The organism is Bacillus sp. HY001, assembly GCF_007558965.1.
GTDB classification, from domain to species: domain Bacteria; phylum Bacillota; class Bacilli; order Bacillales; family Bacillaceae_G; genus Bacillus_A; species Bacillus_A mobilis.
The window spans coordinates 115,344-173,014 of the sequence record NZ_VLTE01000011.1 but is presented as its reverse complement, the minus strand read 5'-3'; the positions used below and the strand labels follow the sequence as shown (position 1 = coordinate 173,014).

Annotated in this window: 56 protein-coding genes (1 of these 56 only partly in view); 16 read left to right on the top strand and 40 right to left on the bottom strand. The window is 35.8% G+C overall.

The features are described 5' to 3' along the window. The first annotated feature begins 68 nt into the window (after positions 1-68). Entirely contained in the window at positions 69-746 is a 678-nt protein-coding gene (locus FOT98_RS08645) for a YdcF family protein (protein WP_063262539.1), read from the top strand. A gap of 93 nt (positions 747-839) precedes the next feature. Here FOT98_RS08645 and FOT98_RS08640 read toward each other — a convergent pair whose 3' ends face one another. The 4 genes from FOT98_RS08640 to FOT98_RS08625 all read right to left on the bottom strand — a co-directional run bounded on the left by FOT98_RS08640 (position 840) and on the right by FOT98_RS08625 (position 5,693). After that, positions 840-1,784 carry a glycerophosphodiester phosphodiesterase gene (locus FOT98_RS08640; protein ID WP_063262538.1) on the bottom strand — a complete coding sequence of 315 codons (945 nt, stop codon included), beginning with the start codon at positions 1,782-1,784 and terminating at the stop codon, positions 840-842. A gap of 531 nt (positions 1,785-2,315) precedes the next feature. Beyond that, the gene (locus tag FOT98_RS08635) at positions 2,316-3,095 is read right to left on the bottom strand and encodes a hypothetical protein (RefSeq protein ID WP_063262600.1); all 780 of its coding nucleotides are present in this window, start codon (positions 3,093-3,095) and stop codon (positions 2,316-2,318) included. Further along, positions 3,082-3,735 carry a hypothetical protein gene (locus FOT98_RS08630; RefSeq protein WP_063262537.1) on the bottom strand — a complete coding sequence of 218 codons (654 nt, stop codon included), beginning with the start codon at positions 3,733-3,735 and terminating at the stop codon, positions 3,082-3,084. The genes FOT98_RS08635 and FOT98_RS08630 overlap by 14 nt, the downstream gene beginning before the upstream one ends. Before the next feature lie 338 nt (positions 3,736-4,073). Continuing rightward, on the bottom strand, positions 4,074-5,693 hold the full coding sequence (locus tag FOT98_RS08625; RefSeq protein ID WP_063262536.1) for an FAD-dependent oxidoreductase: 1,620 nt from the start codon (positions 5,691-5,693) through the stop codon (positions 4,074-4,076). 506 nt (positions 5,694-6,199) lie between these two features. On the opposite strand from FOT98_RS08625, the gene FOT98_RS08620 reads away from it, so the two are divergent. The 5 genes from FOT98_RS08620 to FOT98_RS08600 all read left to right on the top strand — a co-directional run bounded on the left by FOT98_RS08620 (position 6,200) and on the right by FOT98_RS08600 (position 10,650). Continuing rightward, positions 6,200-6,544 (top strand): ArsR/SmtB family transcription factor, encoded by a 345-nt coding sequence (locus tag FOT98_RS08620; RefSeq protein ID WP_000571875.1) that lies wholly within the window; start codon positions 6,200-6,202, stop codon positions 6,542-6,544. Between the two features lie 18 nt (positions 6,545-6,562). Next, positions 6,563-7,561, top strand: a complete 999-nt coding sequence (locus FOT98_RS08615) for an NADP-dependent oxidoreductase (protein ID WP_063262535.1) — start codon at positions 6,563-6,565, stop codon at positions 7,559-7,561. Between the two features lie 178 nt (positions 7,562-7,739). Next, positions 7,740-9,206, top strand: coding sequence for a protein adenylyltransferase SelO (locus FOT98_RS08610; RefSeq protein WP_063262534.1), 1,467 nt, complete (start codon positions 7,740-7,742; stop codon positions 9,204-9,206). Positions 9,207-9,406: 200 nt separating this feature from the next. After that, the gene (locus tag FOT98_RS08605) at positions 9,407-10,519 is read left to right on the top strand and encodes a response regulator aspartate phosphatase (RefSeq protein WP_063262533.1); all 1,113 of its coding nucleotides are present in this window, start codon (positions 9,407-9,409) and stop codon (positions 10,517-10,519) included. After that, complete coding sequence (locus FOT98_RS08600) at positions 10,516-10,650, top strand: Phr family secreted Rap phosphatase inhibitor (protein ID WP_000735069.1); 135 nt, start codon at positions 10,516-10,518, stop codon at positions 10,648-10,650. The genes FOT98_RS08605 and FOT98_RS08600 overlap by 4 nt, the downstream gene beginning before the upstream one ends. Before the next feature lie 144 nt (positions 10,651-10,794). On the opposite strand, the gene FOT98_RS08595 is transcribed toward FOT98_RS08600, so the two are convergent. From FOT98_RS08595 to FOT98_RS08570, 6 genes are all read right to left on the bottom strand, one after another. After that, entirely contained in the window at positions 10,795-11,403 is a 609-nt protein-coding gene (locus FOT98_RS08595; RefSeq protein WP_063262532.1) for an FMN-binding negative transcriptional regulator, read from the bottom strand. A gap of 130 nt (positions 11,404-11,533) precedes the next feature. Further along, positions 11,534-12,061 (bottom strand): GrpB family protein, encoded by a 528-nt coding sequence (locus FOT98_RS08590; RefSeq protein ID WP_063262531.1) that lies wholly within the window; start codon positions 12,059-12,061, stop codon positions 11,534-11,536. Between the two features lie 23 nt (positions 12,062-12,084). Further along, positions 12,085-12,432: a DUF4260 domain-containing protein gene (locus FOT98_RS08585; protein WP_063262530.1), complete on the bottom strand. Its 348-nt coding sequence runs from the start codon at positions 12,430-12,432 to the stop codon at positions 12,085-12,087. A gap of 12 nt (positions 12,433-12,444) precedes the next feature. Beyond that, on the bottom strand, positions 12,445-13,413 hold the full coding sequence (locus tag FOT98_RS08580; protein WP_063262529.1) for a bile acid:sodium symporter family protein: 969 nt from the start codon (positions 13,411-13,413) through the stop codon (positions 12,445-12,447). A 4-nt stretch (positions 13,414-13,417) separates the two neighbouring features. Continuing rightward, positions 13,418-14,809 (bottom strand): FAD-binding oxidoreductase, encoded by a 1,392-nt coding sequence (locus FOT98_RS08575; protein ID WP_063262528.1) that lies wholly within the window; start codon positions 14,807-14,809, stop codon positions 13,418-13,420. A gap of 323 nt (positions 14,810-15,132) precedes the next feature. Next, a complete protein-coding gene (locus FOT98_RS08570; RefSeq protein WP_061677712.1) occupies positions 15,133-15,531 on the bottom strand; it encodes a DUF2871 family protein in 399 nt (132 codons plus the stop codon). 255 nt (positions 15,532-15,786) lie between these two features. Between FOT98_RS08570 and FOT98_RS08565 the strand changes: the two genes are divergently transcribed. Together FOT98_RS08565 and FOT98_RS08560 are read left to right on the top strand one after the other, a co-directional pair. Continuing rightward, entirely contained in the window at positions 15,787-16,290 is a 504-nt protein-coding gene (locus FOT98_RS08565; RefSeq protein WP_063262527.1) for a GNAT family N-acetyltransferase, read from the top strand. A 190-nt stretch (positions 16,291-16,480) separates the two neighbouring features. Continuing rightward, complete coding sequence (locus FOT98_RS08560; RefSeq protein WP_063262526.1) at positions 16,481-16,687, top strand: hypothetical protein; 207 nt, start codon at positions 16,481-16,483, stop codon at positions 16,685-16,687. A 50-nt stretch (positions 16,688-16,737) separates the two neighbouring features. Here FOT98_RS08560 and colA read toward each other — a convergent pair whose 3' ends face one another. Together colA and FOT98_RS08550 are read right to left on the bottom strand one after the other, a co-directional pair. Further along, positions 16,738-19,653, bottom strand: coding sequence for a collagenase ColA (gene colA, locus FOT98_RS08555; RefSeq protein WP_063262525.1), 2,916 nt, complete (start codon positions 19,651-19,653; stop codon positions 16,738-16,740). Between the two features lie 202 nt (positions 19,654-19,855). Next, positions 19,856-20,533 (bottom strand): MgtC/SapB family protein, encoded by a 678-nt coding sequence (locus FOT98_RS08550; RefSeq protein WP_063262524.1) that lies wholly within the window; start codon positions 20,531-20,533, stop codon positions 19,856-19,858. Between the two features lie 303 nt (positions 20,534-20,836). On the opposite strand from FOT98_RS08550, the gene FOT98_RS08545 reads away from it, so the two are divergent. Next, positions 20,837-21,355: a GNAT family N-acetyltransferase gene (locus FOT98_RS08545; protein WP_063262523.1), complete on the top strand. Its 519-nt coding sequence runs from the start codon at positions 20,837-20,839 to the stop codon at positions 21,353-21,355. Further along, positions 21,352-22,269, top strand: a complete 918-nt coding sequence (locus FOT98_RS08540) for a hypothetical protein (RefSeq protein WP_063262522.1) — start codon at positions 21,352-21,354, stop codon at positions 22,267-22,269. The genes FOT98_RS08545 and FOT98_RS08540 overlap by 4 nt, the downstream gene beginning before the upstream one ends. A 21-nt stretch (positions 22,270-22,290) precedes the next feature. On the opposite strand, the gene FOT98_RS08535 is transcribed toward FOT98_RS08540, so the two are convergent. Both FOT98_RS08535 and FOT98_RS08530 read right to left on the bottom strand, forming a co-directional pair. Further along, positions 22,291-23,199 (bottom strand): VOC family protein, encoded by a 909-nt coding sequence (locus FOT98_RS08535; protein WP_063262521.1) that lies wholly within the window; start codon positions 23,197-23,199, stop codon positions 22,291-22,293. Positions 23,200-23,373: 174 nt separating this feature from the next. Continuing rightward, positions 23,374-24,285 carry a VanW family protein gene (locus tag FOT98_RS08530; RefSeq protein WP_061677723.1) on the bottom strand — a complete coding sequence of 304 codons (912 nt, stop codon included), beginning with the start codon at positions 24,283-24,285 and terminating at the stop codon, positions 23,374-23,376. A 531-nt stretch (positions 24,286-24,816) separates the two neighbouring features. Between FOT98_RS08530 and FOT98_RS08525 the strand changes: the two genes are divergently transcribed. Both FOT98_RS08525 and FOT98_RS08520 read left to right on the top strand, forming a co-directional pair. Continuing rightward, on the top strand, positions 24,817-25,143 hold the full coding sequence (locus tag FOT98_RS08525) for a hypothetical protein (RefSeq protein ID WP_063262520.1): 327 nt from the start codon (positions 24,817-24,819) through the stop codon (positions 25,141-25,143). A gap of 116 nt (positions 25,144-25,259) precedes the next feature. Continuing rightward, positions 25,260-26,351, top strand: coding sequence for a DUF3900 domain-containing protein (locus FOT98_RS08520; protein WP_000345047.1), 1,092 nt, complete (start codon positions 25,260-25,262; stop codon positions 26,349-26,351). 392 nt (positions 26,352-26,743) lie between these two features. Here FOT98_RS08520 and FOT98_RS08515 read toward each other — a convergent pair whose 3' ends face one another. The 8 genes from FOT98_RS08515 to FOT98_RS08480 form a co-directional block, all read right to left on the bottom strand. Continuing rightward, a complete protein-coding gene (locus FOT98_RS08515) occupies positions 26,744-27,091 on the bottom strand; it encodes a hypothetical protein (RefSeq protein ID WP_063262519.1) in 348 nt (115 codons plus the stop codon). Positions 27,092-27,470: 379 nt separating this feature from the next. Next, on the bottom strand, positions 27,471-28,316 hold the full coding sequence (locus FOT98_RS08510) for an exonuclease (protein ID WP_063262518.1): 846 nt from the start codon (positions 28,314-28,316) through the stop codon (positions 27,471-27,473). Between the two features lie 194 nt (positions 28,317-28,510). Continuing rightward, positions 28,511-28,711, bottom strand: a complete 201-nt coding sequence (gene cspB / locus FOT98_RS08505; RefSeq protein WP_001179148.1) for a cold shock-like protein CspB — start codon at positions 28,709-28,711, stop codon at positions 28,511-28,513. Between the two features lie 216 nt (positions 28,712-28,927). Next, positions 28,928-29,827 carry a WD40/YVTN/BNR-like repeat-containing protein gene (locus FOT98_RS08500; protein WP_063262517.1) on the bottom strand — a complete coding sequence of 300 codons (900 nt, stop codon included), beginning with the start codon at positions 29,825-29,827 and terminating at the stop codon, positions 28,928-28,930. A gap of 16 nt (positions 29,828-29,843) precedes the next feature. Then, positions 29,844-30,287, bottom strand: coding sequence for a flavodoxin (locus FOT98_RS08495; RefSeq protein WP_001062768.1), 444 nt, complete (start codon positions 30,285-30,287; stop codon positions 29,844-29,846). A 141-nt stretch (positions 30,288-30,428) separates the two neighbouring features. Next, positions 30,429-31,049: an acetate uptake transporter gene (locus tag FOT98_RS08490; protein ID WP_000070938.1), complete on the bottom strand. Its 621-nt coding sequence runs from the start codon at positions 31,047-31,049 to the stop codon at positions 30,429-30,431. Positions 31,050-31,135: 86 nt separating this feature from the next. Then, positions 31,136-31,531: an NUDIX hydrolase gene (locus FOT98_RS08485; protein ID WP_063262516.1), complete on the bottom strand. Its 396-nt coding sequence runs from the start codon at positions 31,529-31,531 to the stop codon at positions 31,136-31,138. Further along, the gene (locus tag FOT98_RS08480; protein WP_061678466.1) at positions 31,528-31,869 is read right to left on the bottom strand and encodes an ASCH domain-containing protein; all 342 of its coding nucleotides are present in this window, start codon (positions 31,867-31,869) and stop codon (positions 31,528-31,530) included. The genes FOT98_RS08485 and FOT98_RS08480 overlap by 4 nt, the downstream gene beginning before the upstream one ends. 140 nt (positions 31,870-32,009) lie before the next feature. On the opposite strand from FOT98_RS08480, the gene FOT98_RS08475 reads away from it, so the two are divergent. Continuing rightward, the gene (locus FOT98_RS08475; RefSeq protein ID WP_063262515.1) at positions 32,010-32,567 is read left to right on the top strand and encodes a CatB-related O-acetyltransferase; all 558 of its coding nucleotides are present in this window, start codon (positions 32,010-32,012) and stop codon (positions 32,565-32,567) included. A 51-nt stretch (positions 32,568-32,618) separates the two neighbouring features. On the opposite strand, the gene FOT98_RS08470 is transcribed toward FOT98_RS08475, so the two are convergent. Beyond that, on the bottom strand, positions 32,619-40,091 hold the full coding sequence (locus tag FOT98_RS08470; RefSeq protein ID WP_063262514.1) for a beta strand repeat-containing protein: 7,473 nt from the start codon (positions 40,089-40,091) through the stop codon (positions 32,619-32,621). A 116-nt stretch (positions 40,092-40,207) separates the two neighbouring features. Between FOT98_RS08470 and FOT98_RS08465 the strand changes: the two genes are divergently transcribed. Further along, positions 40,208-40,957, top strand: a complete 750-nt coding sequence (locus FOT98_RS08465) for a (S)-benzoin forming benzil reductase (RefSeq protein WP_063262513.1) — start codon at positions 40,208-40,210, stop codon at positions 40,955-40,957. Between the two features lie 35 nt (positions 40,958-40,992). Here the strand turns inward: FOT98_RS08465 and FOT98_RS08460 are convergent, their stop codons facing one another. The 6 genes from FOT98_RS08460 to FOT98_RS08435 all read right to left on the bottom strand — a co-directional run bounded on the left by FOT98_RS08460 (position 40,993) and on the right by FOT98_RS08435 (position 47,499). Beyond that, positions 40,993-41,826 (bottom strand): GNAT family N-acetyltransferase, encoded by an 834-nt coding sequence (locus tag FOT98_RS08460; protein ID WP_063262512.1) that lies wholly within the window; start codon positions 41,824-41,826, stop codon positions 40,993-40,995. Positions 41,827-41,892: 66 nt separating this feature from the next. Continuing rightward, positions 41,893-43,401 (bottom strand): argininosuccinate lyase, encoded by a 1,509-nt coding sequence (gene argH / locus FOT98_RS08455; protein ID WP_063262511.1) that lies wholly within the window; start codon positions 43,399-43,401, stop codon positions 41,893-41,895. A gap of 98 nt (positions 43,402-43,499) precedes the next feature. Further along, positions 43,500-44,609, bottom strand: coding sequence for a serine hydrolase (locus FOT98_RS08450; RefSeq protein WP_061678472.1), 1,110 nt, complete (start codon positions 44,607-44,609; stop codon positions 43,500-43,502). A gap of 116 nt (positions 44,610-44,725) precedes the next feature. Further along, positions 44,726-45,658 carry a nucleoside hydrolase gene (locus FOT98_RS08445; RefSeq protein WP_063262510.1) on the bottom strand — a complete coding sequence of 311 codons (933 nt, stop codon included), beginning with the start codon at positions 45,656-45,658 and terminating at the stop codon, positions 44,726-44,728. A 119-nt stretch (positions 45,659-45,777) separates the two neighbouring features. Next, a complete protein-coding gene (panF, locus tag FOT98_RS08440; protein ID WP_001104843.1) occupies positions 45,778-47,217 on the bottom strand; it encodes a sodium/pantothenate symporter in 1,440 nt (479 codons plus the stop codon). 3 nt (positions 47,218-47,220) lie between these two features. After that, positions 47,221-47,499: a YhdT family protein gene (locus tag FOT98_RS08435; protein WP_000656242.1), complete on the bottom strand. Its 279-nt coding sequence runs from the start codon at positions 47,497-47,499 to the stop codon at positions 47,221-47,223. Between the two features lie 270 nt (positions 47,500-47,769). Here FOT98_RS08435 and dhaS point away from each other — a divergent pair, with 270 nt between their 5' ends. Then, a complete protein-coding gene (gene dhaS / locus FOT98_RS08430) occupies positions 47,770-49,254 on the top strand; it encodes an aldehyde dehydrogenase DhaS (protein ID WP_061678475.1) in 1,485 nt (494 codons plus the stop codon). Between the two features lie 50 nt (positions 49,255-49,304). On the opposite strand, the gene fabG is transcribed toward dhaS, so the two are convergent. After that, positions 49,305-50,045 (bottom strand): 3-oxoacyl-ACP reductase FabG, encoded by a 741-nt coding sequence (gene fabG / locus FOT98_RS08425; protein WP_063262509.1) that lies wholly within the window; start codon positions 50,043-50,045, stop codon positions 49,305-49,307. Positions 50,046-50,178: 133 nt separating this feature from the next. On the opposite strand from fabG, the gene FOT98_RS08420 reads away from it, so the two are divergent. After that, complete coding sequence (locus FOT98_RS08420; protein WP_063262508.1) at positions 50,179-50,328, top strand: YfhD family protein; 150 nt, start codon at positions 50,179-50,181, stop codon at positions 50,326-50,328. A gap of 73 nt (positions 50,329-50,401) precedes the next feature. Here FOT98_RS08420 and FOT98_RS08415 read toward each other — a convergent pair whose 3' ends face one another. From FOT98_RS08415 to moeA, 10 genes are all read right to left on the bottom strand, one after another. After that, positions 50,402-52,255 (bottom strand): terpene cyclase/mutase family protein, encoded by a 1,854-nt coding sequence (locus tag FOT98_RS08415; RefSeq protein ID WP_063262507.1) that lies wholly within the window; start codon positions 52,253-52,255, stop codon positions 50,402-50,404. Between the two features lie 99 nt (positions 52,256-52,354). Beyond that, complete coding sequence (locus FOT98_RS08410; RefSeq protein ID WP_061678478.1) at positions 52,355-52,780, bottom strand: divergent PAP2 family protein; 426 nt, start codon at positions 52,778-52,780, stop codon at positions 52,355-52,357. A gap of 79 nt (positions 52,781-52,859) precedes the next feature. Further along, on the bottom strand, positions 52,860-53,801 hold the full coding sequence (rarD, locus tag FOT98_RS08405) for an EamA family transporter RarD (RefSeq protein WP_063262506.1): 942 nt from the start codon (positions 53,799-53,801) through the stop codon (positions 52,860-52,862). A 91-nt stretch (positions 53,802-53,892) separates the two neighbouring features. Then, entirely contained in the window at positions 53,893-54,141 is a 249-nt protein-coding gene (locus FOT98_RS08400) for a DUF1294 domain-containing protein (protein WP_016086864.1), read from the bottom strand. A 158-nt stretch (positions 54,142-54,299) separates the two neighbouring features. Then, complete coding sequence (locus FOT98_RS08395; RefSeq protein ID WP_063262505.1) at positions 54,300-54,698, bottom strand: nucleoside triphosphate pyrophosphohydrolase family protein; 399 nt, start codon at positions 54,696-54,698, stop codon at positions 54,300-54,302. Between the two features lie 42 nt (positions 54,699-54,740). Continuing rightward, a complete protein-coding gene (locus tag FOT98_RS08390; RefSeq protein WP_063262504.1) occupies positions 54,741-54,965 on the bottom strand; it encodes a hypothetical protein in 225 nt (74 codons plus the stop codon). A 15-nt stretch (positions 54,966-54,980) separates the two neighbouring features. Next, positions 54,981-56,030 carry a P-loop NTPase gene (locus FOT98_RS08385; protein WP_061678482.1) on the bottom strand — a complete coding sequence of 350 codons (1,050 nt, stop codon included), beginning with the start codon at positions 56,028-56,030 and terminating at the stop codon, positions 54,981-54,983. Positions 56,031-56,090: 60 nt separating this feature from the next. Further along, the gene (gene moaD / locus FOT98_RS08380) at positions 56,091-56,327 is read right to left on the bottom strand and encodes a molybdopterin converting factor subunit 1 (RefSeq protein WP_063262503.1); all 237 of its coding nucleotides are present in this window, start codon (positions 56,325-56,327) and stop codon (positions 56,091-56,093) included. Positions 56,328-56,331: 4 nt separating this feature from the next. Beyond that, entirely contained in the window at positions 56,332-56,796 is a 465-nt protein-coding gene (gene moaE / locus FOT98_RS08375; protein WP_063262502.1) for a molybdopterin synthase catalytic subunit MoaE, read from the bottom strand. Positions 56,797-56,952: 156 nt separating this feature from the next. Then, positions 56,953-57,671: the 3' portion of a molybdopterin molybdotransferase MoeA gene (moeA, locus tag FOT98_RS08370; protein ID WP_063262501.1), read on the bottom strand. Its footprint extends 565 nt past the window's final position; only the last 719 of its 1,284 coding nucleotides appear in the window; the start codon falls outside the window, past its right edge; the stop codon is at positions 56,953-56,955.

Sequence of the window (57,671 nt, the reverse complement as noted above, 5' to 3'; positions counted from 1 at the left end):
TCCCTTTTTTCACTTAACAAAATCGCTATATAATGAATTTGTCATTTTACTATATAGGAGGTTTTCAAATGGTAATCCCTAAATATCCCGATGTCCCTACTCTTACGAAAAAACAAATCGATCAAATTACAGAAATCACTTTTCTAAAAGAAATTACACCACAAAAATGTGATGCCATTTTCGTTTTCGGCGGTTCTCATCCTGGTAATTGGCAAGCTCCTCTAAAAGCTTATCAACAAGGTTTAGGAAACCAAATTATCGTTACAGGTGGTACTAGTTTGCATGGCATGAAACATCCAAGCTGGAATTACGGGGATTTATCAGAAGCAGAAGTAATTGTAAATAAATTAATTGAACATGGCGTACCAAAAGACGCTATCCTATTCGAGACAAGCTCCCTCCATTCTATTGCTAATGTAATTGAAGCGAAAAAGATTTTTGATTTCACAAAAATTAATCGGTTACTCTTTGTATGTAAAAGCTTAGGAGCTGGTCGACAATATAGAGTATTAAAAAAACATCTACCTAATACTGTTACTTGTATTCCATTTACATTTGATACAAGTTTCGATGGTGAGTTTATAATGAATAGATATAACTGGATGGAAAATGAAAAGAGTCGCTCCATGATTTTTGGAGAATACTTGAGAAATGTTTGCTACGGTAAAAAAGGCGGTATTGAACCACCTGAAAAAGAAGTTCAAGGTTTAGAGGAATATGTATCCTACTACTATAATCTAGCATAATAGAAAAGGTATACCTAAAACAACGGTATACCTTTTCTCCTATTTATCCCGCTTTAATGGGCAGTAAGACCCCCCACTGATTAAAGTTTCACTTTATTTTTCCTTTAACACACTATGTAATCGATCAGGATAATTTGTAAACATTCCTGTAGCACCCCATTTAATTAACAATCTCATATCTGGTTTCTCATTAATTGTATACGGGTGAATTAACAGTCCATTTTTCCTAGCCATTTTCATATATGACTCATCAATAATTAGTTCTCCGTTATCATTACGTAAGTTTGGCCCAATACCAACTGCATACTTTTTAATTTCTTGAAAATCATCATTCGTTACACTTTTCGGTTCATGTGTAATGCCAGACCATTCAACAATCTCATTGTTTTCATTTGGATAATACCAAAGCAGTTGAACTAGCGGAATATTTTTATTCATACTATGAATCTTTGTTAAACTATCTTTACTAAATGATTGAATCATAACACGGCTAGAAGACATGTTTTGACCTACTAAATTATATTTATTTAATAAAGCTAATAATTTCTCTTCCATTCCTGGATACACATCTGGTGATTTTGTTTCAATGTAATACTTCATGCTTCTTCCGTACTTTTGGAAAATTTCTTCAAGAGTCGGAACTTTTTGACCAACATACTCTTGCTTAGCCTTTTCTGGATACGCTTTATTGAACCACGATCCTGCATCTAAACTCTTTATTTCGCTTAACGTTTTATCTCGTACTTCGCCTGTTCCATTTGTCGTGCGATCAACTGCTGTATCATGCATTGCAATTAATTGGCCATCCTTAGTTAATTGAATATCTAACTCCAAATAATCCGCTTTCATTTTTTTCACTAAATCATAAGAAGCAAAAGTATGCTCAGGTGCATGTCCACTTGCTCCGCGATGTGCAATATTTAAAAACTTATTCTTATTCCACTCATGCTTCCCTTCTGCTTTCGCATGAACAGCTCCCCCAGCAAAAATACTTCCCGTCATAAAGAATATAACTAATACGCTAATAATTTTTCTCATCCTTTTAACCCTTCCTACGTTGTAAATTTCAACAAGTTAATGAGATTTACACGAAATAGAAGATATACTTTCATTATTTTTATAAGCTTATATGAAAATTCCAATCTTACAAATACAATTCCCCTGTGTTATTACTATACTATTTATTTTCTATATCCCTCCTATTCACATGTAACTCCTTATTGATTACAGTTCATCAATAAAAAAAGCCATAAATTATTTAGAGGACACTATTGCATCCCTAAATAAATTTATGGCTTATCTCAAATATCTCCGGCCTCGATTAACTTGTCGAAATTAATCATACCAAACCTATTAATATTTGTGAATATTATTTTTTCAGTACGGTAAAGCTTTAATCAGTATAAGTTATATATCTATCTTATACTGATTAGTATTTGAACACATCGAATTTTTCCGAACAGCCCGATTCCTATCTAACTTCTTTAATTTCCATTCATACAAGATAAAATTCTATTGTCATTTGACATGATATTTACGTAAATCTAGGCTTTACTTAATTACAAATTCTTAATTTTGTATATCCTTTCTTGCAAGTTTAGGTTTCTTTTGAGAATGTGGTATATTTACATGTCCCGAAGCAGCCACGGATTGTCTCCTTTCCTTCCTTGACAGTTTAGGCTTCTTTTGAAAATATAATTCTTTTAAATGTCGCGAAGTAATACCTTGTTTTTTGAAATCAAAGTAAAAATACAAATGTGTACTTAGCGCTAAGAACACAACGGAAAAAAATGAGGCGAGAATGATTAATAAAATAGCCAAAGCCTTTTGGCTCAAAATTCCAATACTAATTTGACCAATTATATAACCTAAGCTTGAAAAAAATAAAATTTTAGGGATTTTCACATTTTGATCGGTTATCCCTCTTAAGCGAGCTGTAAAATATTTAATCCAGAATAATTCAGATTTATAAACAATTAAACTATATGCAATAAGCGATAGAATAAAAAATAAAGGTGAATCTATTTTTAAGAATTCATAAGCTAACTTTTGCACAGCTATAAAACTACAAAATGAAATACTTAACGAAACAAATCCAGAATATAGTAAATGTTGCAATTGAGGCTGCCGAGGCTTATGAATAGAAACCCAAATTCCCCATAGATTACATATCACATAAAATGGAAAAGCTGCGTAAGAGTATATATTGTACGGTGGAAATATGAATAAAATGATGAGTAGCATAAAATTCATGATAACCCACACAAAGGCCCCTACAATATTTCTTATATCAAATGGTATTAATATTCGCATACAATCAACTATGTTTTTGCCATTATATTTGTCCATTATGCATCCCATCCATTTCCTTCCTCTTCAAATCAACATATACCCATATATATACTCCAGATATACTAAGCACAATAGCAAATAAAGAAAAGACTAAAATTAAGACCGTCGCTAAACCGTTTTGTGATAATGTACCTATACATATTTGTCCAATAACATATCCCAATCCTGATAAATAAACAATTGGAGAAATTTTTATATTGTCATTTTCTTCATTGTTTAATCGCCTTAAAAAACTTTTCATTCCAATAGAAATTAATTTATAGATTGTAAGAATGTAAAGCAGAAAAGTAACAATAAAAAACAGAGGTGTTTCAATTTTAATAAAAGTATATGCAAGCTTTTGAATCACTATAAAGCTTCCAAAAGAAAAAGTTATTCCCATAAATCCATTATATAAAATGTGTACCAACCTTGGCTCATTTGGTTTATAAAAAAATACCCATACTCCCCATATATTAGCAATCAAAAGAAAAGGTAAAATTATATATAAGTATATGGTAAAGGTTGGAGGAAATAAAAATGGGGTCAAAATCATAAAATTAATAACTACCCACACCATAACGACACTCGATCTTACACTGCCAGGCATCAATTTCTGAATAATTTGTTCTGTGCTTTTCCCGTGATATTTTTCCATATTACTCTCCTAAAAACTAAAAAATTTTATCTAAAGTTGCTCCGATTACAATCGTAACCTCATTATCAAATATGCTAATTCATACATATATTTATTTGACAAAAATAAATTCAACATTCAAACAATTCAACTCTCTAGCGTAATATATAATCTCTAGGAAAAATAATACAATAAAAAGATAATCTAATCTAGCGATAGATATAATTTAAAACTAAAAACTTAAAAAATTCTAATAAAAAAAGGGGGGGTAATTTAAAATAATGCCTCTACACTACATAATTTTTATTAGCTAAAAAATAGAAGCACCGTCCTATATAAGACAATACTTCCATAGCTACTTAAAAACTACATAATAAATTACTCATTACCTTCTCCAGTATTACATCTGGATTTACCACTGCTTTTTCCGAACGCCATCCAATAAAGCCGTCTGGTCTAATTAATACAATTCCTTCATTTTCTATCCCATATAATTCACGAAAAACATTTTCTTGAGCAATAAAATCTCCGCTTAACCCTACTCGATACACATTAATATTTATCCCTAATTTAGATGAAACATCATATACGGCTTCAGCCCAAGAACTATTGTCTACTCCAGTAAGTAATACAAAATTGTTACCAAATAAGTCTAATATAGAAACTTCTTTCCCTTTATACATCCCCCAAAAGTGCGGTGCTCGTGTTCCAGGTCTTCCATTCAAATCTACGATATCCATTCTATGTGGAGTGGCTGATTCATCTAGTATTGCTTCTGAACAATAGTGATACCCAACAGTTACAGCTAAACCATCCATATTATTCAAACTGCCTTCCTCCCTATTTGCAGCACGGAACAATAAACTACTCGCATACTCCGTCGTTAATTTTGCAACAGGATATCTCTCTTTATGATATGTTTCTAACAATTTTGGATTTGCTTTCCCTTTTATAACAGCCGCTAATTTCCAAGCTAAGTTATGTGCATCTTGTATGCCTGTATTTGAACCAAATCCTCCTGTTGGCGGCATAATATGTGCTGAATCACCAACTAAAAAGATTCGATTATCTTGAAATTTCACGGCTGTACTTTCGGTTGCTTCCCACGGTAAAACACTTACTATTTCTGACTCGATTTTTGTACTTCCAATTGCTGTTTGAATGATTTGTTTACAACGTTCTATAGTGAAATCCTCTGGTCGCTCTCCTTTTAACGGATCGTAGGATACATGGTAAATCCATCTTCTTTCGTTATCAACTGGAATAAGTGCACCAAGAACTTCCGAATGAAGTACCATAGTAAAACCAAATGCATCTCCTTGTATAAACTCACTTAAATCCGCTTCAAAATAAACATTCATATAATAACCACCGATTGTACCTCGTCCCTCAGTACTTATCCCTAGCTGCTCACGTATTTTACTTTTTGCCCCGTCCGCTGCAATTACATAGTCACAATGAATAATACTTTCTTCTTCCGTTTCACGATTCCGAATCGTTGCTATTACTCCGTGCTCATTTTGTTCATAAGAAACTAATTCATGATAAAAAGATAATTCTCCGCCTAATGTTCTCGCTTTTTGTAACATCATCTCTTCTAAAATAATTTGATAACAAGCCGTTTGTTTTGATGGACTAATCTCTTCTATTTTTTGAAGTAACTTTTCATCGTTTCCATACTGAGTGGCCCTCATTTTTTCCAATTCTTCCTTATTCGCCTCAGCTATTGTATGAACTGCTATTCTTCCTCGACAATTTTCTAACGCTTTCCCCGCCGATCTAATTCTTTGTGCTAAACCTAATTCTCGAAATAACTCCATCGTACGAAAAGTGATTCCACCTGCCTTTGGATGAATTGCAGTAGACTGATGCCTTTCAATCAGTAAAAAATTTACGTTATGTTTTGCAAGGAATAGCGCAGATGCTAATCCTGATAATCCTCCTCCAACAATTAAAACTGGTACATCATTCGATTTCATATATTTACCCTCCACATCATTGTTCTGAGCTCAGTGACATAAATATAATCAAAAAAACAACAAAGATATAGACTTATATTTCATTTTAAATTATCATATAGATAGATTACGCCCCAAATTACTTTTACTTTTTCATACATCTATAATCTGTTTGAATTATGCGTGTATGAAAGAGTAAAACGAAACAACTCACTTTAGTAGATACCAAAATAATAAAAACATGATAAGCGGTCGTAACCCTATAAGTTATACAGGGTGAGACCGCTTATTTTGTTAAAACTCTTATCCTCTGTAAAAAACATATTATGAAATCATTTTCTATTTTTGAAACTTCAACCATTCTAGTATGTAACCCTTTTCTACCCCCTACCATTTTCAACACAAAAATTTCATTCGTCTCGATTTTCTTTCCCAATATTGCAGCTCATTCAACAATCATGTAGCATTACCCTATCGATGTAATGGTTCATCATCTTAAGCCTTTCGACTAATTTTTTGGAGGTAAAGTGATTGAAATGAATAAACAAGAACAATTAAATGTTATAAAAAAAGATTTTATTGATTCTCAAAAAGTATTATTGGCAATTGGCGATGAAACACGTCAAGCTATTTTGTTCGTTCTCATGGAAACGGAATGTCAAACCGGATTACGTGTAGGCGAAATTACGAAACAAACACACCTTTCTCGACCAGCGGTATCACATCATCTTAGAATTTTACGAGAAGCCGGTATTATTTTAATGCGAAAAGAAGGTACAAAAAACTTTTATTATATTGATATACGTACAAAATTAGGTTTATTAAAAAATCTTGTATTAGATATAGAAAAGCTATTGCACAACTTTTATTGAGATTTGGAGGTATAAGAAATGAAAGCAATGATAATTGATAAATACGGGAAAGTTCCAATGCGTATGGCAGAGGTACCTACTCCTGAAATAAATGAATATGAAGTGCTCGCAGAAATTCATGCAGCTAGTATTAACCCGATTGATTTTAAAATACGCGATGGAAAAGTGAAGATGTTACTTAAATATGAAATGCCCCTAATCCTTGGGAATGACTTTTCCGGTGTCATCGTAAAGGTTGGATCAAAAGTAACTCACTTTAAAGTCGGTGATGAAATATACGCACGCCCAAGAAAAAATAAGATTGGCACTTTCGCAGAATATATAGCCATTCACGAGGATGATGTAGCCTTAAAACCTAAAAATTTAAGTTTTGAGGAAGCTGCTTCGATTCCACTCGTTGGCTTAACATCATATCAAGCATTACATGACATCATGCACTTACAAAAAGGACAAAAGATTTTAATTCACGCTGGTTCTGGTGGTGTTGGTACTTTCGCAATTCAGTTAGCAAAAATAATGGGAGCTACCGTTACAACGACTGCTAGTGAAGCTGGTTCCGATTTAGTAAAGTCTCTTGGTGCAGATGAAATTATTAATTACAAAACAGAAAAATTTGAAGAAATGCTAAAAGATTATGATGCAGTATTTGATACAATCGGCGGTACAACACTTGAAAAATCATTCGATATTATAAAAGACGGCGGCAACATTGTTTCCGTTTCAGGAATGCCAAATGCTCGTTTCGGTAAAGAATTTGGTTCTGGATTTTTTAAAACACTCTTATTTTTATTAGCAAGTAAAAAACTTACTGCACTTGAAAAAAAGCATAATGCGCAATATTCATTTTTATTTATGAAACCAAGCGGAGATCAATTACGTACTATCGCAAACTATATTGAAGCTGGTGAAATCAAACCAATAATCGATCGAGTTTTCCTTTTTGAAGATGCTCAAAAAGCAATGGAATATTCAGAGGCTGGAAGAGCAAAAGGAAAAATAATCGTAAAAATAAAATAAATATAAAAACTCCATTTTTTTAAAATGGAGTTTTTATATTTGCTGTTAAATAGACATAGTGCAATGAAGTCCTTACAATAGATTGCAAGGGGAAATATCATATTATACTTTTAGCTAATTTTACAAAGAATACATACGTACAAATACATAATAAAAAAATAAACAAGGAGGAGATAAAATGACTAAAAATAATGAAGCTGGTTGGAATTTAGATAATAGTTATACGACTCTGCCGCAATCATTTTATACAGAAATCCCCCCTACTCCCGTAAGTTCACCGGAGCTAGTTAAACTAAACCATTCACTAGCAATATCTCTTGGCTTTAATCCTGAAGAATTGAAAAAAGAAGTTGAGATTGCAGTTTTCGCTGGTAATGCACTCCCAGAAGGAGCTCACCCATTAGCACAAGCGTATGCCGGTCATCAATTCGGACATTTTAATATGTTAGGCGACGGTCGTGCTCTTTTAATTGGCGAACAAATTACTCCTTCAGGTAAACGTTTTGATATTCAGCTAAAAGGTTCTGGTCCTACTCCGTATTCACGCCGCGGTGATGGTCGCGCTGCACTCGGTCCGATGCTACGTGAGTATATTATTAGTGAAGCAATGTATGCACTCGATATTCCGACTACTCGCAGTTTAGCAGTTGTCACAACTGGCGAACCAACATATCGTGAAACAAAGTTACCTGGAGCAATTTTAACTAGAGTCGCTAGCAGTCATATACGTGTCGGCACATTTCAATATGCTGCAGCTCGTGGTTCTATCGAGGATCTTCAATCACTAGCTGACTATACAATAAACAGGCATTATCCAGAAATTGAGGCTCATGAAAACCGATATACTGCATTACTACAAGAAGTTATAAAGAAACAAGCAAGTCTCATCGCTAAATGGCAACTTGTTGGATTTATTCACGGCGTCATGAACACTGACAATATAACAATCAGTGGGGAAACGATTGATTACGGGCCTTGTGCTTTTATGGACAATTACGACCAAGGAACTGTATTTAGCTCTATCGATACACAAGGTCGCTACGCATATGGAAATCAGCCATATATGGCCGCATGGGATCTGGCACGATTAGCAGAATCTTTAATACCGATTCTGCACGAAGATGAAGAAGAAGCATTAAAAATTGCTCAAGACGAAATTTCTAAATTTAGCGTACAGTATGAAAACCAGTGGTTCCTTGGAATGAAAAAGAAATTAGGACTATTTAGCAACGAGGAACACGATCACTCCCTTATTGAGCAACTTTTAAAAATGATGGAGAAATTTAAAGCAGATTACACAAATACATTCCGTTCATTAACTCTTGATACGATCTCAAATACAGCTCTATTTGAGAGTCCTGAATTTAAAGAATGGTACACACTGTGGCAATCTCGATTAGAAAGACAAGAAGAATCGAGAGAAAACGCCTACGAAATGATGAAAAATAATAACCCATCCATCATCCCAAGGAACCACCGTGTAGAAGAAGCACTAGAAGCAGCTGTCACAAATGGCGATTATAGCGTAATGGAGAAACTTCTTGAAGCGCTATCCAATCCTTATGCTTATACTACAGATCATGAAGAATACTGCGTTCCACCTGTACCGACGAATCGTCCTTATCGTACTTTTTGTGGGACTTGATTATTTAATATCTTTTAATGTGCTTTCAATTTTTGAAGGCACATTTTTTAACATAAGCATAAATCGTACATATATCACTATTCCAATCCTATTAATTGATTATCTTCGTGAAAAATGTTGAGAAATATAAGTTTTTCTTTTTAGTATTATTATTTTTGTTATTATTATTTATAAGAATATTCTAAAAAGGAGGAATCTTCATGTTTACACCCACTAAAAGTGAACAAATCACACAACTATTAAACGAATGGTACATAGAAATCCGTTTAAGACGCATTGATAGCGCAAACCGTTTTAAAGAACAAATAGATAATAAAATCAACATTTTAAAAAAAGAATATCCAAAAGGTATACCTGATCAAAACTTATTACTCTATTATTCTCTACTAAATTTCCGATACAATTATTTAATTGATAACTTAGGCGTCTCTAAAGACAGCTTTAATAAAATTGAGTCGTTTGAAATTCCAACAAATAATTTCTTATCATATTACTATCATTTCTTTAAAGCTATTCACTCAGATGCAATTGGAAACTATATACTTGCGAGAGAACATTATGATACAGCTGAAGCTTTGCTTCAATACATTCCAGATGAAATTGAGAAAGCAGAATTCTACTATAAACTAGGATATTCCTACTATGATAATCAACAAGCACTTCAAGCCATCAAAGAAGTAACAAAAGCTAAAGATATGTTTTCTAATCATCTAGGATATGAAGTGAATGTAGCTTTTTGTGATAATATTTTAGGTTTAGCATGTATAAATTTAAAAGAATGGGAACTTGCTGAAGAACACTTTACAGCAGCAATGAATAAATTCCAAAAAACAGGAGTAGAAAAATTCATTTTAATGGTTCGACATAACTTAGGATGGATGTATTCAAATCAAAACCTTAATGCATTAGCTATTCGTTATCTCTCCGAAGTTGTCGAGAAATCCCCAAATCATTATAAAGCTATCTTTGCTAGCGCTTTAGAATACTATAAATTAAAGGAAATTAGCGTTGCAGACGAGCTAATAAAAAGGGGATTAAATATTAGTAACGAACTAAAACAAGAGGAGTTTCAGCATCGCTTTATGATTTTACAAGAATTAAATAACAGTTCATCTGCTAAAACATTTGAAAAAATAGCATTAGCAGGAATTAAATATTTCGAGCGAGAAGAATTATATGAAGATGTTCAGGAACAATACGAAACATTGGCAATTAAATTCTATGATGAAAACGAACATTCTGAAGCAAGTAAATATTTTTATATGGCATTACAAGCAAAAAAACAAGCAAATGCTAAAGGAGGATTAAAATGAAAAAGTTACTCTTAAGTTTTATGGGAATCGTTACAATTCTAGCATTTAGTACTGGTATAACAAGTCCAACAAAGTTAGATCATTCTAATACTAAGATACAAAGCCTTTCTGTAGGTGATGGAGGCGGTTGATCTATACATTTTTTCACACAAAAAATGAAGTCATGCATTATTGTATGACTTCATTTTTATTCGTTGAAACTTTCGCTTCTTTTTCTTAGCTCTCTTATTTCATTTCCATTACCAAAATCAATAATATATAACTTATCTTTTCTATTACAACGAATTCCACATCATCATTCTAGCAATCCCCCTACTCCCCGCACTATCAACTTTCTCAAGTTCCTCCACAACTAAATTCCGTCTCTCCACAGAATGATTTTGGCTTAACTTCGCTTTTCCTTCTATTTTATTTATCTTTATTTTGAATCCAACTATTCCCCTACTTAGGCCTGCCATATAATTCGAATCTACCTCATTTAGCGAGTATGTACTCTGTGGCTCTTCATATTTATGTACTAACTCTTGAAGTGAATTTAATAATTCCTGTTCATCCTCAACAATTTCTAATTCACCGTATACATGCACTGCAACGTAATTCCATGTTGGTACTGCATTGTTTGTTTCATACCACGATGGCGATATGTAACTGTGGGGTCCTTGGAATATAGCAAGCACGTGTTGATTCCCACTATCTTTCCACTGTTCATTCGGACGTGCGAAATGGCCATGTAAAGTTAGAGTTTCCCTATTTAATAACAAAGGCAAATGCGTTGCATATGGTTCCCCGTTATGTTGAGAAAATAATGTCGCAAAGCTATTTTGTTCCATTATTTCGTACTTCATTTCTTCATCTTGTATTGCGAAATATTTTGGTATATACATAAGTTCCCTCTTTTCCGATCTTTTATTTCTAATTATATTTAAGTCTCGTAGCATTCAACAGGGCCAGTTTATATTTGTTTTATAATGGCAGCTTTCTAAAAAGAATAGGCATCATGTATTCCATGCCGCCTTAGTTAATTTTTTCTAATATATTTGTAATAAATGCCGTCTTACCTTTACTATAGCTCGCTCTATTTTTCGACTCTCTTGCTAACTCTTTCTTTAAACTCCCATATTCAACAGCAACGTCTTCATGTTCACGAAGGTAATCCCGAAACGCTATATGTTTTCTTAACTCTTCACTATTTTTGTCACAAACATATAAATGATGTTCCATCCAAAGTGTATTTTCTTCACTCCACGGAACGAAAGCATCCTTTCTACCAAACGCCTCTCTTCCTTTGAAGCTCCAGTCTGCTTGATGGTAATACCCTATCGTTTCAAGTCTTTTTACTACTTCAGGAAAAATTTCATAATCTTCTATTACTATATCAATATCTAATATTGGTTTTGATACAAGTCCTTTAACAGCTGTACTACCCACATGTTCAACGGACAAAACAAGTTCTTCCATTGCATTGTAAATAATAATTTGTAATTTATTAAATTCATTTTCCCATTTGATGTTATATTCTTCGATAGTAATTCTCTGTTTCAATGTATCCCTCTCCTCAAAAACCATTATAACCTTTGAATATGAGTATCCTTAAAATCAGTCTCATATTTCAATCCATATCCACACATTCGATCCATTCCAATATGCGCTGTCCATATTAAGCCAATCATTATAACGGTATCTATCTTAAAATATACACCTATGATAGCTATTACTATCGATATATTATATGTGTGAAAAATATTATAAATTTTAGCACCTACATGATTATTTATCCCATACGCCAACATTGATAAATCCGGAGCTAAAAGGAATACCCAAAATATAATCCAACTAAATTCATATATCGAATACACATAAATCGTGGCTAGGAAAACAACTAGCCCTTCAATATGTACAATACGCTTTTGCATTATTCATCATTCCTATTTTTCTATATTTACCGATACATTTTCATCACTGAAAGTATTCTTTGCATTTTTTGACCAGATGGTTGCTAAAATCGGCCCTGCAATGTTATGCCATACTGCCGCTAATACACTTGGAAGTGCAGCCGCTGGTCCAAAATGTGCTGTTGCCAGCGCAACACCTAATCCTGAATTTTGCATTCCTACTTCTATTGAAATAGCTCTTCTTGTCCCTTCGTCTAGTCTCAGTACGAACGCTGTTATATATCCGAGTAAAAAGCCAAATGCATTATGGAGCATAACTGCAATAAAGATAAGAAGACCTGAAGAAGTAATGCTACTTACATTCGCTGAAACCACCGCTGAAACTATAATGATAATTGCTACAACTGATATTAAAGGAATAACAGTCATTCCTTTCGTAACAGTTGTAGGGAAAAACTTCTTCACTACTAACCCTAAAATAATAGGTAGGATAATGACTTGTACGATAGAAAGAAACATAGACATAGCATTCACTGGCATCCATTGGCCTGCAAGTAATAATAAAATAAGAGGTGTAGCAATTGGTGCTAGTAACGTTGATAACGACGTCATTGCAATAGACAACGCTAAGTTCCCTTTTGCTAAATAAACCATAACATTTGATGCAGTGCCACCCGGTACCGAACCGAGTAACACTAATCCAGCTGCTAATTCAGCTGGCAGATTCATAACGTAGGCTAGTACGTATGCGACAAGTGGCATAATAATAAACTGAGCACATACACCGATAATAACTGGCAATGGTTTTGTAGCAATGATTTTAAAATCAACAGCCTTTAATGTTAACCCCATCCCAAACATAACAACTCCAAGTAAAATCGTTATGTAACTAGTTAACCCTAGAAATGGTCCAGGAATGAAATATGCAATAGCTGCAATACAAATAACCCAAAATGCAAAATACTTTCCAGCTATATTACTTATCGCTTCTAGTACTTTCACCCCATCATCCCCTATCCTTCAATTGAAAAACTTTATTCGGATTCAAAATATTTTGCGGATCAAGAGCTTTCTTTATTTTTTCCATTACGAGTAATGCCGCCCCATGTTCTTCTTCTTGATACTTCCGTTTCCCGATTCCAACGCCATGTTCTCCCGTACACGTTCCCCCTCGTTTAAGCGCATATAAAACGATACTTTCATTTATTTCGTCACCCTTTTCCACTTCTTCTTTATCGTTCGGATCAATCATTAAGAGTACGTGGAAATTACCGTCCCCTACATGACCAAGAATACCACCAACAAGACCTACTTTATCCAACGTCTCTTTCGCATGTTGGATTGCACCAGCTAATTCTGAAATTGGTACACATACGTCTGTACTCATAAGCTTTTTACCAGGATAGCTATGAACGTAAGAATATGCTAGATTATGCCGTGCATCCCATAATTTATTTCTCGCCGCAGTTTCTGTTTCAAAAGCAACTTCTTTACATTTATGATCAAAAACAATTTCCTTCGTGAATTCAATATCTTGCTTTAGACCTGCTTCATTACCGTGAAACTCTAAAAATAGCGTAGGTTCTTCCCTGTAACTTGTTTCATTATAATGATTTACTTGTTTCATAGATAATTCATCTACAAGTTCAATTCTCGCAATTGGAATACCCGCTTGTAGTATATTAATCACAGCTTCTACTGCATCATTTATAGTTGGAAACGATGCTCTCGCAGCCATAACATGTTCTGGTATGCCGTATACTTTTAAAGTTAGCTCTGTAAAGCATCCGAGCGTCCCTTCTGATCCTACGAAAACACCATTTAAATGGTAACCTGATGATGACTTCGCTGCTAAATTTCCAGTATGTATTACTTCCCCATCAGCAAGAACGACTTCTAAATCACGAACTTGATCACGCATTACCCCGTATTTAACTGCTGTCGTTCCGCTCGCATTTGTAGCAGCCATTCCACCTAACGTTGCATCTGCTCCTGGGTCTACACTAAAAAACAATCCATACTTTTTCAATTCTTTATTAAGCTGAGAGCGAGTCACTCCCGGTTGTACTCTTACAAGAAAATCTTTCTCTCTTATTTCGAGTATTTTATTCATGAGCGAAAAGTCCATTGTAATTCCTTTTTCATATGGAATAACATGCCCTTCTAAACTAGAACCTACCCCGAAAGGAACGACAGGTTTTTTATGTTCACTCGCTACTTTCATTAATCTACTAACCTCTTCAGTCGTTTTCGGAAAAACTACTACATCAGGTAAACTACTAGCATGATAAGATTCATCTTTACTATGTAACTCTCTTACTGTCGTATTTACAACTACTCGATCTTCGGGAAGTACACCCTTTAATTCATTTACTAAACGCTCTACCGTTATTTCCATCGTATACTCGCCTACTTCCTATAAATTTGAATTACAAAATATGTTAACTTATTTCATACATAATAATCGGAAAAATTAAATAATTCAAGTTTTATACATATAAAATTCGATTCCCACTGTCGAATAAACAAAAAGAACTTGCAACAATTGCTGCAAGTTCTTTTCTATAAAGTGAAACTTTAATCAGTGGGGGGATTCATCCCCCCACTGATTATCAGCCCTCACCAATCGGGCTTTTACGGGCAGTTGATCCTCTACCTAACTTCTTTGCTTTCGTTCAATTTTGAGGTGAGGGTCTTACTGCCCGTTAATGCGGGATAAAACTACATTTTAAATGACTTCTTTATTAGCAACATAAACCAAACTAAAGTAACTGCCATTAACGAATGGGAAAACCCAACAATGTAAGTTAACCCTTTAAAGTCCGCTCCATTTAGCTGAAGAAGCCCTCTTGCTGCCAATGAGCCTAACATTAAAGTTAATGCAATGTTATGTAAAACAAACCACTTATTAAAACTTTTCGCTTCATGAAACGCGAATACTTTTGCTAATCCTAAAGCAATTAAAAAGAAGAAAAAGCCGAGTACAAGTGTATGTGTATGCAAAAGATTTAACAAAGTAGATCCTACAATTCCCTTATACTTTCCATACTCCCTAGCGAAAATCCCCGATAATAAACCGATAATCAAATACGTAAACGATGCATTATATAATTTTTTCATTATGTACCTCCTTGAGTAGAATGTGTAGTGTGTCATATTTAGTAATAATGATAGTTATATAGTAATGACTCCTAGTTACCTAGGAGTCATTGTATAAGTATCTCACTCTTTACAATCAATCCTAATTATAAAATATCCCTTTATACAAAACAAACGAACTTTATGTGAACAAGTAGAGCATAATGAAAATATGTTGCACTTTTGTATTTCGCAACCCATACTAATTGTTATAACTATTAAAGGTGGTGCAATGGATTGATAGTTCTTGAAACTGAACGACTCGTTCTTCGCTGGTTTGATATAAAAGACGCTCCATTTATTCTTGAATTAGTAAACGATCCTGCATGGATTCAGTTTATTGGTGATAAAAGGATTAAAAACTTAGACGATGCAAAAAAATACATCTTAAACGGACCAGTTGATATGTATAATAAAATGGGCTTTGGTCTTTACTTAGTAGAGCGAAAAGAAGATCTCACTCCACTTGGTATGTGCGGTCTTATTAAAAGAGATTCATTAGAAGATGTCGATATCGGCTTCGCCTTTTTAGAGAAATTCCGTTCAAAGGGGTATGGCTTTGAATCCGCTTCTGCTGTAATAGACTACGGTGTACAGAACCTAGGTATGAAACGAATTTTAGCAATTACTACTATTGATAACATCAATTCAGGAAAGCTTTTAGAAAAAGTAGGATTGCAGTTCGAAAAGATAATTTCAGACTCAGGTGAAGATTTAAAATTATTCGGGTATAACGCGTAGAAAAAGGTCGCCATTCATGGCGACCTTTTTTACTGATTTCGGAATAATATCTTGAGTTACATTATAGTTTGCATCAATTATTACAATTACTAATGTACCTTTTAGTTTCACGATTTGGAACTTTATAGAAATAAACCCTTTACTTTCGAACTAATTATATTAATATATTAAATAAAGGAAGTGAGAATAAATGGAACAACATGATATTAATTCTTTAGAACAACCACTATTTTTTCTAGTTCTTCAATTCATTGCATTTATATTAATCATTTGTATCGTATATGGAATCTTGTATAATGTCGTATTGAATTTAAATCTGCCTAAATGGACTGCACACATGGTAGCTACCGCATTTTCCCTTGGTATCGCCTATCAGACTTTTATAAATTTCATTTAATTTTTCTATAATGCGTAACAAAAAGGTCGCCAATCACGGCGACCTTTTTTCTATTTCACTTCTACCGTATAATTCCCTGTTCCCCCACCATACTGATACACATGTAAATAATATTTCCCTGGATACGTGTAGTAACTTCCTACTAACTTATTTCCTTCTTGCTGAGCATACGTAACATAATTATTTAAATCTGCTTCTGAATAAAGAACCCAGTTTACTCCTATATTATTTTCCTTCGTTACATTAATTTGTAGGTTTTTCGCCGTTTCTATATTAATTTCAAAGTAATCACTCGTGTCACCATTTCCTAAACTAGCACGTAAAACTTGATTTAATTGCAGTTTATTCGCTGTCTGGAATGAGTTATTTGGCTCTTTTTCTACACTGTTATCTTCTTTCTTTTGAACAGTTACATTCGTTGTAACCGTATTCGTTAATCCTTTGTCATCTGTTACTGTTAATTTTGCCGTATATGTTCCTTCTTTTGTATACACGTGAATCGGATTTTGTTCATTACTTACAGTACCATCACCAAACTCCCATTTATAAGCAACAATTTTTCCATCTTCATCTTTTGATCCATCGCTTTTAAACGAAATTGCTTCATTTATATTTCCGCTATATGGACCATTTATAACCGCAACTGGTGCCTTATTCACAGTACCTTCTTCTGTATTAATACCGTGGAATACAACATCATATTCAAATTGTCCTGATGCATTTACACGATAATTTACAAAATACGCTGTTACTGTTTTATAGCCTGTCCATTCTTTTGCACTTAAACGTTTTAACGTATCATTCACGTTTTGTGTAATTGTTTTCCAGTCTTCATATTCCCCTTTTGCAGTAGTACCTGTATACGTTCCTTGTAGTGTAAATGTATTAAAGAACTGTGATTTATTTTTCTTAACTGATACATTACTTAATTTTGCTTCTGCTGTAATTTCTGCCGCAATATCTGAAACTGGTTTTGGTGCATGTGTTGCTAAATAATCATTTGATACTAATGGAACATTATATTTCTCACGGTTATCGACTAACATTTGCATATAATCTTGATACTCTTTATTTAAATTCGCATCTTTACTTAATGCAGAACGGTATGCATCATATGCTGTTACATCATTTTTTCTAATAAGATCATGAATTTTGTCAAACATATCATATCTCTTATTGTACATGTACGATTGTAAAGCGAAGGAATAATTATAGAAATCCCACGTTCCATACTTTGCATTTAACGTTCGCTCTGCCGTATAACGTTCTGCTGGATTTGAAGATATCCCTCCTATAATACTCTTTCTCGGTACAACATTATCTGTTCTCGTTGCCCCTGCAAAAAACTCCGCATTCCCTTCTTCAAACCAAGATAATCTCTCATTCTCATACATCTTACCTTGTCCCCAAAGTCCTGGTACTTCATATCTACCTTGCAAGTAATGCGTGAACTCGTGTCGGAACAATTCTTCTAAACTATAAATACTTTCTTCTGGCGTACGCTCATAAGTAAAGAACGTACCTGTTCCTTCTATATAAAGGCCACCGTTATTCGTTTCATATCCGTATAATTGACGATTAAATTGATACTCAGCTGGACTATTATAAATAACCATCGTTAATACATCATCAGGATTTCCTTTTTCTAAAGGTTGATCACTTTCAACCGTACGATGGAATTGTGCCTTCACTTCTTTTGCCGCCCAATATAGACGTTTTACTTTTTCTTCTGTCACTTTATCTCCAGCTTTTAAAACAATTGCACCATCATCAAACGTATACGTTTTCGGCAAATATTTTTTCTTCCCATCTTCTCGTATTTGATCTAAATTAACAACATTTCCATTTGCATCTTTCCCGCCATAATTCGTCGCGATTTGCTCAGCCGCTACGAAATATTGCTCTCCTAAATACGGATACATTTTCATCGCGTCTGTTACAACTTGCAATCCTTTCGTTCCTGTACTATGGAACGTACCAAGTCTACCTGTATAATAAATACCATTATTAATTAACCAACCATTCTTCGCCGTCACCGTTCCAATTAAGGCAAAACGACTTAATTCATTAATATAGCTATCAATTTTTTGGTACCATACTGTATCTTTCGGTTCCTTTCTCGTATCGTACAAATACGATTGAATGTCGTAATCCACACCTTGCATAATATCGTAAATCGCATTTCCAGCTGATAGATTGTCTACCAATGTAGAAAAATTATCATTATATTGTTTAAAAATCTTTGCAGCTGATGTTATCGTTTCCATATCACTCGAAGCATTTCCTATTAATTTTCCGTATGATGATACAACTCTATTTTGTTCTAACGTACCGAGTTTGAAATTCGAGTTATTCGCAATCGTTTTTAATGCAGGTAAGCATTTATCATGATAGCTCCGCTCATTTAGTTTACTTAATTCTGTATGATAAAATCCTAAATAAAATCCTGATCGTAATACCTCTACTAAAGTTTCAATCCCTTTTGAATCATCCTTCGTATAAGCTTGTCCTTGCTGCTTCAATTTATCAATAATTGCCTGCATCCTACTATCATTTTGATAGAATGCAAGGCTATCCTTATTAAATTGAAATAGACCCGTAATTTGCTCCCAATCAATTGTTACAAGTAAATCTACTAACTGCTGATTACTTAATTGATTTAATTCAGCAATTGTATAAGTTTTCGCTGCAGCTAATTGCTTACTTTCTTTTTTCACTTCAGGTGGTCTTTGCGACAAATCAGCAAGTTGTAGCCTTTTCTCAAAAGACTTATTTTCAAGCACTTTTGATGAATGAGCTAATTCTTGCACTGGTAATTGTACACCAACCGGCTCCATTTTGAGCACATTCCGATAAGAAACTTGCTCTCCCTTTGTACTTTCTGCCAATGTGCTCCCTTGGAAACTCCCTAACATTAAACTAGCAAAACTTACCCCTACTAACACTTTTTTTGAATAGCCTTTCATGCTCTCCCCTACCTTACATTTTTTAGTGTCCCGCACCATTATTTTACTATTCTTACTTTTTATTCTGTATTGAGAAAAAATAAGGGAACGTTCACACATGTATCCATGCCTAGCAAAATTAACACTTGACTTTATGTGAATTTTATATCAAAAAAGATAGATAATAGCGAAATTCCTGCTACATCTATCCTCGTTTTCAACGCTATGATTTTAACTTTATAAACGTAACTTCCGGTAATGTTTGCATATGCTGAATAAATTCATTCTTTTCTTCTGACGATATATTTTTCAGCTGCATCCCTACCTTATAAACTATTTCTGTACCTTGCTGTAAAGCTTCTACTTCATATGAAAGTATTGGAATACCTTTCACTTGTAGCATTTCTACTATTTGTTGTACCACTTCATGTTTATTTATACACATTTGCACTGTTATATTTTGCGGAAATAAAAATTGCACCTTAAAAATACGACTCACAATCTCTAAACCAATTAAAACGAGAATCGTCGCTCCAATCCCTACTACATACATGCCAGCACCAATTGCTAATCCAATTCCGGCTGTAGCCCATAAACCAGCTGCTGTCGTTAATCCTTTCACCGCCTGCTTTTGTATAATAATTGTACCTGCACCTAAAAACCCTACACCACTAACAACTTGCGCTGCAATACGGCTCGGATCAAGAGCCATATGTTCCTCATTCATAATATCTGAAAAGGCATATTTTGAAACGACCATTATTAAAGCACTTCCTACCGCTACTAGGAAATGTGTTTTTAATCCCGCCTCTTTTGATCGAATTTCCCTTTCAATACCAATTATTGCTCCTAACAAACCCGCAACACCGATTCGTATAATTAGATCAACATCTACACTCACGAGTCCTTCCCCCTTTCGTTCATTATAGATAGATAAAACAAAAATTATCACACACATCTATTTATCGATATAAAAGCATTTCATTAAAATATACTTAATATCCCAGGTGATTTATGTTAATATTTTTAATATTAACATAAAATGAATTCAATCTACTTTTTATACGAAAAACCATAAACTGTACTTTCCATTTAAAAACGAGATATGGATTGCATAAAATGAGGTTGAGAAAATTAAGAAAACGTTTTCATTTTGTGTCGTAATTTTTTAAAAATACTACATAAATAAAGGGGATTACCAACAATGAACGTCTCTTTACTAACACCTACTACTGATTTACAAGAAGAATACTTAGATTTTTATAAAGAATGGAAAGATAGCGGTGAAACGATGATTCCATGGGTTATCTCAAAAGATCCATCTAATTTCACGGCAATGATTCAAGAACTTCACGATGCGCATAACGGCATAAATCTTCCTGAATCTTGGGTACCAGACTCTACATATTGGCTCGTCACAGATGAAAATAAAATTGTAGGGGCTGTTAATATACGTCATAGTTTAACCGAACATTTATTTAACGCTGGAGGTCATATTGGTTATGGCATTCGCCCTTCTGAAAGAAGAAAAGGTTTTGCTACGAAATTATTAGAATTATCTCTAGAAAAAACGAAGGAATTAAACATCGAGAAAGTACTTGTCGTTTGCGACGAAGTGAATACTGCTTCTGAAAAAACAATTTTACATAACGGTGGGCTTCGTGATGATGATTTCACTGAAGAAGATGGAAATGTAGTAAGAAGGTTTTGGATTAATCTATGAAAAAGTCATCCAATGAAAATAATCTTATTATAGAGAAATATAGTAGAAGTAACGAGCTAAAAGGAAAACAACTTATTGATTTATATAGTGAAGACTCTTATCTATTTAACTTATTACGAGATAGTAAAACAAAATGTGCGTATGTTGCCTGCTATAGAAAAGATGTAGTAGGCATCTTTTTCACTTGGAACAGTAGCTTCCATCCATACTGCACATACTTTCGAATATATACGAACCCTCTCTATTCAGAGCTACACATAGAACAATTTTTATTAAACGAGATTCTAAAACGAGAAAACTTCAAATTACCATTACAAACCTCTATATGGGAAACATCGGCTCATTTACAAGCCTATTATGAAGAACATAATTTTACGGAAATCCGAAGAACTTATATGCCAATGTTAGACGTACGAAAAATCATCCCTATCGATACAATGCTTCATTCGGATTATGATGTACAAAGCTTATCAAATATCTTGTCCAATAATAGCTTCTTTGAAAAGCTAGCTCACTTAGTAAAAACGAATTATGAGGATACTCACCTAGCAAATCCGGTTGCCTCATTCTCGCTCGAAGCTTGGAAAGAACAGATCTTAGCTGATGACGCATTACTAGATGGGAGCTTTGTAATGGTAGATGAAGAGAATGAAATTATTGGGTACTCTTTCCTCCATACATCAGAAAAGGCTAATACAGTAGAACTAGGATGGGGCGGGACCCACACTAAAGAAAACTTACCTTTACTGAAACTTCTCGTTTTCAAACAAGCTATGTATGCAAGTAAACACGGTTATTCTTTCATTCAAGGTGAATTCGATTCAACGAGTATATATGCAATGGAAATATTAAAATCCTTTCCTTTCAATCCTTGTGCTACTTGGATTACGTATCAAAAAGAAGCCGGAAAGTGATTATACACCTTCCGACTTCTTTTATACTGTTTCTATTTCAAACTGCACTGTAATACCACTAGGATCTACTACTGTAAATCCGTTTGTACTTTCGTTTACTTTATGTTGTTTTTCTATTAATCTTTCTTTCACTTCATCTAACGCTTCTTTATGCGGTAATACAATTGTATACACTTTAAGTCCAGTTGCATGTGCGGGTGGGTGTGGATTATTTACGCCGTTCCACGTATTTGCACCTATATGGTGATGATATCCTCCTGCTGAAATGAATAAGCAGTCATCTTCGCGTTGTTGCACTTCAAACCCTACTGTCTCTACATAAAACTCATGTGACTTCTCTACATCAGCTATTCGTAAATGTACGTGCCCAACGACAGTATTAGCAGGTAATCCATCAGCCTCATAATCAACGAGTGTTGCCAGTTCTTTTAAATCTAGCGGCGTACTTCCTCCTGGTCCTTCTCCCCATTGATCACGCGGACGGTCTGCGTAAATTTCAATACCATTTCCCTCTAAATCTTGTAAATAAAACGCTTCGCTATACGTATGATCACTTGCACTATTAAACCTTGAAATTGGTAAAATTTCATTAGAATATGTATAACGCCCTTCTTGTTCAGCTGGGCTATCAATTACATTCTTGTTACGAATCACCCCAAATAAAGCCGAAGCAAAGGCTTCACGAGTCGGAACTAAAAAGGCTACATGATATATACCAGTCGTACGCGGCTCTTGCAGCCTCCCATCCTCTAACTTTTCAAGAACAAGTAACGTGCTCTCTCCACCTTTTCCTGATAAATACGCTTTATTCGCCTCTTGCTTAATTACTTCTAAGCCTACTACATTCTCATAAAAAGCAATTTGGCGCTCTAAATCTTGCACTTTAAATTCAACATGACCAATACGTGTTTGCGGATGAATTTGTATCATGAATAACTCCATCTCCTTATCTCAATATTTTTCCATTACATATTGCCGTTACTTTGAAGGATACAACTAAAATCATCCTATGTAAATAAGAAAAGTCAGAATTTATACACATTTTTATTTTCATAATAAAAAAGTCACCTCTTCTAACTTTCAGAAAAGGTGACTTTTTAGCTCTTATTTCATTTTATGTACTTCAGCAACTAACTTTCCACCTTGAATGCCCATATAAAGTTTCACAGGTGCATCATTCGTGTTTTCAAATACTAAGTCTAAGTATGGATATGCAATTGTAGCATCTCTTCCTTGTGGAACATAACCTACCGTTTTAGAATGTGTTGTTCTCTCTACCATTTTCAAACCAGCTTGATCTGCTGCATTGTATAATGTTGATGATGTTTGACAAACACCGCCGCCATATCCATCTACTAATTTACCATCTACAATTTCTTTTCCTAATTGATATCCTTTATCCGGCGTTGTATCACCAATTAATGCATTGAAAGAGAAACTGTCTCCTTTTGCTAATACAACTCCATTTATGCTCGCTGCTGACAAACGGATATTCTCAATACGGCCACCTGCTGAGCCACCTAAATTCGTTTCATATCTACCAATTACCGTACCACTTCCTTGCGCATCACTTAGTGTTGCAGTAGGCTTTTTCTCAACAATAGGTAATTGATATGAAGAATCCCACATACCAACATTTAATAATTTATCTACTAATTCTTTTTCCATTAATTCATAAGAAGGTTTTCCTTCCTGCCAACTTCCATCAGATGCTAAACGTGAAGGAACCATCTTTTTGTCAACGTTTTTACCAACTTCCTTAGCAACCTTCGTTACCGATTTTTTAAATTTTGCTTCGTCTTCAAAATAACCTAGACTCGATAAATCTAGCTTTTTCACTTCCGCACCAGTTCGACCATCCACTAAACTAATAGAATCCTGAACCTCTGCTTTAGCCTCTACCGTGTGTCCACCAATATCACTTACTAATGCAACATCACTTACTTTTGCACCACAACCACTCACTATAGCTACACATAACACCCCAACTAATATACCCTTTACTTTACGGAACAATATACTCTCCCCTTTTTCCCAATATTACTTTTATGTATTATTTCATTTTTATGTATGTTTTGTTACAATCATTTTACAATATATTTATAAATTGTTACAAGTTATTTTTTACTCTATATAAATTACCCTTTTCTTTTCCAAATGTCTATACATATTTACATAAAAGTTTGAGTTTGATTGAATTGTAACCTTTATGTAACCTCATTATATTATCCAGTATATACCATAAAACGAACGAAATACAAATGTAAAAACTCCATATTCTTATTTATAAAGGAACATCCTGTGAACATAAAGTGAAACTTTAATCAGTGGGGGTTTTCTTCATCCCTCACTGATTATTAGTTGAACCAATCGGACTTTTAGAGGCAGTTGATCCCCCACCTAACTTCTTTGCTTTCGCTGCATTTTGAGGTGGGGATCTTACTGCCCATTAAAGCGGGATAAATAGGTATTTGCCGTGCCACCGCTCCGCTTTTGCACATACATTATGGTGAAATTAACCTATTTTAAAGAAATGGAGGATGTTTTATGTACCCCTACAATCCATACGATCCATATAACCAAAATGGTTATCAGCCTCAATATGATTTACAAGCACAATACCAACAATATATAGATCCGGTAGAACAAGTTAATCCATATGATCAAAATCGACAATTCCAACTTCCAATCTCTTTTCCTGGTACTGGAAACCGTCAACTAGAAAGACGAGTAAATGAGCTTGAACAAAGAGTACGTCAATTAGAAAACACGGTTGAGCGTCATACACGTAGATTAAACCGCTTAAACCAACGTTTACGTACAATAGAAAATAGACTAAACATTCCATTTTCAGCATTAGAAGACGGATTTTAATTTCGAAAGTAAAAAATATATGAAGGAAGGGGCTCCCCCTTCCTTATATAAATTGACGAAAGTTTTTTCCATCTCTATACTGATAAGAGTTAATGAAATGAAACAAGGTGATAAATATGGATTTTGAAATAAATTATCTTTCCTTTTATGTTGTACAAGTAGAAGGAAAAGGTGAAGCTGTTGATAAACGCTACAAACATTTTCAAACATTAGACGCTGAAGAATATGAAGATAGCTCCTTAAAAGAATTTTTGAATGGTGAATTATTAAAAATTTCAAAGCGAAAAGTAGAACGTCATGCGAAAACAGAACAAGCTCCGACAAAGATCGGTCGCTTCATTGTAGAAGAAGGACACGAACTTGATTCAAACCCTCATTACAACCTATTTAATCGCATTCGCTTTGCAGAAACTAAAGAAAACTTTAAAGATATGAGCGAACCTCTCGTTTATACATATCTTGACACAAGTGCTGTACGCGGTGGTGTATTTTTAATTGCGCAAGCAAAACTACGCAAATACTTTGATGATCCATTCGTTTTCGTTATGAAATGTGACTTTGAACCGAAAGTTGCTTCAATTTCAGATGAATCTACACTGATTCGTAACGTTGAAATGGCCATCACAACAAAAAACATGAAATCTATCCAATATCCGTACATGCCTGAAGAAGGTATGGTCGAAGTGGGCGAATTAAAAATTCACCAAGCATCACACGCCCGCTACTTTGAAGACTTCTTAAAATTCGTCGAATACGAACGCTCTATGCCTGAAATTATGAAAACACAAGTAATGGACATGGTATACGACCAAATTGAAGATGTATTTGAAGAAGGTACGGAAGAACGCGAACAATTCGACCAAGCGATGGAAGTATGGGCTGCCAGTCCGAAACGTGAAATTATGGAACAATTTTCAACCGAAGAAGTAATGGAAGCTACCGCTCAAATCGTCGAGCATGCTCCTGAAGTGGAATTAAAGCTAAAAGCAGACCATATCTCTGTAAAGGCTCTACTGGCTGATTTCGGGGATCAAATACATATCGCAAAGGTAAATGACCGATACGTATTAATGATTGAGGCTGATACACTTACGTTTGAGAAAGGCTTCTCTCCAATTGAGTTTCTGAAGCCGGATGAGTTGCAAGATGTGATTGAACGGATTGAGAATAAGCAGCAGTATTCTTATGACCCGAACGGGATTGAATAAAGTGAAACTTGAATCAGTAGGAGTTTTGTTTATCCCCACTGATTATTAGTTGAACCAATCGGGCTTTTACGGGCAGTTGATCCCCCACCTAACTTCGTTGCTTCAGCTGAATTCTAAGATGGGGGGTCTTACTGCCCGTTAATGCGGGATAAATGCTTCCATATAACTATTTTTCCTGAGCGCTGTTAACAAGCGCTCTTTTATTTGGGGCATAGTTGATATTTATAAAAAAACCGATTCTACTAAGAATCGGTTGCTCTGTTTTATAACAATATATGCTTATTTTTTAACTCAAGATGACATTTGTTGCGGAATCTAGTAGATTCCTTCCTTTGTTGTACAAGCGTATTTCCATTAGAGTAGTCACTATGTATGTGATTAAAATGAAAATTTCACTTTACTACCTCAAATTTATTGTACTCGTAAAAAGATAATTGAAAACGATATTCTGGATGCTCTCTCACCCAATCGTAAGCTTCTTCTAAAATATCCATTTTGTTTTGTAAGTCATTCAGTTCACTACATTCGTCCCTTTTCTGTTTGCACAGAGGGCAGAATCCATTCACTATTTCGGCACTCGTTGCCCTAATAGTTTTACTTTCTAAGTCAACTACTAGACGAAGAAGAAGAGAATGCTCTTCTTTTGTAGTCACGGTCATTTCAGCAATCCCATCCTCATTCCAAAAGACTCCATTTAAGTCCATCTGTACCGTGACGTCTTTAATATCCATATCTATCACTATCGCACCTCCCTTATATAAAACTCTTACCTTACTCTTCGATTTTAATCTTTATTACACCATGATTTAAAGATATATTAAGCGTTTTCCAATTCTTTTTTTTGCTATAAAAGGAAGTGTAATTAGTGCTAATAGTGTAGTAAATATTATCCCAAAAACTAAGACGGTTAAAATGTTAAAGATTGCTTCCATTTAACCCTACCCTCTTTCATTACTATGAGTTCTTATCAATATATTTCGAATTTATTACCATACCTTAATTTTCAAAGCAATTATAACGGCCCAATTCCAACAAATCCATTCCTACTTAATATGAATACTTTATTCATCCATCAATACAATGACGTTAAATTTATATAACTAGAAATAGAGGAGAATGTCATTTAACCTCTACATTCTCCTCCATCTCAGCCAAATGCCTAATCTGCCTTTCCGCCTTTCTAACCGCCGTAGGAAAATGCTTTTTCAATCGTTCTATTGTAGATTCGCTTATATAGTATCTTTCCGTTATATTTTCCCACGTGTCACTATTTTCAAATGTACTCCAAATGAAAGGACGCTCTGTATTTTTTCTCATTTCTTTAAATACCCATTTGCGCATCTTTTTTTTCGCTTTTTCTGTTAGTTTTCCGTTCTCTACAAGTTCAAGTTCACCATGTCTTTTGTACCGTTTATGAATATCTCTCTCGCTATATACTTTAAGAAGTATCTTGGCTGTATTTTCAGCATCTGCTAATGCTCGATGTTGCTTCCCTTCCCATGTTAAGCCGAGCTGTTCTACTGCAAATTGTAAACTTGGTGTATGCTCAAATAGTTCTTCATACGCTTGGAAAACAAATTTCTGTAAATCAAATTTTCTCTCTTTTTCCATACATGGGCATTCTACACCGTGTAACGTACAATCATGAGATAGAAAACGATAATCTTCTCTTCCCCACGAAACAAATAGAGAGTCTTCTCCGATAAACTGAATAAATTTCTCTATAATTTGCGGAAATTTCTCCACACCAATTAAATCTTCCTTTGTAATTCCCGTTAATTTTGTCGTATGACGAGTAAGACGTGCACTCGGTTTTACTAACTCTGAAAATTCTCCAATTACCTTCATTGTACTTACTTCTATTTTTACAGCCCCGATATCAACTATCTCTGACGGATCTTCTGATTTATACGGCCTAAAATTTCTCTCTATATCAAACACAATAAAATGTGTAGCGTTTTCCAATTTATTTACCTCTTTCTACATTCCTTTTCACACACATACTCTATTTTCAGTATTTATTTATTCATTCATGCACTTTATGCATGAAATACTTCGTCTAAAAAACGAAAATTCAATCTCATTATGCTATGTACATGGGAGGCTATTCAATAAAAAATGCAAAAAAAAAGAAGGGCAAGCCCTTCTTTTTTCCATAATTACTTCTTGTTAACGTTTGTAGCTTGAGGTCCACGGTTACCTTGTTCTACTTCGAAAGTAACTTCTTGGCCTTCTTCTAAAGTTTTGAAGCCGTCGCCTTGGATAGCTGAGAAATGAACGAATACGTCTTCTCCGCCTTCAACTTCGATGAAACCGAAACCTTTTTCTGAGTTAAACCATTTTACTTTACCGTTTTGCATTTAAAAAATCCTCCTACAATGTACCTATATGTACATATTCATTTTCAACCACTTTACAATAATACTTCAGACATTAAAAAACTGCAACCCCAGAGGAGATTTAACATTGCTATCCTCCTCGGAAGTTACAGCTCATTTAAATCTCTATATTATTAAAAGTAAAATGGTTTAGATATAATATATCATATCACTATAATAAAAGCAAAGTTTTTTTTGCTATATAACTTTTTTCTTCCGCTGCATTGCTTTTGATTCACCTGATCCAGCTACAACATAGCCCTCTTTTTGGTTAACAATGCGCCAGCCATGCCCTTTAACTGAGTCACATACTGTAACAAGTCCTTCTTCTAGGAGTACACGACAAACCGTACTAATTCCCGCCTTATTTTGCGTTGACGTTGTATATAGCACATGTTGATCTACACTTAAGGCTAAATAGCTACTTGCTTTCTGCTCACTTTGACATGTGTGCCAATATATTTTTTCACTATCAATACTTTCATCTATTTTACAAAAAGAAATATTCCCGCTACTCCCCTTGCACGACCCACTGGCTGCTACTATATAAGAATTGTGTAAAGTCAACGCTGAGATCATCTGATTTATCACGATCTTAATCCTCTTTAATTTACGTGTCTCCAAATTAAAGAGCCAAACACCACCATATTTAGCATGTATTTTCGTACCGATAAATAAGTAATGTTTATATAAAAATAACGATCGAATAGATGGTGCCTCGCCACCATACTCAAGAAATGGATGAATGGTTTCCCATGTCGAACCAAAATCATTCGAATGATACAACGTTTTATCTCCATGAGCAATGACAGTTCCTTTTACATTACTACACACATTCCAACTCGTTGCTTTTGTTGGAAAACGCTGCACCGTCCAGTTCTCTCCACCATTCATACTACGAATAAAAATCCCTTCGTCCCCTACACCATACACTACATTATCCTCGCTATGTAAATCCCTAATTCGTTTTTGAAAACCATTTAAAATTTGTTTCCATTCTCCGTCTTGTTCAATAAATAAGCCATTATATGTAGTAGCTAACATAAGTTTTCCATCTCTTAACTTTGTGATAGCGGTCGCACTTAGCATTGTCTCCACGTTGACACTCCCATTCTTAGAACTTCTCAGCAAATGCAATTGCAAAATTACTGCATTTTTCAACATCCTCTTCATCTTCTGGAGCTAGTTCAATTTTCAACCCTTCTTGTACAAGCTCTGCACCGCGTTCTACAAGTTTCTCTTCAAATATCGTTACCGCTTCACAAAACAGTTCATACGCCGTATCCCCTGATCCGAATACCGCTACTTTTTTCCCTGATAAATCTATATTATCCAAGTCATCATGGAAATCTTCCGCTTCAAATGGTAGTTCACCATCGCCCCACGTATAAGATCCTAAAATAATTCCATCATAGACTAACAATTCTTCTGCATCCATGCCTTCCATTTCTTGTAATACTACTTCATGATCAAAAGCATCTAAACTAACTTTAATTAAATCAGCAATACTCTCTGTATTTCCTGACATACTTGCATAAGCTATTAAAATTTTCGCCACTTCGGCATCCCCCTCTTACAATAAATGATTCTCATTCTCATTATATTAATAATGAGAATCAATTTCAATTATATTTTTATTATTTCCGTTTACTTCATACAAAAAAGCACAGATGACTATACAATCATCTGTGCTTTTTTATTACTTTTTAAAAATACCAAACGGCTTTCCAACTGGTAAAACAACTTTTCCGAAGTGTGTATTTAACACTGCTGCTGCTGAACCATAGAAAGATAATAATGAAATAAGAAGTTCAGAATATGCTGCTAAATTATGCATTGCATGCGGCATAACACCTAAAGTACTTAATGAAAGACCGATAAATAAGAAATCAATAAGGACGAAAATCATAAATAATACTTTATGTGTTTCCATTGCACCAATTGTCATAAAGATTGTGAAAATCAAATATCCGATAAAGGCTACCCCAAGCTGTTTTGAATCTGCAGCTTGTGCTAATTTTTCGCCAAATACTCCAAGTTGAATTAACCAAGTCATTCCAACACCTAACCAAAATAGGCCGTATGCACCGAATGCTGTTGTACCGAACGTATTGTTATGCTTTGCATCGTGAATGCACGCAAAGATTTGTGCGAATCCTCCTAAAAAGATTGCCCATGGTAATACAAGTGAAACGCCATCTGTTAAGCCTAACTTTTGAGATGATGCTACAAGTGTTACCATCGCTAATCCAAATAGACCAATTCCAGATGGATCTGCTGTTGTCATTTTCACATGATGTGTAGTAGTTTGATTGCTCATATAAACCTCCTGATTATAAACATACTCGAATACAATACTTAAATCAGAAGACTATGTCAATGGTTTTTTTTGTATGTTGTCAGACCTTACATTTTGTAATGATTGAAAATACTTCCGACCACTTCATACGGTTTTATATTCACTTTTTTCAACTCATGTATCGGCAACCACAATGGAATATAAATCCCTCTATCTTTCAGCTCGAATTCCTCAGCTTCACCACTTCCGAAAACTCCATCTGTAATATAGGCATTATAATAATACTCCGTACCCTTATACTCCACCGTTGCAATTAGATGCTCCACTTCTATATGTACCCCTAACTCTTCATATACCTCTCGCTTCGTTGCTTCTTCAGGTGTTTCTCCTTTTTCAATTCCTCCGCCTGGAAAAACATAATATGTTTCCCCTTCTCGAATACGTTTTATAAGAGCAATTTTACCTTCCTGCACAATGATAGCCGCGCCGCGATTTCTTATCATTTTATTCCCTCAATACCAATTGCAACTGTTCCCCACTTTTGTTCTTGTTCTTTCGTATATATTTTGTATGTATTTTCTAGCATCTCCTCCAAACTATCATTTTCACAATCCAATAATTTTTTATCAATTTGTTCGTACATTGCTTTAAAACTTTCGTATCGTTTTATTTCCGTTACTTTTACAGTCATCGTTGCTGACGTCGTAAGGTTCGTAAATACAATATGATCTCCTTGTTTTATAAGCTGACGTTTTGTATCGTATAAACGTACTTCATATACTTTTTGTCCTGATTGAATTGATTGAAAAGGTTTATTATATAACCCCATTTCGTATATCATTCATTCCACTCCTTTTTTATTCGTTGCATCTACTACTATATTTGTGCATTACCAATTTATACAACACAGTTCGACTTATTCTAAGTTGCATATAATGTTCTATATCCATTACTTGCTTTAGAGAGGATGCTAAAATTGGTATGTTATATTTAAATCAAAATCCTGAATATAATAAATATGATATCGGTGATTATACTTACAGTAAAGTAGGTCCAACTATTTTTTCTTGGAATGATGAAACAAAATTAAAAATAGGTAAGTTTTGTTCATTAGGGGAAGAAGTCGTGTTCATACTTGGTGGTGAACATCGCGCAGACTGGATAACGACTTACCCATTTAATGCACTTTTTGATGAAGGAGCACATATTACTGGTCACCCTTCTTCAAAAGGTGATATCGTAGTCGGCAATGATGTATGGATTGGTTATCAATCCTGCATTTTATCTGGTGTTACGATTGGTAACGGTGCCATTATTGGTGCAAAGAGTGTCGTTACAAAAGATGTCCCACCATATGCAATTGTAGCTGGTAATCCTGCAAAATTTGTTCGATATCGTTTCCCGCAGGAAATCATTGAAAAACTAGAAAATCTCGCATGGTGGGACTGGGATATTTCTGTTATAAAAGGAGCCATTCCATTTCTACTTTCCAACAAAATTAACGAGTTTTTTACCTCGCCCGAAAATGAATCTATATGATCAATACACATAAAAAGAGCACCCTATTCTTTTAGGATGCTCTTTTTTGTTTTATTTTTTATGCCTGTGCAACTGATTACACGGAGAACATTGAAATGGAATTATATCTAAGCAATTAAAGTTTGTTTCACAAATTTGTTCGATTGTTGGGAAAAACGGTATGACAACAATATTACTTTCTATTATTTGTGTAACAGGTGGTAACACTGTACCTACTTGATGTTCAAAGCGAATACTCGCTTGATTTATATAATTCCCTGAACCGCTTGGTGCACTCTCCACTGCTACTTGGAACGAAACTGTCCGTGCTTCACCTGGATTTAAACTTCCTATAAGAAATCCTGATACTGGGTTTACATTTGGCACTGGCGTATTATCAACTGTTACACTTCCAATGACAAATCGAACACTACTATCTAACATATCTTGAAAACGAATATTTTGTATGACAGTATCCCCCGTATTCGTAATAACTGTCGTAAACGTAATAACATCGCCTATCGTTGCTGTTTGATGATCTGCCGTTTTTACGACTGTCGTTGAAACATTTTGAGGAATAAACGGGATAACAACTGTATTACTATCGCCCTCAACTACTACAGGCGGTTCATTTGGATTCACAGTTGCAAATCCATTCGCTGTAGCAGTATTTGTAACTAGATTATTTATTTGTCCTCCTGTTATTACAACTTGGAAATTAATAATTGCTGCATCATTTGGCTGAAAATCACCTAACGGAATACCAGTATTCGGATTAGCAAATGGAAGAGGTACATCATTTACTGTTACTGTGCCATTTATAAATAACGTATTCGGATCAATGATATCTGTTAAAACAATATTCGTCACAGGAACTGTACTATCATTAATAACAGCAATTCCGTAAGTGACAACATCTCCTACCATTGCTACTTCAAAATCCGCTCCTTTTGCAACAAATAAAATTGCAGTATTTACCGTTACAATAACTGTATTACTCGTGTCCATTACTGTAACTGGCGGCTCTCCTGGTACTAAAATATACTCTGCTAACGCTCCAGCAACGTTTACTACTGTACCACCATCTGGAAAACTTGTAATCGTAGCTTCATACGTTACAAGTACAGTCTCACCAACCGGAATATCTGGTATCGTAAATCCAACCTGCGGATTTAACCCCGGCTGCGGAACTCCATTTATCGTTACACTATTTGCGACGAAATCAGCTTCTTGAGATAACACATCTATAAATTGAACATTCATCGCATCAGCAGTACCGGTATTTAATATACGAACAGTATACGTTACTGTTTCTCCTACTCCAACAATTGGATGATCTACTTCTTTCAGCATATCTAAACTACCTCTATTTACTGGCGTGACTGTCGTATTACTTAAATTCGTAATTGTAAACGAGGGTTCTCCTGGAATCAATACGAAATCACCCGTTACACTCGCCGAATTCATAATACTATTAGAAGGTGGTATTGCGATTACAGTTACTTCGAACTTTATTAATACGCCATTTCCAACTGCGAGATCAGGTAATGAAAAGCCTACAAAAGGATCTAAACCTACTTGCGGAATCCCATTTATCTGTACACTTCCAGGAATGAATTCTAAACCAGGCGATGGAACGTCAATAAATTGAACATTGGTCGCTGTTACCGTTCCCGTATTTGTAACTTGCACACTATACGTTAACGTATCTCCTAATCGTGTTGCTTGCTTATTCACGGTTTTTATAACATTAAATCGTCCTCTATTTACCCTTGTTATTGTCGTATTACTCGGTTCAGTTACTACAACTGGTGGCTCTCCTGGCACTAAAGTAAAACTTCCTGTTATATTTGCAACGTTCGTGATTGTTCCTGATGACGGGATGTTTATAACTGTCGCTTGAAACGTCACTATAACCGTTTCACCAACTAGTATATCTCCAACTTCAAAGCCAGTAATCGGATTTAAGTTTGGTTGCAGGGCTCCATTTACCGTTACACTATTTGGGACAAATGACGCTCCTGCTGAAATCGTATCAATAAATTGAACATTATTTGCTGTTACTGTTCCTGTATTCGTTATTTGCACTGTATAGGTTAATACATCCCCTATTAGAGTAGCTGCTCTATTTACTTGTTTAATAATAGTAAAGCTTCCTCTATTTACAGTTGTTAGCGTTGTGTTACTTGGCTGATTCACTACAACTGGTGGTTCTCCTGGTACTAATATAAAACTTCCCGTAACATTCGCCGTATTGGCAATTGTTCCGTTTGATGGAACACTGACAACGGTTACTTGGAATGTGACTTCTACACTTCCTCCCGGGTTAATATCTGGAAGCGGGAATCCATTATTAGGATCTAATCCAGGTTGTAGCACACCATCTATCGTTACACTATCCGGTACCAATGTTATTGAGGACGGTAATACATCACTATATTGAACATTCGTCGCTATCACTGTTCCCGTATTTTGAACTACTGTTGTATATGTGATTGTATCGCCTACTGCAACAATTGGCTGACTTACTGATTTTAAAACGTTGAATCCAGGTTCATTGATTTCTGTTAATGTCGTATTACTTGTTGTCGTTTCAGTAATAGGCGGCTCTGTTTCACTTACAGCAAATGTAGCCGTAACATCTACAAAGTTTACAACTGTTCCCCCTTGAGGAATACTCGTTACCATCTCTTGATATGTGACAAGCACAAAATCATCTACAGGTATATCGGGAACTGTAAAGCCTATAAACGGATCTAATCCAGGTTCCGGGACGCCGTTTATACTCACACTTCCTGGTACAAATGCTACACCACTCGTACTTGAATCAAGAAATTGAACATTCGTTGCCGGCACTGTTCCAAAGTTAAAAATTAGGACATCATAAGTTAATATTTCCCCAACCGTCGCCGCCTCTTTATCTACTATTTTTACTGGGAAAATTGAAGCTATATTAATTGTCGTAACGACTAAATTCGTTAATATCGTTTGCGTAATCGGTGGCTCCTGCGGATTCGGTTGTGAAGTAAATGTAACGTCAGCATCATTTAATATGACTTCATTATCTGGAATTTCCGTAATGGTCACTTGGAACGTTACAGAAATACTCGCTCCAGCATTTAATAATGGACTAACTGTAAAGCCTATTTCTGGATTTAATCCAAGTTGCTGTATTCCACCTATCGTTACACTATTGTCAACAAACGTTGTCCCTTCCGGAATGACATCTTGAAAAAGTACATCTGTAACAGGAATAATTCCTACATTCGTTATTAGCACTGTATACGTTAATACATCTCCAACAGCTCCAGCGGCAACATTTACTGTTTTTATTGCTGTTACTTCACCAGGAGGAGGTAATGGTATTGTAACTACTGTCGTATTACTTGTATTCGTCGTTGTTACAGGGGGCTGTAAAGGATTTAATAAAAAAGTAGCTGTAGCAGATGCCGTGTTTAGTACAGCTCCTCGTGTGGATGGCGCAACTACTGTTACTTGGAACGTTACAGTCAATGCTGTTCCAGCAGCGATATTAGGAAGCGTAAAACCTATATTTGGATCAAATCCAGGTTGAGGCGTTCCATTTATCGTTACACTATTTGCTACAAAAGTGGTTTCTAGAGCAATTGGATCAAGGAATGACACATTCGTCGCTGTTACCGTTCCATTATTTCTAATGACTATAGAATACGTGTAAGTTTCTCCAAGTGCAGCTTGTTGTACAGATGAAGATTTTTGTATATTTAATCGAGCTGTATTTACTTGCGTCACTACAAAGTTACTATTCGTAACAGTCGTTATTGGAGGGTTTGCAGGATTTATAAGAAAACTTGCAGTAACGTTCGATTGGTTTCTTATATTTCCACCGCTCGGAACACTCGTCACTGTAACTTGAAACGTAATCGTAGCCGTTTGTCCGACCGGAATATTCGGTACTGGGAATCCTGCCATAGGATTCGCACCTTGTTGAACAACTCCATTTATCGTCACACTATTTGCTACAAACGCAGTACCCGACGGAATTGGATCTTGAAAAATAATATTCGTTGCAGGAACAGTTCCTGTATTTTGAATAAGAATCGTATACGTTAACGTATCTCCTACTCCTGCTTGTGGTGTATTTACACTCTTCATTACATTTAGTGATCCCACATTTACTCGCGTCACAACAATATTACTAATCGTCACGATTGTAATTGGTGGCTGGAGAGGACTTACTTGGAAATCCGCAGTTACATTCGCATTATTCGGAAGAACTCTATTTGGTGGTACACTCGTGATCGTCACTTGAAAAGTAACTGTTACCATCCCTCCTACTGGAATATTAGCAAGTGGAAATCCAGTTGTTGGGTTTAAACCGGGTTGAGATATCCCGTTTATTGTTACACTATTCGCTACAAAAGTGGTTCCAGATGGAATTGGATCAAGGAATGACACATTTGTCGCTGCTACCGTTCCACTATTTTGTATACGAACCGTATACGTTAACGTATCTCCTACTCCTGCTTCAGTAGCGCTTACACTCTTCATTACATTTAACCCTGAAGAATTCACCACTGTCATAACAGTATTACTTGGTACTGTTACAGTAATTGGTGGCTCTGTTGGATTTACAAGGAAATCTCCAGTTACATTCGCATTATTTACGACATTATTTCCTTGGGGAATTTCATCAATTAATACTTCAAACGTAACAATTGCACTCGCGCCAGTAGGCAAATTATTTAATGGGAATCCAAGTTCTGGATCTGCCCCTTCTTGTAAAACACCATTAACAACTACACTATTTTCAATAAATAATGTCCCTTGTGGAATTGAATCTTGGAAAAATACATTTGTAGCTGGTACACTACCTGCATTTATAATTTCGATTGTATATACTAAAACATCCCCTACTGTTGCAACATCCGTGTTCACTGATTTCACAACTTCAAAGTTCCCTGATTGTACTGTTGTATTCACAACATTACTCGGAACATTGATTGTTACTGGTGGTTCACTCGGATTCACCTGAAAACTCGCTGTTACATTTGCTTGATTTAAAATAGCTTCATTTTCTGGATCCTGTACAATTAATACGTCAAATGTGACTACAACGGTTTGAGCCGCAGAAATATTCGGAAGAGAAAATCCTGTATTTGGACTCAATCCACTTTGCGGTACTCCATTAATTGTTACAGAATTTGCAACAAATGAAACAGCAGAAGGAATAGGGTCTTGGAAAAATACATTTGTTAACGGAACGTTGCCTGTATTTTGAACGGCAATCGTGTACGTTAAAGTGTCACCGACTGCTGCTTGCGTTGTATTCACTTCTTTTATTACATTTAAACCACCTGTATTCACTTGTGTCACAACTGTATTCGTTTGTCTATTAATCGTTACTGGTGGTTGATTCGGTTTAACGATGAAATTAGCAGATACATTTCCGCGATTCGCAATCGTACCTCCTGATGGCGTGGAAGTTACTCGTACTTGAAATGTAACTGTCCTACTTCCACCTGGAGATATGTTAGCAACTGTAAACCCAGTTCCCGGATTTGCTCCAGGTTGCGAAATTCCATCTACAGTTACACTATTTGCGATAAAAGTCGTTCCAGTTGGGATTGGATCTTGAAAAATAACATTCGTCGCAAGTACATTTCCTGTATTTTGAATTGTTACCGTGTACGTAAGAACATCGTTAACCGTTGCAAAAGCTTTATCCACTGTTTTTCTCGTTGTTATTTCAGCTATATTAATTGTCGTAACTACAGTATTACTTGTCGCTTGCCCTGAAACTGGTTGTTGACCAGGCACTGGAATAAAGTTAAATGTTACACTCGCGCGGTTTGGAATTGGATTGACAAGAGGATTCGATGTTACTCGAACTTGAAAGCGCACTACAGTCGTTTGCGATGCATTAATACTTCCTATATTAATACTGCTTGCTGGATTCGCTCCTGGACGTGCTACTCCATTCACTGTAACACTATTTGGAACAAATGTTGTTCCACCAGGGATACTATCAACAAAAACAACATTATTTGCAGTGACATTTCCATTATTCGTCACATTAATCGTGTATGTTAATACATCATTAAGTGTTGCAGTCTGTAAATCTACAGTTTTTTGCATACTTATAGTTGCTTGATTCACTGTCGTTTGTACTGTATTTGAAGAAGACATACTAGTAATAGGTGGACTACCGACAAAAGGACGGAATTGATATGAGACCATTGCACGATTTGAAATAGGATTTGGGTTTGGGAACGATGTTATTCGCACTTGAAATGTAACAACTCTTTGCGTGTTATTTGGGATTGTGCCTAAATTAATTCCATTAGCAGGGTTCGCATTCGGCTGTGTTACTCCCCCTACTGTTACACTACCTGTAACAAACGTCGTTCCGTTCGGAATACTGTCTTGTAATATAACATTTTCTGCACTTCCCGTACCTGTATTAGGAACTGTAATTGTGTAGGTAAGAATATCTCCAACTCCTGCAACTGTTCTATTGACCGATTTAACAGGATTAATAATTGGCCCCGTTGCATCAATTTGAACCCCAAAACCAGCTGCAGCGTATCCATCTCCATTTGTAACGAATCGAACCGTTGCTGACGTTTGATTGTTTACTAATGATGCAGAGGCATTTACATTTGTAATATCCCACCCTTGCCTTCGGACCGCTAAAGCTATCCCTAATGGCTGATTCAAATCTCCAAACGTTCCAGTTGTATCTAACTCTCCAATGTCGTTACAAATTTGTGACTGAAAGAAATTATTAGCAGGGTTTCTCGGGCCGGATAATGCAACTGTAGCATTTGCATTCGGTCCAAAGCGAAGTTGATCTCCAACAATGTTAGAATCACCTTCTTGAGCAGTTACGAGCACTCGTCCTGTTACAACTCCTGTGGCTGGGGTAGCAAATCCTGAAATAGTAGCATCAACCGGTGGTGATGAAGCATCGATAATTTCTTGACCTGCATAAACTGACAAATTCCGAAGTGGCAAACTTGCATTTTGATAAACAACCTCAAGTGTCCAACCAGCCGAACGACTGATAGTTGGATCAGATGAAGTTCTTGCGGCTGGCACTGCACCCGTTGTATAAGTTCCTGCCCCACCTGCACTAACAAGATTCGTTACATTAGCAGAGCGAGCGTAATAAAATTGGTTTCCTACTGAACCTTGTTGCGCGGTAGCAGGATCTGGCGTAACAGAAAACGTCCCTGCTGGCGTTGTAAATGTAATGTTATCATTTAAAAAAGGTAAAACATCTTCCGTATCAGTCCGGAAAGTACCGGCCCAAACTAATTCTGCATATAACACACTGCTTCCCGCTGGAAGATTTAAAATTGCACTTGAAGAATTCAATTGCCACTCATCTGTTGTCCCTGCTGGGAATCCTGGTACTTGCAACGCTGTATTTACTGTCGTAAACACAGCAAGTGTACCAAAAATATTACCTGGTGCAGGTGATGTAGGGCTAAGTCCCAGCGTATTTCCAGTGAACGTGACGGCACCAGGTACTGTCGTCGTAAAACGATTTATAAAAGGCACACAATCATCTCATTTCAATTATAGTATAAAGTGCTCTATACTATAAAATGTAGACAAACTATGCAATGTACTTTGTCCAACAAAATTCCGCACATACGAGAGGAGCTTACTACACTATGCGTTATGTTATCGTAACAGGAACCTCACAAGGTTTAGGTGAGGCAATCGCCGCACAATTGTTAGAAGAAAACACGAGTATCATTTCTATTTCTAGAAGAGAAAATAAAGAACTTACGAAACTCGCAGAGCAATATAACAGCAATTGTATTTTCCACTCCTTAGATCTTCAAGATGTACATAACTTAGAAACGAACTTTAACGAAATCATTTCATCTATTCAAGAAGACACTGTATCATCTATTCATTTAATTAATAACGCTGGTACACTCGCACCAATGAAACCAATTGAAAAAGCTGAAAGCGAACTGCTCATTACGAACGTTCAAATTAATTTACTTGCACCGATGATTCTTACCTCCACTTTCATGAAACATACGAAAGATTGGAAAGTAGATAAACGTGTTATAAACATTTCATCTGGTGCAGGGAAAAATCCTTATTTTGGATGGGGCGCTTATTGTACAACGAAAGCTGGTGTAAATATGTTTACACAGTGCGTAGCAACCGAAGAAGTGGAAAAAGAATATCCAGTAAAAATCGTCGCATTTGCACCTGGTGTTGTTGATACAAGTATGCAAGCACAAATTCGTGAAACAAATAAAGAAGACTTCATACATTTAGATCGCTTTATCGCACTAAAAGAAGAAGGAAAACTACTATCACCTGAATACGTTGCGAAAGCAATTCGTAGCTTACTAGAAACTGAGAATTTCCCGCAAGGTGAAGTAATTCGAATTGATGAATAACAAAAAGGCACGCTCTACTAGCGTGCCTTTTCATTCTATTTCTCTAAAAATATAAGTACAGACTCCGCAATTTGTTCATAACCAATCTCTTGGTAAATTTTATTTGATGTCGGATTTGCCAGATCCGTATATAAAGTCGTTGTTTTGTAACCTTCATCTAACATACGTTGACTAAGTGTGGCAACACAACTAGATGCGTACCCTTTTTTCCGTGCTTCTTTCGGTGTATATACGAAATTAACTGTTATATTGTTTGTAGTCGGTCTCGTTTTTGCAGCTACAGAAACAAGTTTCCCGTCTACTTCTAGACCAAAAAGACGACGATTAGTAATTAATGTATGGGCGGTTTGTTTCGCTTCTTCTTTTGTAGTAGGAAGCTTCACATCTTCGCAGAATTGATATATCCACTGTTCTATTAATGGTAGCTCCTCACTACTTACTTCTCGAAAGATTCCATCTCCGTTCCACTTTTTCTTTACTTGTTTTAATTCATATACACCTTGCTCCATTGCAACAATAGTTTTTTTCTGTTCTAACGTCGCAATCTTTTCCGCTAATTTCTGTACAATTTTCTTATTACCAATCAATCCTGGAACATTTGGGTATACTTCCGTTAATTTTTTTGCAAGTTCCACGATGTCCGCTTCCGCAATTTCAGACGTAGCAACAATGATTTGTTTCTTCTCTTCCGTTTGAAGAAATACAGCCGCTATCTCTTCCTCTTGTTTTGCTATCCCCATAAATATCGGTTGTTGGACCATTTGTAATACACCTAATATGAGATTATTTTCCTGCTCATTCTTTTCTAAAAATGGCGTAACCTCTTCTTTAAAAGCAAGAATCTTTTCATATACATGTAATTGAATCATCGACAATCTCTTCTCTCTATTTATAGTTTCATTAAGTATTGGCGATTAATTCACTAAATTCCTCTTTTACGATTCAATAATATTCAAAGCTAACGTATTCAAATCATTTTCAGCTTGTAAAATTCTTTGTTTTTCCCTTTCAAATACCTCTTCTTCTTTTTGAAATGACTCTTTTCGATTTTTAATCATGCGCTCCATTTCTTTTTTACTCGGTCCACCGTATACATTTCTTTTTTGAATAAAAGCTTCTGGCGATACAATCTCTTCCCACTCGTTTTCTAATAAATGTATTTTAAAATTTTCTTGTAAGTATATATTTACATCTTTTAAATGTAATTCATGTAGCTCCTTTTGTTGCTCCAATGACATTTTCGCAATAACACTTGCTGCATGATGCGCCTGCCGAAATGGAATGTCATAGTTCTTGGTCAAAACATCTGCGAAATCAGTTATCGTAATTGCATGTTTATAGGAACGACTTTTCAACGTTTCTTCTTCTACTTTCATCGTTCGAATCACTGCATTCATAATACAAAAAACACGAATAGTCTTTTCAATTCCTTTATATAAATACGGCTGCAAGTCATCTTCCGTATCGACAATATCACCAAATGGTGTATTATGAATCATTTGAAATACTGTAAATGCTTCTCCTAAAGCACTACTCGTAATCGCACGGGCGTGTTCAATGGAAACTGGATTTCGCTTTTGCGGCATAATACTACTAATTTGTACATATGGCTTCGCAACAGTAATACCATCATATTCTTTCGTCGCTAATAGTAAGAAGTCATGAATCCATCTGCTCGTATTCGTCATAATTACCATAAGTAACGAACTAACTTCTAATAAATAATCCGCTCCAGCAACAGCATCATATGAGTTTTCAATTACATTTGTAAACCCAAGTAAATTGGCAACTCGCTCTCGTTTAATCGGGAAACTTGTTGTAGAAAGAGCGGCGGCTCCCATTGGAGACTGATTTAACAGTTTGTACGTTTGTTTCATTCGTTCTAAATCTCTCTGCATCGTATCATAAATCGCTAACATATAATGACCAAATGTTGTTGGCTGCGCTGGTTGTGTATGTGTATAAGCTGGCATAATCGTTTCTTTATGATCAGCAGCAAGTTGTAGTATACTTTCTTGCAATAACAAATGATGCTCCATTAATCGTAGTACATATCGCCTTAAACTCATACGATACATCGTTACACCCATATCATTTCTACTTCTGCCAATATGCATATTACTTACAAAATCGCATTTCGCTTCTTGAAAAATTAAATGTTCGACTAAAAAAAAGAGATCTTCATGCTGTTCTGTATATAGCAATTGATCTTTTGGAATCCCCTCTATCTTTTTTAGTGCATGTAATATAACTTTAGCTTCTTCCTTTTTCATTAAATTCTCTTCCGTCAGCATCGCAATATGCGCTTTATGCACTTGAAACATATCTTTTAATAAGTAATCTCGCTGAAAATGAAATACATGTTGTAATACACAATCGACATATGTTTTCCCAGGGAAATCAGCGCCTTCACTCTTTATAAACTCTTCTTTACTTTGTTTCATCACCTTTTCCCCTCTCACCTAAGTATTACTACCCATCATACCCAGAGATAGAAAAAAAGTGCTTGTATATAAAAAACTCGGTGCTCTCTGCACCGAGTTTATTTAATAAAAGTCGCATCATACTTATCACTTTGCAACACTTGGAAATGTAAGTTCGCTAAATGTTTTCGTATTTCTGCACTGTCGTCTTCATTTAAATTATTTGCTAAAAACACAATTTCTGTACAGTTCCCGCGTTTATCCATCGCATAAACTGCTTTTGTAACTGTCCATGGCGTATAGCCATTTTTTTGCCCTGCATGTCTAAATGTTTTACGGTATTTCTTAGCACTCATATCTGTTTCAACGATATTCGCCCACACTTTTTCTTCGGCTTCTGTTAGGCCACCTTTATGATTCGCCTTTTGAAGCAATACCATATAATCATTTGCAGAAGCTGCTGGTAATCGATCTGACCAAATTTTATCGTAACGTTCCTCTAAGTAAAGAGGAATTTCCTTCTGTAATAATGGCCCCTTCTTTTTTAAGCGTTCATGAATAATCATCGCATATTCACGATATTGCTCTTGAGACATTTCTTTTAACTTTTTCTCTATTTTATATTTCGGAACATGTAGTTCTTTATGCAAATATCCAGGGATGTATAAAGATGAAACAATCGGAAATAGCGGCTGATGTGCTGGAAGTGATAAACTTTGTAAATTCCGATTAATATTATCTAATCCTAACACTTCCATTAAATATTCAGCATTCGCATTCGAACTAAATTTGACCATTCCTTTTGCCACTTCTTCTAAAGAAACTGCTCCTTCTGTTATCTTGTCTGTCTTTTGTAAATACTTTTGCCATCTATCTTGTGCACCGCCATCTGTATTCGGTACGTAATAACGATTCACATCATTAATGGAAACAAAACTAGACGGATCAATTTTCCCTTCTGTAACTTGTTTCGTATATTCAAGCGCCACGATTAATTTCATCGTACTAGCAACTGGCAATACAACATTGGGATTTACAGAATAAACAATTTTATCATTTCTCTTTACTAGAAGCGCACTATTTTTTTCATCTTTATGTTCTTCAATAAAGGATGCTATATACTGCGCATCATCATTATTTGAACTCCACACTTTTTTCACTAAAAAATTACCCGATATTAGCAAAACGAAAATACCCACAATTACTGCGCATACTATAGTTTTTTTCAAGTAAAATTCCTCTCCTATTGTGTAACTCTTCTCTATTTATCTAAAAAAACAAAATAATGGAGATGGTTATTTAAATAACCATCTCCATTATTTTAACTTGTATTCTCCTATTATGTCTACGTCATAATTTTCACGAAGTCTTCGAGAAATTTTTTATAATGTAATGACCAACCGATTCGCACCCAATTCTTTAAAGCTTTTGAGTCGGGTTGCGGACGGAAATCAGCAATACTTTCACCCTTTGCAATTCCAACTGTATCTATATCAACTCGGCGATATACATAATCTAAAAGAGACGGATTCGCCGCAACCATCATTGTAACGACATCATGTACTGGGCTCCCTGTTATTTTTGGGTTTAACTTTTTATACGCTTTATAATAATACGTAAATATTGGTTCAATTAATTTATTAAAATTCGTTTTAGAGTGTTTCGTAATATATTTCACCATTTCTGGCGTAATAATTGCTTCAGATGTAACGTTAAGTGGTACTAATGTCACATTCTTGGCATTTTGCATAACTAATTGTGACGCAATGGGATCACCATGAAAATTAGCCTCTGCTACTGGTGTCACATTGCCAGGCATTAAAAAAGCACCGCCCATTATATAATATTCTTTCACATACTTCATCATCGGCTTTTCTAAAATAAATGCTGTCGCTAGTGTCGTTGACCTACCAGCATCAACAATGATTAATTCTCCTTTATACTTTTCAAGAATATCAAAAAAAGAACAAAAAGGTTTTATATTTGGCGAAAAAGCCTTTGGAGGTTTAATTGGTCCTAATCCATCTGCCCCATGAATTTCTGGATAATACGTTGTAACATCCCCGGATAAAGGGATCTTTGCACCATTTATAACAGGTATATCTTCCCGCCCCGCCATTTGCAGCAAATATGCTGCATTACTCGTCGCCTTTTCTTGCGTGACATTTCCATATCCGGTTACAACACCAACAATATCAATATCAGGATGCATAATTCCGTACATGATGGCTAAAGAGTCATCAATTCCTGGGTCTCCCAAAAATAATACTTTTTTCATCGACCTCAACTCCATCCCCTCAATTGTTATTAATTTATGAATAACCTTACATATACAGAATAAAAAAGAATAAATTCACACAAAAAAACGCAGTCCTCTATAAGGACTACGTTCTTCCTCTAACCTATACTGTTTTTCTTCACAGCACTCATGCTTCCAATGATATAAGCGATAAACGCTAAACAAATCGGGAAGACAACTGTATGTATACCGAACGGATTTGGATAGAAAAGATGGATACACATATATGAACCGACCCCAACTAAAATAGAGGCAAGCGCTCCTGTTGCATTTCCTTTTCTCCAATATAACCCTAATACGATTGGCCAAATGAATGCTGCTTCTAATCCACCGAAAGAAAATAAATTTAACCATATTAAAAAATCTGGTGGTTTAATAGCTGCTGCATAAACGAGCAGCCCTACGATACCAGTAATCCACAAACTTCCTTTTCTGATCGTACTGTCTGCTGCATCTTTATTTATGTAATTTACGTATATGTCTTTAATAATTGATGAACTTACAAGTAACAATAACGAGTTTACTGTAGACATAATTGCTGCCATTGGCGCAGCTAAGAAAACACCGGCTAACCAAGGTGGCAACACTTCCATCGCGAGTAGCGGCATGACTTTATCCGGTACCGTTATACCTGGAAGTACGACTCGTGCAAATACACCTGTTAAATGCATACCAATCATAATTGTACCTACAACAACTGTTCCAATGATTAATGCTTGATGCATAGCTTTTGAATTTTTATAAGACATGGCACGCACGCTAATTTGCGGTAAACCAACAACGCCAATTCCAATTAAAATCCAAAATGATGTCACATATGATTTCGTTAAACTACCATCCGCTCCGAACGGTGTAATTAAATTCGGATTGATTTGAACAAGTTCCTGCATAATCTTTTCAATTCCACCACCAGCAATGACAGTAGCAATTAAAATGATTGTCGTTCCAACTAACATAATGATTCCTAATAGCGTATCTGATAAAGCAACTGCACGAAATCCACCAATTAATACGTACACAAGTACAGAAAAAGTAAATAGAAATAGTGCTGTTGTATAAGATAGACCCGTTAGCGACTCAATTAATCGGCCACCGCCGACCCATTGAGCTACTGTTGCTGAAAATAAAAAGATAATTATACATAACGCAGAAAGTATAACAACTGCTTTATTATTGTATCTTCCCTTTAAATAATCGATAAGAGTAATAGCTTCCATCTTCCGAGCGATAATCGCAAACTTTTTACCGATAACCGTTAATACTATATACCCTGTTACAACTTGAATCGCAGATAATAATACCCATCCGAGGCCCATATTGTACGCAATACCTGGACCACCAATAAAGCTACTAGCACTACCGTACGTAGCAATCATTGTCATCGCTAATAATAAACCGCCAAGCTCACGCCCACCAAGAAAATATTCTTGTAAAAATTTATTATTAGCAGTCGCTTGTACGCGTCTTGAAGCATATACACCAATTAAAAACACAACGATAAATGAAATTATCATTGGAATGATTACATACCAATTCATCTATTATTCCTCACTTTTTTCTTCCTCATCGAGTGAAATATCTTGAAATACAAAACGAACAACTAAACTAAGTAAAATAACCATAACGACAAACCCAACGATACAGCTATAAAAAAACCATGCTGGAAAACCGAATACATATGTATATTCACTTGGATTTTTACTACCAAGCCCATAAGCAAATCCGTACCATATTATAAAATTGATAATAGCAAGTCCAAGACCAATTAACGCTTCTCTATGGGCGATTCGAAAGCGTGGATCATCATGATAATCCTTCATTTTTCTCCCTCCTCTCACGATGTATTATTGTACCATTGTTCTTCTAGTTTTTCCTACTAGAAAGCAAAAACAAGCAGGATTTTTTAAATTCATATAGAAGATTCTCTTACATTACATATTTTTTACAATTGTAACACAAATGAAATTTGAATTTTCAGTATTTGTTAATTATGATTTAAATTAGAGGCTTTCCATCTAGTTCCCACATCCTTGATTTCGGAATAAACGCCGTCTCGTACTGCGTTTACATTATATTTTCAAGGGGGTACAATGAGTCAACTAGCTGTAAATCTTCATGAAAAGGTAGAAAAGTTTCTTCAAGGTACAAAAAAGTTATATGTGAATGGATCTTTCATTGAAAGCGCTTCCGGTAAAACGTTTAAAACACCTAACCCAGCAACCGGCGAAACACTTGCCGTCGTCTCTGAGGCTGGTCGCGAAGATATTCATAAAGCTGTTGTTGCAGCTCGCATGGCTTTTGACGAAGGTCCTTGGTCTCGCATGAGCACTGCTGAGCGTAGCCGTCTTATGTACAAGTTAGCTGATTTAATGGAAGAACATAAAGAAGAACTTGCACAACTCGAAACATTAGATAACGGGAAGCCAATCCGTGAAACAATGGCAGCAGACATACCACTTGCAATTGAACATATGCGCTATTATGCTGGTTGGGCTACGAAAATCGTTGGTCAAACAATTCCTGTTTCTGGTGATTACTTTAACTATACACGCCATGAGGCTGTTGGTGTCGTCGGTCAAATTATTCCTTGGAACTTCCCACTTCTTATGGCAATGTGGAAAATGGGAGCAGCGCTTGCTACAGGATGTACAATCGTTTTAAAACCTGCAGAACAAACTCCACTATCCGCTCTATACTTAGCTGAATTAATTGAAGAAGCTGGATTCCCGAAAGGCGTTATTAATATCGTTCCTGGATTCGGTGAATCAGCTGGACAAGCTCTTGTTAATCATCCACTCGTTGATAAAATTGCATTTACTGGCTCTACGCCAGTCGGTAAACAAATTATGCGACAAGCTTCTGAATCATTAAAACGTGTTACTTTAGAGCTTGGCGGTAAATCACCGAACATTATTTTACCAGACGCCGACTTATCTCGCGCGATTCCTGGTGCACTTTCTGGTGTTATGTTTAACCAAGGACAAGTATGCTCTGCTGGATCACGCTTATTTGTTCCAAAGAAAATGTATGATAATGTCATGGCTGATCTCGTCCTTTATTCTAAAAAATTAAATCAAGGCGCTGGTCTAAGTCCAGAAACTACAATCGGTCCTCTCGTTTCTGAAGAACAACAAAAACGTGTAATGGGCTTCATTGAAAAAGGGATTGAAGAAGGCGCTGAAGTACTTTGCGGAGGAAGTAATCCATTCGATCAAGGCTACTTCGTTTCTCCTACAGTATTCGCTGACGTAAATGACGAAATGACAATCGCAAAAGAAGAAATTTTCGGTCCAGTTATTTCTGCAATACCTTTTAACGATATTGATGAAGTAATTGAACGTGCAAATAAATCACAATTCGGCTTAGCGGCTGGTGTGTGGACAGAAAATGTTAAAACAGCACACTATGTTGCAAGTAAAGTGCGCGCTGGTACTGTATGGGTAAACTGTTATAACGTCTTTGATGCAGCATCTCCATTTGGAGGATTTAAACAATCCGGTCTTGGCCGTGAAATGGGATCTTACGCATTAAATAACTATACAGAAGTGAAGAGTGTTTGGCTCAACTTAAACTAACGAAAAAGAACCTGACCTATCCGGTCAGGTTCTTTTCAATATGTATTCCTTTAAACTTGCAGTCCACCGCTCACATTTAATACTTCTCCTGTAATATAGGATGCGTATTCTGATGCTAAAAAGGCCGCTGCGTTCGCAATATCTTCTGGCGTTCCAATTCTACCAACTGGAATCGCGCCAACCATCTTTTCTTTCACTTTATCTGGTATCGTTTTTGTCATATCTGTATCCATAAACCCTGGACAAATCGCATTACAAGTAATACCGAAACTTCCAACTTCTTTCGCTGCTGTTTTCGTTAAACCTACAACTCCTGCCTTTGTAGCCGCATAATTCGCTTGACCTATGTTTCCTTCTCTACTAATTGAAGATATATTAATAATGCGTCCATACTCTTGTTGTCTCATGTAAAGAAGCGCTGGCTGCATACAATAAAAAACACCAGTTAAGTTCACTTGTAATACTTGTTCCCAAGAAGACTTCTCCATTTTATGTAACATTGCATCTCTTGTTATTCCAGCATTATTCACCAAAATATGTAATGTACCGAATTTTTGAACCGCATATTCAATTAATGACTTCGCTTCATTTTGATTACTCACATCACATCGATATAAACTCACTTCATATCCTTCATCCGATAACTCACGTGTCGTTTTTTGTAGCTTCTCTTCATTTACATCGCTAATTAATACTTTCGCCCCTAGTTTTGCATAAACCCTTGCAATCTCTTTTCCAATTCCCTGTGCAGCTCCTGTTACAACAGCTGTTTTCCCATTTAAAAACTCCATCCCTATCCCCCATTTCTATTACTTATACTGTATATTTCGGCTTTTTGCCTTCCAATCCCTCTTTGTATAAAAAAGTCTATTTGTGTCAAACTAACTTTGCAACGTCGCATAAAACACAAGGAGATTGTGTCGAATGAACAAAAAAAATTTCAAGCAAAACAAAGCTGCTGATGGCATTGATGTTGAGTTCTCTCGTGAACTCGCTGACAACAATGACTTAGAAGCAAACGCACGTGCAAATGCCGCTGATGCACGTCAAAAACGCCAATCAACAGAAAAATAAGGAAAGCACAACCTTATTCTTTTCAACAGGGACCTACTACCCAACAAAATAAACCGAGAGATATCCTCTCGGTTTATTTTCGATATTTTTTTATATAATGTGCCAAAGTAAGTAGCGGATATATATGGGCATAGCTATGATAACGAATATAAAAACCACCTGGTAAACCTGTTCCAGTAGGATATTTTTCATTTACATAACGATTCGCAAGCAAATATGAGATACCTTTTCGAATTGCTGGTGTTTCCTTATCATAGTAAGAAATGAGAGCATCTAACGCCCATGCTGTTTGGGATGGTGTACTAAATGGTAAAGTAACGAACCTTTTTTCCACACTACTGTGGCATGATTCTCCCCAGCCACCATCTTCATGCTGTATATGTTCAAGCCATAAAGCAGCTCGTTTCAATGATGGGTTGCTAGATGGAATGCCGAGTGACCGTAAACCGGTCATCACCGCCCACGTACCATATATATAACAAATCCCCCATTTTCCATACCATGATCCATTTTTCTCTTGTACATTCATTAACCAATTTATTGCACTTTGTTTTTGTTTCTCTGGCAATTCATTTTGCGCATATGTCCCGAAAAGCTCTAACACTCTTCCTGTAATATCTGGTGTAGAAGGATCTGTAATCATGTCGCTTGCATTTTCGATTGGTAAATTTGCTAATAAATTGCTCGTCACACCTTTTTCAAATGCTCCCCACCCACCATCATTATTTTGTAATCCTTTAACCCAAGTGACCCCTTTCTTCCAAGCATAATCTACATTTTCGTTCCCTCTACTTTTTGCCAATACTCTTAGCACGGCTGTTGTATCATCAACATCAGGGATTGTCGTATTCACATCCGAAAAACCCCAACCGCCTGGCGCAAGCGCTGGTGCATGTACGCTCCAATCAGCTTTTTTTGTATGCTGTTTTTTTAATAAATATGTTACTGCATGTTGAATCATCTTAGTATCTTTCGGAACGTGGGCCTCTTGTAACGCATAGCTGAGTAACGCCGTATCCCATACAGTTGAAGGCGAGTTTTGCAAATGATTCCCGCTTTCCATCTTCCATATATAAGATGTTATCCCGGTTATAGCCTTTTGAATCATTGATGATTGAAGAGAATGTCCTAACGCGAGTAAAGCGTAAATCATATAAAACGAGGCAGTTGCGTAACTATATAACGTTCCATTTTCATCAATACGTTCTTTCATAAAACGTTCGACTTCCTCATTCCCTTTATGATGTAAAGATAGTGGATACGATATAATTTGTTTCACATCACTTACTAACGTTTGAAACAACGGAGACCGGTCCTCTCGAAACCATTCCCCGCCCCCTCCCGAAATATGATTTAAGTTTGGCAGTAACTTTTTCCCTACTCGAAATCTTTTATTTAAACAAACCATCATCGGAATTAAATGAATACGCGCTGAGCTACTTAACTCAAATATACTGAGAGGTGAATCACTTTGGAGAAACATAATTGGTGTTGGCAAATGAAAGAGCGAAGGATATTCATATTCTCCATGAACCGCTAATAAAAACTTCGTCATAAAATGAGCACGCGCTACCCCACCACGCTCATTTATAAACATTTCGGCTCGCTTCATATTCGCATCTTCTTTTGTATATTTTTTTGAAGCAAGTAAGGCAGCATAAGATTGGATTGTAGCAGATAAATTACCACCCACTTCATCTTCATACAATTTCCATGTTCCTTCATTTGTTTGTAGTGATGCTAATCTTTTTACAAATGGTTCTATCGCTTTATCTCTACCTAATAATTTTAATAAAAAGATCATATGGCAATCTGTTAATGGTGCTCCTTCAAAACAAAAGTGCCACGTTCCATCTCGCCGTTGCATCGTTTGAAGTGCAGTTGTTCTTCTTGCTATCTCTTCATGCACTTTTTCATATAATAACAAGTTACTCACCCACCCTTTCGAAATCCGTATAACGATATTCAAAAAGGTAGTTGAATATGTATGAAAACAAAGAAAAGCAGAACATATAAAATGTTCTGCTCATAAACAATATCCCACTCCGACAATTATCCCTACTAAAGCACCGACTACTACTTCATACGGTGTATGCCCGACAAGTTCATTTAACTTCTTATATTCTGTTTGTTTACCGTGAAAAAACTCATTCAAAATTTTCGCTTGTTTACTTACCGCGAGCCTTACTCCTGAAGCATCATACATAACAATAATGGCAAAAATAGCAGCGATCGCAAACATGGAACTTTCCACACCTTCCACAACACCAACACCTGTCGCAAGTGCTGTAACAGTTGAAGCATGAGAACTTGGCATCCCACCTGAAGCAAAAAACTTTGCAAAATCAAATTCACCCGTTTTGAATAATTTAAAGACTACTTTCGTTAATTGTGCTAAAAACCATGAAATTACAGCGGCCATAAGCGGATCATTATGTAAAATTGTTTCCACGTTCTCAGCTCCCTACTGACTATAATGGAAATTCTATATAGTATCAGTATAAAGAAAAATGCGTAGAAAATACTACGCATTATGATACTTTTGCTGATTTATTTTTTATAAATTTCGGTTGTTTCTGCACTAAAAACTTTGTTTTTGCTATTGAAAACACAAATAATGCAATCCATATACAGAAAAATGCCATCATATGAGTAGATGTGAAATGCTCACCAAATACGAATACACCTAAAATTAAACTAATTGTTGGTGCAATATATTGTAAAAAGCCTACCATATAAAGCGGAATAAGTTGTGCTCCTTTTGCAAAATAAAAAAGTGGTAAAGCTGTAACAATTCCTGCTCCTATTAATAGTAACGTCGATAGCATGGAAATAGATCCAAATGAACCGAAACCATGTACTCCTGTCATAACGAGATAAATGATCGCAAACGGCGTCACTAACATCGTTTCCATCGTAAGACCAATTGTCGCATCATAGTTTAACAATTTCTTCGTTAATCCATATAATCCAAATGAAAAGGCAAGTGATAAAGAAACCCACGGAATAGATCCAAAACGTACTGTTAAAATGATAACCCCTACTCCAGCTAAACCAACTGCAACATATTGCCAAAAGTTTAACTTTTCCTTTAATACAACGGTACCAAGTAAAATGCTAATAAGTGGATTAATATAATATCCGAGACTGGCTTCAATGACATGATTATGATTAACGGCCCATATGTAGACAAACCAGTTTCCGCTAATCAAGACCGAAGCTATTGTTAATGACATTAATAATTTAGGTCGTTTAAAAAGATTCACGAACTCCCCAATAAACTGACGAAATCTCTTCGTAACACCTAATACAAGTAACATAAAAACGAATGCCCAAACGATGCGGTGTGCTAATATTTCATCTGCTGGAACTTCCTCAACCCATTTCCAATAGATTGGTAGGATTCCCCACATCGTATAAGCACCAGCCGCATATATAATCCCCTTTTTTTGCTGTGCTGATTGACTCCCCATCTTCCTTTTTCTCCTCTTCTCATTTTTCTCCATTATACGGTCCCACATGCTCACTTTACCAATAATCAATCTGCAATTCTTTCGACATTTCTCATACAGCAAAAAGTAAACATACTGTTATAACGACAAGTAACGGTATACCGAAAACAAATTTCTTTTTATGTGTTTTATGGTGAAACATATACATACCAATCCACGCACCAACTGCGCCTCCAGCTGCCGCTGATAAAAACAACGTACTTTCTGGTGTTCTCCACTGTTTCTTCTTCGCTTTTCGTTTATCAAGCCCCATAAGGCTAAAAGCTATAACGTTAATAATAATAAAATAAATCCATTTCATCGCTTTCTCTCCCTATGAAAAATTCGCTTAATGGTAACATGAAAAAACGACGGAAACAACTGAAGAACGCTTTTTATTAACTAGTCACCTTCATATTTACATAACCCACAAAAATCGCAGTTAAAGCAATAAAATAGAAAGAAGTTATGAGCAGAACTTTATATTTCATTCCCTTCACCCACTACCATTTCATCGAAAAAACTTCTCTCAATCTCTTTTTCATCAAAATGAAGAACTACAATTAGTCCTATATATAAAGAAACGAAATTTAGAAACCATTCGCCATTTTCATCTTTGTTAGCTAAACATTTAAATATCTCTTGAAATTGCATACGCTCATCTGCAGCAGCAACCGGACGCACACCAAAGTATTTCAATACGAGATTCAGCTTCAGATGCACGGATAATGATAAAATATATTTTAATAACTCCGTATACTCTGCACTATCTTTTTGACTATACAGCTTCACAAGCTTTTGATGTAAAGTAGAAATCGATAATTCTTCGTCGGTCACTTTAGTTACTTCTACCATTTCAATCATCTTTTTCATATTCATTACATTCACCCCTTCTGCAAAAAAACAAAAGCCAAAGCGTATTTATTTTATAATCAGCAATAATTGAGTATTTCTCATCTCTCGTTCTTCTTCACTAACTAAGTCATACTTCTTTAGAAGATGAAAGACATCATTTAATATTTCCTGTGAATGATTCCCTTGCAAAAATCCCTTTACCTCTTTAAAAATCACTTCCGGTAAAAATTTTTTTTGACTTTCAAGCTTATTCATTACATCTTCCATAGAATGATCAATATTACAAGCCATACTAAACTTCCCCCTCTATCCTTTATAAATAATATCCTCCGCTAACGATGTAAACACTTCTCCTACAAAAGAGTCTTCATCATATACAGATGAACCGTTATTTTCTTCTCGTTTTGCAAAAGGTATTTGCGCGATCACTTCTGTTTGCAATTGTTCTGCAAGCATTTCGCCCCCACCTTTTCCGAAGAGATAGTTTTTTGATCCATCTTGTTCTTCATAATAAGCCATATTTTCTACAATCCCTAAAATCTCGTGTTTCGTATGTTTTGCCATAACACCTACTCTAGATGCTACGAACGAAGCTACATTGTGTGGTGTTGTAACGATAATCTCTTGCGCCTGTGGGATCATCGCTGCAACATCAATAGCAACATCTCCTGTACCAGGTGGTAAATCAAGAAGTAAATAATCTAATTCTCCCCAGTGCGTATTCGCAAGGAAATTTTGAATCCATTTATTTAACATCGGTCCGCGCCACATAACCGGGTTATTTCCTTCCGTAAAAAATCCCATCGACATAATTTTAACACCGTGACTAACGACTGGAATTGCTGTTTGATCAATCATCGTCGGTTTTTGATTCGTTTCCATCATAGCCGGAATGCTAAAGCCATATATATCTGCATCTAATATCCCTACCTTTTTGCCCATACGAGCTAAAGCAGTTGCAAGATTTATTGTCACTGTTGATTTTCCAACTCCACCTTTACCGCTCGTTACAGTAATAAATCTTACCCCTGAATCAAGGCGAAGCATGCTCGGCATACCAGTTTCTGTTCTCGTAGTTTTCTTTAACTTCTCTGTTAGCGCAGCTCGTTCGTCTTGTGTCATAGAACCAAATGTCAAATCTACCTTAGATGCACCAATTGCATGAAGAGACTCTTCCACATCTTGTTGAATTTTTGCCTTTAATGGACAACCTTGAATCGTTAGCACTACTTCAAGTTTAACCTCTGTTCCATTCATTTGTATATTTCTAACCATATTTAATTCTACAATACTTTTGTGTAACTCCGGATCCTCTACATGTTTTAATGCGTTCATTATTTGTTCTTGCGTAATCATAGCACTCATCCCTTCTCGTATTCGAATTTATATACAACATTTTCTTGGCGAAAAAGCTTTTTATCCCCCGCTAACAGGCGGGATTAATGCGACTATATCTCCAGCTTTTATCATCTCTTCATTCGTTACAAACTCTTCATTCACAGCCACCATCACTTTATCAAGCGATTGTAAACAATAACTTGCTTTCAGCCATTCTTTTAATTGCTGAACTGTCATTTCTTGTTTTTCTAAAATTACGAATCGGTCCGATCCGACTTCCTCACGCAAATTTGCGAACAATAAAATTGTAATCATCTTCTCATTCTTCCTTCTTCGGTTTTCCTTCTGGATATGCCGTATTTTCAAGTTGATCTCCAATCCACATCGTTCCATCTTCCCAAAATTCTTTTTTCCAAATTGGGACGATTCGTTTTATACGTTCAATCGCGTATTCATTCGCTTCATACGCTACTTTACGATGCGGTGATGAAACTGCAATGACTACCGCAATATCCATGATTTCTAGCCGCCCTACACGGTGCGTAATTGCTACTTTTGCATCCGGCCACTTTTCATTTATTTCTTCACCAATTCTTGTAAGTTGTTTTACCGCCATCGGTTTATATGCTTCGTACTCTAAATGTAGCGTTCGTTTTCCTTTTGTAAGTTCTCTCACCGTACCAATAAATGTTGTAATTGCACCTGCTTCTCTTCTTGCGACTTTATTCGTTACTTCTTCAACTAAAATCGGTATATCTACAATTTCAAATAGTGCTTGTCCCATTAGAAACACCTCTCACTTTATCCCGCTTTAATGGGCAGTAAGACCCCCACCTCAAAATGCAGCGAAAGCAAAGAAGTTAGGCGGGGGTCGGGCTGCCCATTAAAGTCCGATTGGTTCAACTAATAATCAGTGGGGGATGAAGAAAACCCCCACTGATTAAAGTTTCACTTTATAAAATGTCCCAGGCCATTCACTACCTTCATTATCTTCTAGCAAGAGAATATCTACGAACATATCTTTTTTATACCCTCTCGTACCACCTGGAAGTACAATAAATATATTTGTCTCTGCTAGGGAAGAAACCGAGCTAGATTTATCAAACCCTGACGGATAAGCAATTAATTGCCCTTCTTTATATGTCAGTTTTGCTCGCACAAATCTTGTAAATGGATTTGGTTTTAGAAAATCTTCTCCTAATAACGCTTTTTCTCTTTTCATATGTGCTTTTTCAATAAACATATACGTCCGAATACAAGGTCTTACAAACAATTCAAATCCTACGTAACAAGCAGATGGATTTCCTGATAAACCAAATAATAACTTGCCATTTAATTGCGCTACAGTCGTAACACTCCCTGGCCGCATTGCAACTTTATTGAAAAGAACAGAGGCACCTAACTTTTCGTAAATAGCTGGTAAATAATCGTAATCCCCTACTGATACACCGCCTGTTGTAATGAGCATATCCACTTGACTTAACGCTTCTTTTACAGCTGTGAAACATGTATGAAAATCATCGCTAAACTTCCCGAAATATTTTACTCTGCCGCCCGCTCTTCGAATTTGAGACAATATCATATACGTATTACTATTTCGGATTTTCCCTGGCTGTAGTGAATCATTTACATCCAGTAATTCACTACCAGTCGCTAACA

Excerpts from the sequence above, each read along its gene's own strand:
- FOT98_RS08570 (WP_061677712.1), bottom strand. The coding sequence starts at position 15,531 with ATGAAAAAATTATATAATGCATCGTTTACGTATTTGATTATCGGTTTA.
- FOT98_RS08420 (WP_063262508.1), top strand. The coding sequence starts at position 50,179 with ATGAACAAAAAAAATTTCAAGCAAAACAAAGCTGCTGATGGCATTGAT.
- FOT98_RS08385 (WP_061678482.1), bottom strand. The coding sequence starts at position 56,030 with ATGATTACGCAAGAACAAATAATGAACGCATTAAAACATGTAGAGGAT.
- FOT98_RS08525 (WP_063262520.1), top strand. The coding sequence starts at position 24,817 with ATGTACCCCTACAATCCATACGATCCATATAACCAAAATGGTTATCAG.
- panF (WP_001104843.1), bottom strand. The coding sequence starts at position 47,217 with ATGAATTGGTATGTAATCATTCCAATGATAATTTCATTTATCGTTGTG.
- FOT98_RS08585 (WP_063262530.1), bottom strand. The coding sequence starts at position 12,432 with ATGCAAAAGCGTATTGTACATATTGAAGGGCTAGTTGTTTTCCTAGCC.
- FOT98_RS08480 (WP_061678466.1), bottom strand. The coding sequence starts at position 31,869 with ATGATATACGAAATGGGGTTATATAATAAACCTTTTCAATCAATTCAA.
- FOT98_RS08435 (WP_000656242.1), bottom strand. The coding sequence starts at position 47,499 with ATGAAGGATTATCATGATGATCCACGCTTTCGAATCGCCCATAGAGAA.
- cspB (WP_001179148.1), bottom strand. The coding sequence starts at position 28,711 with ATGCAAAACGGTAAAGTAAAATGGTTTAACTCAGAAAAAGGTTTCGGT.
- FOT98_RS08400 (WP_016086864.1), bottom strand. The coding sequence starts at position 54,141 with ATGAAATGGATTTATTTTATTATTATTAACGTTATAGCTTTTAGCCTT.
- FOT98_RS08640 (WP_063262538.1), bottom strand. The coding sequence starts at position 1,784 with ATGAGAAAAATTATTAGCGTATTAGTTATATTCTTTATGACGGGAAGT.
- FOT98_RS08615 (WP_063262535.1), top strand. The coding sequence starts at position 6,563 with ATGAAAGCAATGATAATTGATAAATACGGGAAAGTTCCAATGCGTATG.
- FOT98_RS08485 (WP_063262516.1), bottom strand. The coding sequence starts at position 31,531 with ATGATAAGAAATCGCGGCGCGGCTATCATTGTGCAGGAAGGTAAAATT.
- FOT98_RS08595 (WP_063262532.1), bottom strand. The coding sequence starts at position 11,403 with ATGTATATACCAAAATATTTCGCAATACAAGATGAAGAAATGAAGTAC.
- fabG (WP_063262509.1), bottom strand. The coding sequence starts at position 50,045 with ATGGAGTTTTTAAATGGGAAAACAGCTGTTGTAACAGGAGCTGCACAG.
- colA (WP_063262525.1), bottom strand. The coding sequence starts at position 19,653 with ATGAAAGGCTATTCAAAAAAAGTGTTAGTAGGGGTAAGTTTTGCTAGT.
- FOT98_RS08445 (WP_063262510.1), bottom strand. The coding sequence starts at position 45,658 with ATGAAAAAAGTATTATTTTTGGGAGACCCAGGAATTGATGACTCTTTA.
- FOT98_RS08520 (WP_000345047.1), top strand. The coding sequence starts at position 25,260 with ATGGATTTTGAAATAAATTATCTTTCCTTTTATGTTGTACAAGTAGAA.
- FOT98_RS08465 (WP_063262513.1), top strand. The coding sequence starts at position 40,208 with ATGCGTTATGTTATCGTAACAGGAACCTCACAAGGTTTAGGTGAGGCA.
- argH (WP_063262511.1), bottom strand. The coding sequence starts at position 43,401 with ATGAAACAAAGTAAAGAAGAGTTTATAAAGAGTGAAGGCGCTGATTTC.
- moaE (WP_063262502.1), bottom strand. The coding sequence starts at position 56,796 with ATGGGACAAGCACTATTTGAAATTGTAGATATACCGATTTTAGTTGAA.
- FOT98_RS08490 (WP_000070938.1), bottom strand. The coding sequence starts at position 31,049 with ATGAGCAATCAAACTACTACACATCATGTGAAAATGACAACAGCAGAT.
- FOT98_RS08475 (WP_063262515.1), top strand. The coding sequence starts at position 32,010 with ATGTTATATTTAAATCAAAATCCTGAATATAATAAATATGATATCGGT.
- dhaS (WP_061678475.1), top strand. The coding sequence starts at position 47,770 with ATGAGTCAACTAGCTGTAAATCTTCATGAAAAGGTAGAAAAGTTTCTT.
- FOT98_RS08535 (WP_063262521.1), bottom strand. The coding sequence starts at position 23,199 with ATGATACAAATTCATCCGCAAACACGTATTGGTCATGTTGAATTTAAA.
- FOT98_RS08635 (WP_063262600.1), bottom strand. The coding sequence starts at position 3,095 with ATGGACAAATATAATGGCAAAAACATAGTTGATTGTATGCGAATATTA.
- FOT98_RS08645 (WP_063262539.1), top strand. The coding sequence starts at position 69 with ATGGTAATCCCTAAATATCCCGATGTCCCTACTCTTACGAAAAAACAA.
- FOT98_RS08540 (WP_063262522.1), top strand. The coding sequence starts at position 21,352 with ATGAAAAAGTCATCCAATGAAAATAATCTTATTATAGAGAAATATAGT.
- FOT98_RS08575 (WP_063262528.1), bottom strand. The coding sequence starts at position 14,809 with ATGGAAATAACGGTAGAGCGTTTAGTAAATGAATTAAAGGGTGTACTT.
- FOT98_RS08460 (WP_063262512.1), bottom strand. The coding sequence starts at position 41,826 with ATGATTCAATTACATGTATATGAAAAGATTCTTGCTTTTAAAGAAGAG.
- FOT98_RS08610 (WP_063262534.1), top strand. The coding sequence starts at position 7,740 with ATGACTAAAAATAATGAAGCTGGTTGGAATTTAGATAATAGTTATACG.
- FOT98_RS08600 (WP_000735069.1), top strand. The coding sequence starts at position 10,516 with ATGAAAAAGTTACTCTTAAGTTTTATGGGAATCGTTACAATTCTAGCA.
- FOT98_RS08390 (WP_063262504.1), bottom strand. The coding sequence starts at position 54,965 with ATGGCTTGTAATATTGATCATTCTATGGAAGATGTAATGAATAAGCTT.
- FOT98_RS08560 (WP_063262526.1), top strand. The coding sequence starts at position 16,481 with ATGGAACAACATGATATTAATTCTTTAGAACAACCACTATTTTTTCTA.
- FOT98_RS08545 (WP_063262523.1), top strand. The coding sequence starts at position 20,837 with ATGAACGTCTCTTTACTAACACCTACTACTGATTTACAAGAAGAATAC.
- FOT98_RS08625 (WP_063262536.1), bottom strand. The coding sequence starts at position 5,693 with ATGAAATCGAATGATGTACCAGTTTTAATTGTTGGAGGAGGATTATCA.
- FOT98_RS08395 (WP_063262505.1), bottom strand. The coding sequence starts at position 54,698 with ATGAATATGAAAAAGATGATTGAAATGGTAGAAGTAACTAAAGTGACC.
- rarD (WP_063262506.1), bottom strand. The coding sequence starts at position 53,801 with ATGGGGAGTCAATCAGCACAGCAAAAAAAGGGGATTATATATGCGGCT.
- moaD (WP_063262503.1), bottom strand. The coding sequence starts at position 56,327 with ATGATTACAATTTTATTGTTCGCAAATTTGCGTGAGGAAGTCGGATCG.
- FOT98_RS08605 (WP_063262533.1), top strand. The coding sequence starts at position 9,407 with ATGTTTACACCCACTAAAAGTGAACAAATCACACAACTATTAAACGAA.
- FOT98_RS08630 (WP_063262537.1), bottom strand. The coding sequence starts at position 3,735 with ATGGAAAAATATCACGGGAAAAGCACAGAACAAATTATTCAGAAATTG.